Raw genomic sequence first — 57,671 nt, 5'->3', positions numbered from 1 at the left:
GGTATTATCGACGGTGATATCAATCTTCTTCGTCTTGCTGGGTACTATAGGTCTGGTTTCGCTGCCAATTGAGCAATATCCGGACATCGCACCGCCTACCATATCGGTGATGACTACCTATACGGGAGCCGATGCACAGACGGTTTTGAACTCTGTTATTACGCCGTTGGAGGAGAGTATCAATGGTGTGGAGAACATGACCTATATGTCTTCGACCGCCACCAATGCGGGAATGGCGATGATTACCGTGTATTTCAAGCAGGGATCTGATGCGAATATGGCGGCTGTCAACGTGCAGAACCGTGTCCAACAGGCTCAGGCTTTGTTGCCAGCTGAGGTGACTCGCGTGGGTGTTACGGTCTCCAAGCGACAGTCTTCCAATGTAATCATGTATTCATTGACCACGGAAGACGGTCGATATGATGGGCAATTCCTGACCAACTACAACAATATTAATATCGTTCCTCTGCTGAAACGTATCAAAGGTGTAGGTGATGTTCAGACGCCGGGAACAGAGACTTATTCCATGAGAATATGGTTGAAGCCCGACAAAATGAAGCAGTATGGCCTCGTTCCTTCAGATATTATGGGTGTATTGGCAGAGCAAAATATCGAAGCAGCCCCCGGTTCTTTGGGTGAAAATGGGTCAGTTGCCTACGAATATGCATTGAGATATAAAGGTCGTTTGAAGAGTGCTACGGAGTTCGAGAACATACTTTTGACCAGTTCAACGACTGGTCAGACATTGCAATTAAAGGACATTGCCAAGGTAGAATTAGGCTCATTGATGTACAATGTGAAGCTGAATAACAACGGACAGCCTGCAGTTTTGGGTATGGTTAACCAGATTGCAGGTTCCAATGCGACCGATATTGCCACGGATGTAAAGGCAGCTTTGAAAGAAGCCAGCAAGAGTTTCCCTCCCGGAATGGAGTATACCATCGAACAAGATACCACGGAATTCCTCTTTGCTTCCATTGAAGAAGTGATCGTAACGCTGTTCATTACGTTGGCATTGGTGTTCTTTGTGGTCTACATTTTCCTACAGGATATGCGCTCGACACTGATACCTTTGATTGCTGTTCCAGTGGCATTGATTGGTACTTTCTTCTTCCTTTGGGTCTTCGGCTTCTCGATCAACCTGCTTGTTCTGTCGGCCTTGCTGTTGGCTATCGCTATTGTTGTGGACGATGCCATTGTAGTTGTCGAGGCTGTTCACGCCAAATTAGACCAAGGTTACAAGGATGCTATGAGCGCATCTATTGATGCCATGAACGAAATATCGGGCGCAATCATTTCCATTACCTTAGTAATGGCGGCCGTGTTTGTGCCGGTTTCCTTCCTTGGAGGAACGTCCGGAACCTTCTATCGCGAGTTCGGTGTGACGATGGCGCTATCGATTGTCATCTCAGCCCTCAATGCTTTGACGCTCTCTCCGGCTTTGTGTGCTATCCTGTTGAAGCCACATGACGAAGAAAAAGACGAGACCAACAAGAACTTCGTACGTCGTTTCCATAGCAATTTCAACCGTGTTTTCGACAAAACAACAGAGAAATATAAGAAAGGTGTCACCCGTATCATCAATCATAAGCTATGGGCTTCGCTTGCTGTTGCAGTGGGAATAGTGGCTTTGGTCATTACAATGGCGACCACAAAAACAGGGCTTGTGCCCAATGAAGATACGGGAACGCTGTTCATAATGATATCGGCTAATCCCGGAACAAGCCAGGAACGAACGGTTGAAATCGTTAACGAAGTAGATAAGATGCTGGCAAGTAATCCTGCCATTCAGCGGCGCGAAGCGATTATTGGCTATAACTTCATTGCCGGACAAGGGTCGGATCAGGCTACTTTCATCATCAAGTTGAAGCCTTTTGATGAGCGTTCCGGTGGCTTCTTCACCCGTATCAAGAATGCGATTTCACAGGGTGATCTGATGGCTTTGTTTGTAAATCCGTTGGAAGCCAATTCTGTTTTGGGTATGATTTACAAGCAAACGGCTTCTATTAAAGATGCCCAAATCTTGGCATTTGGCCCTCCTATGGTTCCGGGTTTCTCTGTTCAGAATGGTATTACGATGACCATGCAGGACAAAACTGGTGGAGATTTGAATAAGTTCTTCACCATAACGCAGGACTTCCTCAAGGAGTTGAACAAGCGACCTGAGGTTCAAAAGGCCATGACAACATATAATCCAAACTATCCACAGTACATGGTTGACGTAGATGTTGCTAAGACAAAGCAAGCCGGAATCTCCCCAACTGTGGTGTTATCTACGTTACAAGGCTACCTTGGAGGAATGTATGCGTCTAACTTCAACGCCTATGGTAAGCTCTATCGTGTGATGATTCAGGCCGCACCTAACGACAGATTACGTCCCGAACAGCTGAGTAATATCTACGTACGCACAGCAAGTGGAAAGATGTCTCCAGTCTCTGAGTTCTGCAGTTTAAGGCGTGTTTACGGCCCATCCAACATTGCTCGCTTCAATTTGTTCACGGCTATTAATGTCAGTGTGACCAATGCTACAGGCTATTCTACAGGACAAGCCATGGAAGCTATAGCCGAAGTGGCAAAGAATACGCTGCCCCAAGGCTATGGATATGAGTATTCCGGACTGACAAGATCAGAAGCCGAAAGCAGCAATACCACGGCCATTGTGCTCGTGCTCTGCGTGATTTTCGTCTATTTGATCTTGAGTGCGCAGTACGAAAGCTATATTCTTCCGTTGTCAGTACTGCTCTCTATCCCGTTCGGATTGGCCGGAGCGTTCCTCTTTACGCAGCTTTTTGGCCACTCCAACGACATCTATATGCAGATTTCGCTCATCATGTTGATTGGTCTTTTGGCCAAGAATGCCATCTTGATCGTACAGTTTGCGCTTGAAAGACGACGCACCGGAATGGCCATTAAGTATAGTGCTATCCTCGGAGCTGCGGCACGTTTGCGTCCGATTTTGATGACTTCACTGGCCATGGTCATTGGTCTTCTGCCGTTGATGTTCGCAAGTGGCGTCGGAAAGAACGGTAACCAAACCCTCGGAGCAGCTGCCGTCGGCGGTATGTTGATTGGTACCTTGTGCCAAATCTTCGTCGTTCCGGCTTTGTTTGTGGCTTTCCAATGGTTGCAGGAGAAGTTTACTCCGCTGAAGTTTGAAGACGAATTGAACGAGGAAGCAGCTACCGAACTAGCGCAATATGCCCATAGTAACGGTGCTGTAACCCCACAAAAACATAACATCTGAATGATAATGAAAACGAATAAAACGCTATTGCTCATGGCATTTGCAACCATCTTGCTGACGGGTTGCAAAAGCCTTTACGGCAAATATGAGCGTCCCGAGGTCAACACTTCAGGCTTGTTCCGCGACGCTATGGCCGATCGTGACACGCTGGCTGTCAGAGATACGTCAAGTTTCGCCAACATTCCGTGGCGCAAAGTCTTTACCGATCCGCAGTTACAAGGGCTCATCGAGAAGGGATTGGCCCACAATCCGAATCTCCTCAACGCTGCTTTAAGCGTGCAGATGGCCGAGGCTCAGCTCAAAGCTGCCAAGCTTTCGTTCCTCCCTTCGTTTGCTTTTACGCCCCAAGGCACTATCTCTTCGTGGGACGGAAACCCCGCATCGAAGATTTATAGCCTGCCCGTTAACGCAAGCTGGAACGTGGATTTGTTCGGAACCTTGCTCTCTTCGAAACGCTCGGCACAGGTGGCAATGCTGCAAAGCAAGGACTATCAGGTGTCGGTTCAGACCAAGTTGATTGCCAACATCGCCAATATGTACTACACATTGCTGATGCTTGACAAGCAAATGGAGCTGGTGACAGACATGGAAAAGCTGACGAAAGACACCTGGGACATCATGCTTTTGCAGAAAGATGCAGTCATCGGAGTGCGCTCAACGGCTGTCCAAAGGGCCGAATCCAACTACTATTCGGTGCTTACTCAAAAGGTGGATATCAAGCGACAGCTACGGGAAACCGAGAATGCCCTTTCGCTTTTGATAGGCCAACAGGCCCAAACAGTGAGCCGAGGCAAACTCGAAGACCAGCGTCTTCCGACCGAATTCTCTACCGGAGTGGGTGTTCAACTGCTCAAAAACCGGGCAGATGTGCATGCTGCCGAGATGGCTTTGGCCCAGTGTTTCTATAATGTGGAGACCGCACGTAGCCGATTTTACCCCGGACTTAACATCAATGCTGTCGGTGCTTTCACCAATAATAGCGGCATGGGTATCGTGAATCCGGGCAAATGGTTGCTCACTGCGGTGGGTTCTCTCACGCAACCTATCTTCCAAAATGGCCGACTTGTGGCTGGCTTAAAGGTAGCCAAAGCTCAATATGAGCAGGCATATAACACTTGGCAGAACGCTATTCTGTCGGCCGGAAGCGAGGTAAGTAACGCCTTGGTGCAGTATAACAGTGCCGAAGAAAAGTCGAAAGTAGAGGCCAAACAGATTGAGGTGCTCCGCAAAAACGTGGACGACACCAAGGATTTGATGGCCAGTGCAGGCAGCACTTACCTTGAAGTCATCACCGCACAGAGCACTCTTCTCAACGTCGAACTCTCCAAAGTGGCCGACGATTTCAGCAAGATGCAGGCCGTGGTCAACCTCTACAGTGCTTTAGGAGGAGGAGCTAAGTAATGCGAAATGAGGAATATGGAATATCAACTTCACATTCAACATTCCTCATTCTGCATTAAAATAACTTCACATTCAACATTCATCATTCAACATTAACAGCTATGTCAAGTGAAATAAGTCCAAGAGCAGAGGTGTCGCCTAAGGCAAAAATCGGCGACAACTGTAAGATATTCCCGTTCGCATACATTGAGGACGACGTGGTGATCGGCGACAATTGCGTCGTTTTCCCATTCACGAGCATTCTCAACGGCACGCGTATGGGCAACAACAACAAGGTGCATCAGGGTTCAGTCCTTGCTGCCTTGCCGCAGGATTTCAACTTCTGTGGCGAGCAAAGTGAGCTTGTTATCGGCGATGATAACATCATAAGAGAGAACGTTGTCATCAATCGTGCCACGCATGAAGGCTGCAAAACGGTCATCGGAAACGGTAATTTCTTGATGGAAGGTGCCCATATCTCCCACGATACTGTGGTGGGTGACCACTGCGTTTTCGGCTATGGAACGAAGATAGCCGGCGACTGTTACATCGAAGATAACGTCATTTTCAGTTCCAGTGTCATTGAAAATGCGAAGACACGTGTGGGATGTTGCGCCATGATTCAGGCCGGAACGACCTTCTCGAAAGACGTTCCTCCCTACGTTATCGCAGGCGGAAAGCCCGTCAGTTATGGCGGTCCTAACACGGTGATGATGGACGCTAACGGCATAGAAGAGAAGGTTCGGAAGCACGTAGCCAATGCTTATCGGTTGGTATTCCATGGACAAACGAGTCTGTTCGATGCCATTCGGCAGATCGAAGACCAAGTGCCCGACGGCCCGGAAATACGAAATATCGTTGCTTTTCTCAAGGCAACGCAAGCCGGAATCATTAGTAAAATATAGCTATACCTATGCTTTAACTCTGTATTTGGGGAGGGGTTTGCCGTGAGGCAAGCCCCTTTTTGATGCAAGAGGGAGCCTCCCCCAACCCCTCTGAAGGAAGGGAGAGCGAACTGCATGGGTCAATCGGGAAAGCATAGTTTGGAGATTGATAATCAACCGTTTACATCTTGCGTTGCAATCTCAGCCATATTGCGCGGTAAAATGGGTGAGATTAGCGGCTAATATGGGTGAGATTGCACGGTAAAATGGGTCATGTTGCAAAACGAAGTTATTCATCATGGTCGGCTCTCTCATGGCTCCTGCGAAGCAAGCATGGGCATATCGGGCGGCAATATGGGCCTGAATGACAGTTTGTAAGCCTTGAAGTATGAAAAAAAACAAATCTTACCACTTGCCAGTTTATATTTTAAAAATTGCAAAGAAGCCCCGCTTTATTTTGCACATCTTGGAGAATTGTATATATTTGTGACTGAATATGGGAACGTTATACATTGTGCCTACACCCGTTGGCAACATGGAAGACATGACGCTTCGGGCCATTCGGATATTGAAAGAAGCCAATCTTGTGCTGGCAGAAGACACCCGTACGTCGGGAATCTTGCTGAAACACTTCGATATCAAGAACCGTTTGATGGCACATCATAAGTTCAATGAGCATGGAACGGCACAAGGAATTGTGGAGCGATTAAGGGCAGGTGAGACCATAGCATTGGTGAGTGACGCCGGTACTCCGGGCATTAGTGACCCCGGTTTTTACCTGTCTCGCGAGGCTTCCCAAGCCGGAATAGAAGTCCAAACGCTTCCCGGTGCAACGGCATTCGTGCCAGCTTTGGTGTCATCGGGGCTGCCGTGCGACTGCTTCTGCTTTGAAGGTTTCCTGCCACAGAAGAAAGGTCGGCAGACACATCTGCTCGCATTGCAGGACGAAACGCGCACAATGGTGTTCTATGAGTCGCCTTATCGCCTCGTGAAAACGCTGACGCAGTTTGCCGAAGTGTTCGGCGAAGACCGCCGGGTGAGCGTGTCGCGCGAGATATCCAAGGTGCATGAGGAGCATGTGAGGGGCACTTTGAAAGACGTTATAACCCATTTTACGGAAACAGACCCGCGTGGTGAGATCGTTATCGTGCTGGCGGGACGAAGTATAAAAAAGAATAAAGATCAGAAATCAAAATTAGAGGAGTGAAGAATTATGAAGAAATTATTGTTCGTAACAGCCGGTGTAGTGTTGCTGGCTCTTACAAGTTGTAATCAAGACAAGGCGAAAAACCATCTTGCAAGTGTTGAACAATCCGACTCATTGAAGCAGATTCTTGCGCAGAAAGATACGGAAATCAACGACATGGTGGGCCTGATGAACGAGGTTCAAGAGGGCTTTCGTCAAATTAACGAGGCCGAAAACCGCGTCACGATAGCCAAGGATGGCGAGGGAAACAATAGCAAACAGGTGCTAAGAGAGAACATTAAGTTCATCACAGAGCGCATGAAAAAGAACCGAGAACTCATCACTAAGCTGCGTCAACAGCTGTCAACAAGTTCGCTAAAAGGCACACAACTCAAGTCAACCATAGACAATTTGGTGAAGCAATTGGACGAGAAAGACCAGCAAATGCAGCAACTTCGCGCCGAATTGGACGCCAAAGACATTCACATCGGCGAGCTGGATGAGACGATAAACAACCTGAATACCAACGTAAGTCACCTGACAACGGAGAGCGCACAGAAGACAGCAACGATCAATGCGCAGGACAAACAGCTCAATACAGCATGGTATGTGTTCGGCACAAAGGCTGAGTTGAAGGAGCAACGTATTATTGCCGACGGCAAAGTGTTGCAGGGAAACTTCAACAAGAACTACTTTACGAAGATCGATATCCGCGTGGATAAGACCGTCAAATTGTATTCCAAGTCAGTCAAGATCCTTACGCTTCACCCGTCAAGTAGCTACACTTTGACCCGTGATGTCAACAAACAATACACCTTGAACATTACAAATCCACAGCTATTCTGGAGCACAAGCAAGTTCTTGGTCATTCAAGTGAAATAAAAAATAAGGTAGATAAGGCTCCCCTTTGCATCAGAAAGGGGGGCTTTTTCATGTATTTATGATCAGTCAACTCGATATTTGGTTTCTCGCCATAGCCTTAGGCATGGATTGTTTCGCTGTTTCAACGACGTGCGGCATTATCATCAAGCAGCTTGTTTGGCCCATTACGCTCCGCATGGCCATGCTTTTTGGGCTCTTTCAGCTACTGATGCCGTTGGCTGGTTGGCTTGGAATCAGTCTCTTTGCCCACTATTTAGAAGAGATGGACCATTGGATTGCCTTCGGTTTGTTGGCTTTCTTGGGAGGCAGAATGATTAGGGATGCGTTCCTTCCTGCCGAACGACACTCGATGAACCCACACACATTGAAGACGCAACTGATGTTGGCTGTGGCCACAAGTATCGATGCTTTGGCCATAGGAATATCGTTTGCATGCATGGGTTTCAGGCACATTGCGACGCTTGCCTACCCACTTTTCGTCATTGGGTTGGCCGCTTTCATGCTGTCTGTCGCCGGAATGTACCTTGGAACCCACTTCGGTAAGCCGATAGAACGCAGGCTGAGGCCTGAATTATTGGGCGGACTTATCCTCATTGCCATTGGCATTAAGGTGCTTGTCTCGCATCTTTGTGAATAAAGCCCCGCTCTTCGGGCCTTATTCCGTCACTTCTTTGTCGATATACTTCCTGTCAACGATGAGCAGAACGAACGGTTGCATCGTATAAGATTGCTTCTTTCCACGTGTAATCTTGCATTTCAAGCGCAACGTTTTCCCCTCTTCCGTCAGCGAAAGCGGCGTGATATGGGTCAAAGTGTCGGTTTCTGGCAGCACTTTTGCAATGACAAACTGCTTCTTAAAGTCTATTTCTGTAGGCTGACCGTCCTTACCCATGAAGGCAGCCATGCCGAAATACTTACCGAATTCCAGCTCCGTTGTCATCTTCAATGACATGGAACGCGGCGAATTATTGACGAAAAAGTAGTTCTTGGCCACCTGATATTCAACGGCTTTTGGACGCTTTGTGCAGCCCATCAACAGAAAAGCGGCACACAACAACATGATAATTTTTTTCATATTCCTTTGTTTTGGTTATTTGATTCTTACTCCTATCTGCAGTTGGAAGCCCGTAGGTTTATCCTTATAACTGTTTTGTAGATCGCTTCCATTGTTGAAATAGTGGCTCACACCCGGCTCCGCATACAGATAAAACTGCTTGGTGAGCCGGTATTCCAAGCCAACCGCCGCGTTAACCGACCATTGCAAGCGATGCTCTTTGAGCGAAATTGTCTCCGAATGTTGCTGCTCTTGCGCCGATACCTGCGTGAACTTCAACTGTCCGTTGACCAATTTCTCGACCTCACCCCCTGCCGTTGCGTAGACACGAAGCTGCTTGTGTTGCCATAATCCATAGCTTACGGCCAGCGGAATGCCTACGTAATGCAGGCGTTGCAGCCCGTTTTCCGACTCCGAACCCGTCAGATTGACGTCGGCCGACATGTAACTATAAGTCAAACCCGTGTGAACCGACCACCTTTCACCCATGCGATAGCCAACGGAAAGTCCCACTTTCACGGGCTGCCGATGGTGATATTGCAATGCATGATAGCCCGGTGCGGCTACCGGCTTTTCGCCATTGGGCTCCCGAAGCATGACATTCAGCAGCCGTTCATTCCCATGCAGGCCGTTTCCGCCGCTGTTTGAAAGACCGGTTCCCTCGGTATAGGCACTCCATGACAGGCGGTGAGCGAGGCGAGGTGCCGGGTGTGAGGGGATATTCGTAGGGCCGTTAGTGGGTCGTCGGGCTGGTCTTGCCGGCCTTTGTTCAGGGGGCTGCACCGTTGTTTCGGTGGTCGAGGCGACCGGAGACGGCTCCACAGGTACGGAATTCACGGCCGAAGCAGCTTTAACTTCCTGCACGTTCCGGGCCGCTATGGGCCTTATTGGCTCCTTGCCGGCCCATACAGCAAGCCGTTGCTGCAGGTTTTGCTGTCGCAAGTTGGCCGCTTGCCCAAGAACTTGTGTCGGTTGGTCGGTCACGGCCTGCTTTTGGGCCATGAGCGGCATTGACGTTGGCTCCGAATGGCGCAGCCACCACACGCCCACACCCGCGATAACGGCCGTCAAGCAGGCTGCCGCCCACCACAGTTTACCCGTTCCGACGTGGGTGGTTTGCGAAGAATGCGCCGGTGTAAGGCCGCGACGCTGCAGCTCGACCTTGATATTGTCGAGCAATTCTTGCGGAGGCGCCTGTCGATGTCCCTGCAAGCGTTGTCTGATGTCGTCTGTCCAATTCTTCATACGCGCTGTTCTTGTTGTTTCCGGTGTTCTTTAATCATACGTGCAAGCATTGCCTTCGCCTTGTGAAGTTGCGAGGCCGAGGTGTCAACTTTGATGCCTAACAGTTCCGAAATCTGCTGATGACTCATTCCTTCCACCACATATAGGTTGAAAACCATGCGGTAACCCGGCGGCAACCGGCCTATCATGGCCGTTATTTCCTCGGCATTCAGCGTGCTCACATCGGGCGTTTCATCAATCTGATCGGGCAGGTCTTTGTCTGTAAACACCATACCTGACGTTGCTATTCGGCGTAGAAAGAGCAGCGATTCATTGATGACTATGCGCGTAGCCCAGGCTTTTAGCGACCCTTTTCCACGGTAATTGAAGCCCGAAGCATTGCTGAACATCTTGATAAAAGCCTCTTGTAAGACGTCTTTCATGTCGTCTTTTCGAGGGATATAGCGGGCACATACCGCTGTCAGATGGGGAGCATACGCCGCATATAGCAAGTCTATGGCAGTGGCATCTCCCCTGCTTAACTTGCGAACAATGGCCTCTTCCTTGTCTGTAGTGAATAATTTCATGCCGCAGTGAACCCTATCTACTCTTAGAACGTCATTTCCGTTGTTTTCTTATATCTGCCGTTTTCCTCGTTTCACCTATTAAATACACAGAAGCGGATAGCTTGCCTCAACTTCCAATGTTTAACCTTTCTTAACCAAACGTCAGGCAAGTTTATGCGCTTAATGCACTTTATAGGGCAAAGATACGATTAATTTTTAAATTCAAAAAGACAATGAAAACATCTAAAAAACAACTTTCTTTCTTGGGTTGCCTCGCAATCCTGTCGCTCATGTTCGTTGCTTGTGACCCCGGTAACGATGATACCAAGGTGCTGACGCCTGCAGAAAAACAACAAGCCTACCTTGAAGTGAAGGGCAACTACGCGGGCGATTTCATCTATCCGGCCAAGAATGAGAAGAATCCGAAGGACAATTCCGACACATTGAAAATCAAATGGGACATCATGACCGACAGTACGGTCATCATAAAAGACTTCCCTTTGAGTGTATTTGCCAACTATGTGAAGGACAAAGACCTGAAAGAAGCATTGAAAAAAGCCCCCAACAAAGACCTGAAATGCCTGACCAACTACTATCGGCTCGCCCCTGCAGGCTTCTTGTTGAACCCGGTTAAGCAAGAATTTACGCTGAAATTCGGTGGCAAAGACCATAAGGTTGCCGTCTATTTCTATATCAACAACCGTTTCTCTTTCGGCTTGGTTGTCAAGAAACCTAATGTACGTATGCAGATTGTTGCAGGCGCAATACAGATGGATGCAGCCTCGAACAACTACCTTCAAGTGCCGGTTGCCTTAGTCTTCGATGGCGCTCCGCTTCCAAGTTCCACCCCCAAAGGCAAGTAATCTGTGCGCCGACGTTGACAATGGACAAGACATAGCGCCCTTGTTTACGGCCACATACCCCGTCATCTGACGGAGAACAGCGGGCCGAAACAGTCATAAAAGAAACAAACGCGGGTGTATCATCATTCATTTGATGGTGCACCCGTGTTTCGGATAGCGCATATTGCGCCCCGGAAAACCGATTTCTGTTTCGGTTGGTGGGTAGCTTCCGACGCATGTTCATTCTTATTGATATGCCATCAAATCCATATTGATAATCAACTACTTACACCCTGCGTTTCAATCTCACCCATTTTACCGTGCAATCTCACCCATATTGCATGGTGAAATGGGTGAGATTGCGCGGTAAAATGACTGAAACAGGATTGCAAGATGGGCGGAACCGGTTTGCAAGACGGTTGAAACAGAACCGCAGAAAGGTGAAAATGGCCACCAAGGGTCAATCTTATTTGCTTCTCGTTCCCAGTTTCTTCGGCCGCGAAGTGTTAAGAACTGAGATTTGATTTTTGCAAAACCGATGGCGAGATGCTGCATGTGCGAAGGCATTTCACTGTTGCCGGGCATCGAATTCGTCTCGTTTTTATTTTGATATGTCGTTGGTTTGCATTAATTTTGTAGTCAGAACAACAACATAAATCATACACGATGACATATACTATTGAGAAAGTAACCACACTGATAGGTGCGCGTCGTTTTGGTGAACACGTGGCAAGAATAGGCTTTATCCTTGCAGACAGCCGCTCACTTTGTTTTCCTGAAGAGACACTTTTCTTTGCGTTGCGGTCGGAACGCAATGATGGGCATCACTATATTCCCGAGTTATATCGTCGTGGTGTAAGGAATTTCGTGGTGACGGAGGTGCCGTTCAATCGCGAGACCGACTATCCCGATGCCAATTTCCTGAAGGTGGTCGACACATTGGAGGCACTTCAGCGCTTGGCCGAGCGACATCGTGACGAATTCAACATACCGATAGTCGGCATTACGGGCAGTAATGGCAAGACAATGGTGAAGGAATGGCTCAATCAGCTGCTGAGTGACGACCTGTTTGTGACGCGTTCGCCCCGCAGTTACAACTCGCAGATAGGCGTTCCGCTTAGTGTTTGGCTGCTGAACGAGCACACACAGGTGGGCGTTTTCGAAGCCGGCATCAGTCAGGTGGGCGAGATGGCGGCCCTGCATGACATCATTCAGCCCACCATTGCCGTGCTGACGAACCTCGGAGACGCCCATCAAGAGAACTTCAGCAGCAAGGAAGCGAAGTGTAAAGAGAAGCTGAAGCTTTTCCGCGATGCCAAGGTTGTGGTCTACAATGGCGACGACGATCTGGTGGGTCGCTGTGTGAGCGAGCTGAAAGACCTGAAGGGCGAGCGTCTCTTCTGGTCGGTTGCCGACAAGCGTGCGCCTTTCTTCGTGAAAGCGATAGAGAAGAAAGCGCAAACCACCGAGGTCACCTATATATATAAAGGTGAAGAGCATCGCTATTCCTTGCCATTCATCGACGAAGCATCGGTCAATAACTCGTTTGCCTGCGCAATTGTCGCGCTGACATTGGGTATCGGGGCCGACAAACTCGGCGAGCGCATGCGGCAACTCGAGCCGATTGCCATGCGTTTGGAGGTGAAACAGGGGCGTCACGGCTGCACGTTGATTAACGACAGCTATAATTCGGACATCAATTCACTGGATATTGCGCTCGATTTTATGAACCGTCGGCCCGATCATCAAGGACGTCGGCACACGCTTGTGTTGAGTGACATCTATCAAAGCGGCATGACCACGCACGAACTTTACGAAGAAGTGGGTCGATTGTGCCGGCAACGAGGAGTTGAAAAGTTCATCGGCATAGGCGAAGAACTAAAGAAATACGCCGCAAGCATCAAGCTGTCGGAGGAGTATTTCTTTGACAACGTTGACGAACTGATAGGCAGCGATGTGTTCAAGCAGCTGCATGACGAGGTGATTCTCATCAAAGGGGCACGGCGTTTCGGCTTCGACAGGCTGACGGAACTGCTTGTTCGGAAGGTACATGAAACGACATTGGAGGTTAATCTCAATGCCGTTGTGAAGAACCTGAACCGCTATCGCTCGTTTATGAAGCCCGAAACCAAGCTCGTATGCATGATCAAGGCCGATGCCTACGGTGCCGGTAGCGTTGAAATCGCCAAGACACTGCAGGACCATCGCGTGGATTATCTGGCTGTTGCAGTGGCAGACGAAGGCGTAACCCTGCGGAAAAACGGCATCACGAGCAGCATTATGATCATGAATCCCGAGATGACGGCCTTCAAAACCATGTTCGATTATGACCTCGAGCCCGAGGTTTATTCGTTCCGTCTGCTGGATGCGTTGGTGAAAGCGGCCGAAAAAGAAGGCATCACGGGCTTTCCCGTCCACATTAAACTTGATACGGGCATGCATCGTCTGGGTTTCGACCCGCGAAAAGACATGGATGAGCTCATCAAACGGCTGAAACGCCAGACAGCGGTCATTCCCCGGTCGGTCTTCAGCCACTTCGTTGGTTCCGACAGTGATGATTTTGACAACTTCAGTGCCCGTCAATACGAGCTTTTCAGGCTTGGGGCGGATAGACTTCAAGCGGTATTCGACCACAAAATCCTGTTCCACATGGACAACAGTGCCGGAATTGAGCACTTTCCCGACCGCCAGATGGACATGTGTCGGCTGGGATTGGGACTCTATGGTATCAATCCGCGTACCAATGAGACCCTTGATAACGTCAGTACCTTGAAGACAACGATACTTCAGTTGCGCAAGGTTCCGGCCGGAGACAGCGTCGGTTACAGTCGAAAGACCATTCTTGAGCGCGACAGTATGATAGCCGCTATACCCATAGGTTATGCTGATGGGCTCGACCGGCACTTGAGTAACCGTCGTGGTTACTGTCTTGTCAACGGTCAAAAGGCTGACTATGTGGGCAACATCTGCATGGATGTGGCTATGATCGACGTGACCGGGATTGATTGTAAAGAGGGAGACAGCGTCGAAATCTTTGGCGATCGCTTGCCGGTTACTGTGCTTAGCGACATCATCGGAACCATTCCATACGAGGTGTTGACGGGCGTCAGCAACCGTGTCAAGCGCGTTTATTTCCAAGACTAAGGCTCTTCCTATACATCGGGCTAGGTGTTCTGTTTCGATACAAATCATACTGTTTGTAGAAACATTTCATACAGTCATCGTAACTTTTGGTGTCTACGTTGAAAACATAAAGACGTAGCGCTTTGTCGTGTTTTAATTAAATTTGCAAACGAATGACTTCGATAGTCGCAAATCATGGAATACAGATAAAGTAACAATAACCTAAACACAAAGTAGCTATGAGGAAAAAGACGCTTATGCGGAGCAAAGATTTCTTTTGCAAGGTTGTCATGACGGCTTTCATGCTGTTATGGACAACAAGTATTTGTGCCAAAACGGTCACAGGAAAGGTGTTGTCGGCCTCAGACAACGAACCTTTGCTGGGAGCAACCGTGATTGTGCAGGGCAAACAGGGTGGTTCTGTGACCGACCTTGATGGTAATTTCTCTATAGAGGCCAATGATGGGCAGACGCTTGTCGTCAGTTATATCGGTTTTATCACGCAACGTGTGAAAGTGAACGGCGACAATCTGATCATCAAATTAGAAGAAGAAGCCAACTCCCTCAACGATGTTGTCGTCATTGGTTATGGTGTTCAGAAGAAGAAACTCGTCACCGGTGCCAACATTAATGTTAAAGGCGACGACATTGCAAAGCTGAATACCTCCAATCCTTTGCAGGCCTTGCAGGGGCAAACGCCCGGTATGACCATCATTTCGCAAAGCGGTCAGCCCGGTTCGGGGCTGAAAGTGAACATTCGCGGCATGGGAACCATCAACGGAAGCGACCCGCTTTATATCATAGATGGGATACGTGGCGACATTGCTTCGCTGAATCCGGCCGACATTGAAAGCATCGATGTACTGAAAGATGCGGCTTCGGCTGCGATTTATGGCTCACAATCGGCCAATGGTGTCGTGCTCATCACGACCAAGAGCGGTAAGGAGGGACGCGCAGTCGTCAGTTTTGATGGGTATGTCGGCTGGCAGAACAAACCACGTTCGGTTAAAATGCTCAACGCACATGAGTATATGACGATACTTGATGAGCAGGCTATCAACTCAGGTAAGCAGCCTTACGATTGGTCGGCTTATAAAAGTATTTACAATACAGATGGAAGTGTGATCGATACCGATTGGGTTGACCAGATGTTTCGGAAGAATGCGCAGACGGGTTCGTATAATATAGGTGTCACAGGTGGCAGTAAAACCGGGAATTATGCCCTCACTCTCGGCTATATGAACCAAGAAGGAATCGTTGGCGGCAAGGATGTCAGCAACTATGAACGCTATAATTTCCGTGTCAATTCGGATTGGCAGGTGAAACCTTGGCTGAAAATAGGCGAGCAGGTGAGCTTTATCTACACAAAGAATCGCGGTGTTTCCGTTGGAAATGCCTATAATAACACTTTAAAAGGAGCTTTTGGAATGTCTCCTTTGGTTCCCGTCTATGGCAAGAACAACTACAAGAGCCCTTATTTAAACACGAAGTTCATGGATTGGCAAGATGTCCAAGCGATGGGAAATCCATATGGTTTGATGATGACCAACACCAACAACGAGAACAATGCGGCCCGTTTCAGTGCCAATGTTTATGCCGATACCGAATGGCTCAAGGACCTGCACTTCCGAACAGTCGTAGGTTACGAGTATTATAGCTCAGATTACCGCAATTTCACACCCATTTACGAGTTCAGCGACTATTCGCGGAATATCAATCAAACGCGTGTTAGCCAGAATGCAAGCCACAATCATCAGCTTACATGGACCAATACGCTGAGCTATAGTTGGAAATGGAAGGCGCATAGTCTTAATGCACTCGTCGGAACCGAGGCCTATCAGTTTAGCGGAATCGGCGTGGGTGCGGGTCAAGGTAAGCTAAAGAGCGGCTTCGATGATTGGAGTCACGCCTATATCAGCAATGGAACCGCCTCTTCTCCTGAAGACGGACTGAGTGCAAGCGGTGCTCCTGCTTTGAAACAACGCATGTTCTCTTACTTCGGACGTGCTGGTTGGAACTGGAAAGAGACCTATATGCTCAATGCAACACTGCGTGCTGACGCCTCAAGTAAGTTCGCACGGGGAAACCGTTGGGGCTATTTCCCTTCTGTAAGTGCAGGGTGGTTGGTTTCAAACGAGCGCTTTTGGAAGCCTATAGCCAACGTTTTGGATTATTTCAAACTGCGTGTCAGCTGGGGACAAGTGGGCAATCAGAATATCGGAGACTTGATGTTTGTATCTCCCATCACTACGGCTGGCGTTTATTATCTGTTCGGTAATCAATATGGTGCTGCTGCTCAGGCTCCATTCTATGGAGCTTATGAGAGTAGATTGGCAAATGAAAAGGTGAAATGGGAGACATCAGAGCAGATAGACCTTGGTTTTGATGCCCGAGCCATTGACGGTCGGTTGAATATCAACTTCGATTGGTATTACAAAACGACGAAAGATTGGCTCGTAGTTGCCCCGATTTTGGCTACAGCCGGGACGGGTGCACCTTATATTAATGGTGGAGACGTGAAGAATACCGGCGTGGAAGTGGGCTTAAGTTGGAGCGATCGTATCGGTAAGGACCTTCATTATTACGTCAATGTCAATGGAGCTTATAACCATAATGAGGTAGGAAACATTCCAACGGAGGACGGAATCATTCATGGAACCGACGGCAATGGGCAGCTTTATGATAATTCCACGGAGTTCTATCGTGCCAGTAACGGGCGTCCTATAGGCTATTTCTGGGGTTATAAGACAGCAGGAGTCTTCCAAAATCAGCAAGATATCAATGATTGGATAGCTTCCGGGAACGGTGTTTTACAGAGTGATGTGCAGCCGGGTGACGTGAAATACTACGATATTGACCATAATGGGGTCATCAATGACGCTGATAAGGTGAACCTCGGCAATGGAATGCCCGATTTTACTTATGGTTTTACCTTGGGTTTTGACTATAAAGGCTTCGATTTTAATGTCACTGCGAATGGTATGGTGGGCAATGATGTCGTACAGGCTTACAGGAATGTTGGCACGAAAACAGCGAACTACACGACCGAAGTATTGAGTCGGTGGACTGGAGAAGGCACAAGTAACAAGTATCCTCGTGTAACAGAGAACAATATTAACTGGCAGTTCTCCGATTTGTTCATTCATGATGGCAGCTTTCTACGTGTAAGTAACATCACGTTGGGCTATGATTTCGTGAGAATACTCAAGACACAGTTGTTCTCTCAGGCTCGTTTGTACTTCCAAATTCAGAATGCTTTGACGTTCACCAAGTACAATGGCATGGATCCGGAGATTGGATATGGAGTGAATAGCTGGGCTTCAGGCATCGATCTTGGCTATTATCCCCGTCCCCGTACGATTTTAGTGGGCGTAAATCTTAAATTCTAATTAGCTAAAGACATTAAATATGAAAACAAATACAATAACAATGGCGGTTTTGTCCATGTTTTCAGCCGCGGTTTTCTCTTCGTGCGGTGACAATTGGCTTGACGTAACGTCGAAAACAGAGAGCAATTCTGCAAATTACTACAAGAGTCAGGAAGATGGTTTGCGTGCTCTTTATGCCTGTTATGACGGTTGGCAGCGAACAGTTTCCGATGGACCAAGCTTCACTATCTATCAGCTTACCGAGACAATGAGCGATGAATGTTTTGGAGGAACGGGCAATACAGATGGTCGAAACACGCAGGTTTTGGATCGTTTTGATATGAATCAGGCGCCATCTTACACAGATATGCACAATACGCTTTGGGCTTCGTATTATGCGGCTATCTTTCGCTGCAACGAATTCATTGATAAGGCCGGGGGAATTGCATGGGATGATGACCGAGCACGCGCCACCTATCTTGGTGAAACGTATGCCATTCGGGGCCTATGTTATTTTGATATGGTGCGCACATGGGAGCATATACCTCTCTTGTTACATGCTTCTAAGGACAATATCCCGCAAGCTAATCCGGATTCTGTCTATGCTCAGATTGTGAAAGACCTTACCTATGCTGCAGAAACTATCCCTTTGAATGCCTATCCAAAGGCAGATGCTGCCAAGAACGATGGTCATATCACGCGTTATGCCGCAATGGGAATGCTGGCCCGCGTCTATCTGTTCTACGATGGCTATTATAATCATAATGAAGGTAAGCCAGTTCCCGGCGGACTTACAAAGGAAAAGGCCTTGAGTTATTGCGAAGAAGTAATCAAAAGTGGCGAATACGGACTGATACCTCAATTCAAAAATCTCTGGCCTGCAGCTTCTGATGACAAAACGGGCAAGTATCTTGACCATTGGGTGGACAAGTCTTCGTATGCAGGTGTAGGAAACAAGGAGACAGTTTTGTCGATGAAGTTCAACTATACGGCCGATTATAACGGCAATAACGATGGAAACCGTTTTGTCGTAAACCTGGGTATGCGAACCGGAGCCAATGTTTACGACCGCTATGGTCAGGGATGGGGCGCATTAACCGTCAATCCTAAGCAGGCTTCTGTCTATGGTCCGGGCGACACCCGCCGCCAAGCTTCAATCATAGATTGCCAACAACTGCGCGATTATGAAAAGAATTACATTGCTGACCAGCGTGAGTACACCGGCTATGCCATCAAGAAATACACCCCACTCAGCAAAAATATGACGGCAGAAGACGGGACAACGTCGTTGGTTTCCTACTTGCAAGGCGACATGGCCGGCGATTTCATGATCTCTCAATATCAAGATTGGATTCTTCTTCGCTATTCTGACGTACTCTTAATGGCTGCAGAATTGGGCAGTAGTAAGGCACAACAGTATTTGAATGAAGTGCGCAAGCGTGCTTATACACAGGACGATGGTTCGCTAAATGGCAATTATGTTGCTGTTACTCCTACGAGAGAGAACATCTGGAAGGAGCGTCAAAGGGAGTTCGCCTTTGAAGGTATCAGATATTGGGACCAACTTCGGCAGGGATTACGGGCTGCTGCGAACCAGATTGCAGAGCATAATACCGTGCTGTTGAGTGGTGGTGTGAGGGAAAGAATCAGCATTGAGGCTGAGAATATCATCAAAAAACGCGGCTTCTGCCAGATACCTCTGTCACAGATTACGTTAAGTAATGGCGTACTTAAGCAGAATGCGGGTTGGTAAATCAGTGAAATAAGTGCATAGAATAAACATTTTTAGACGAATGATTATGAAGACAAAACAATCTATATACTTGCTGGCAGTCGTTGTCATGATGCTTTTGGCGACCGGTTGCTCTCCCGATGCTTTCAGTTTGGGTGGAAAGGATTTGTCATCCGACGACCTTGTCGAAGGTATTGCCTATGAAATAAAGCACGATGTGTCAAATCCGAATATCGTTATCGTGAAAAGTTTGTTGCCAAGTGGCTACGCTGTCATCATGGATACGCCTCAAGGACGTTACCAAAGCAGCGAAGTGACATTGAAGATTCCCTTCAGTGGCACCTATAAAATAAGGATGGGAGCCGAGACACGCGGAGGTTTCGTGTGGGGACCGTATGCAACCTTCACGGTAAAAGACTTCTTCGCCGGCTTTGTCAACGACCCTTTGTGGACTAAAATCAGTGGTGGAGTGGGCCATTCCAAGCGTTGGAAACTCGATATCGATGCCAACACCGTGACGAAACACACTGATTTATGGGCCGGACCTTTGGGGTTTTGGGGCGTTGATGACAATTGGAACAGTGTGATGTTGGGCCAAAAAATAGCCGGAGACAGCTGGAATTGGACCCCTGACATTGCGGGAAACGGTTGGGTGATGAGGCCCATGGACTATGGATATATGGAGTTCGACCTGAAAGATGGGGCACATGTGACGGTTTATAATGCCGAAACGGGAAAAACCATGCGTGGAACTTACATGCTGGATACGGAAAATCATACGATAACCTTCAGTGATGCGCAGTTATTACACAATTCCGGGCACGATGGTGTAGTGACGAATTGGAGTGCAGGCCTGTCACTTTTCGGTTTAGATGACGATCGTTTGCAGATAGCTGCCTTGCGTGACAACTCAAGCGAGAAGCCTTGCAGACTGTGTTACAATTTTGTTTCGCAGGAATATTGGGATAATTGGAAACCGAATCCGGGAACTGGCACCGCAGATGTGCAGCCGAAGCTTATCGAAGGCTGGAAGAATTTGATTGAAAATCCCACGAATCGGGAGATAACCTACAAGTTGGCGAAAGACGATCAAGGTGCAGCTTTTGATTATTGCAATCTTGATGGCACTCCAAAAGGCCTGACTTTCACGGCAGCCTCGGGAATTGAAGACGCCAAACTCGTAATCTATTACGGAACGAACGCCGAATCACGCACTTACACCTATACGGCTCCCGATGGTTCTCAAGTGAAAGGCACCTATACGCTAAGCAACGAGGGTGTCATCACGTTCTCTAAAGGATTGGGCAACACGGTCTTGGCGGCGAACTTCAATATGAGTGCGAATGCCGACAACAGTCTGCGCGTCCTTTCCGTGTCCACTGATGCTTATTCCGGGGCATTAAAAGATCTTTGGTTAGGGAAATCGTGTGTTGACGACCAAGGCCAACGGTTCCAATATCAGGGATATCATTGGGTGGCACAAACGAAAGGAGCGGCCGATGTGAAGCGTTACACGGGCAAACTCTACATCTTCGACTCGGGATTTAATGCTATGTCGAGCGCTCCCACGTTCATTACGACCGATGGGAATTATACATTCACGCTCAAAGGTAAGCAGACCGATGCCTACGGTGTATATCTTGACGTTCCAAAATTGTATAAAGACCACCACAACTGCGATGTAAAGATTGTCAGTATCAAGGTCGATGGCCACAGTGTGCCGTTTGATGACACGGCAATAAACCGTGGAACGGCCGACAACGACCACTCTACGGCGCGTCGTTATCTGGTGAATCCGTGGGGAGACACGAAAAACGACAAGCAATATTACAACTTCTCCGACGCTGTTGTTGTCACTGTTAAGGTCACGCTCGACTGCGGTGCCAACGTCATGGAGCCATAAGGGAACGTCATTAAGTATAGATTAACAAACAAACAGAACTATGAAACCAAGAGATATTGCAGGCATCGTGTTGCTGACTTCGCTTTTCGTCATGTCTTCCTGTGGTGACAATGACGATTATTCCGTGGCAACAGATGCGATTATCAAGAAAGTAGAAACGGGAAGTGCCACTGTTACCGCCGTTTCGGCCACGACCACGGGACGTGTGTTCGACCTTTCAAGACAGTATTCCGCCTCATACAGTGTCGGAGTCGTATATGGAACCGATCCCGACCCCAAGGCCGTTGGCAGCAAAGTGCAAGGAACAATGGGCGCAGACGGGCTTGTGACGACAACATTACAGGGGCTAACCAAAGGCAATACCTATTATTATGCCACCTATGTCACGCTGGCCGGGAAGCTGACCTCCTATGGCGAGGTGAAGCGTTTCGTCACTACTGACGCCCGAATTGGTACGGCTGATGCGGCAGATATAACGGCTACGAAGGTTACGGTCAAGGCCGTGACGACAGGACTTGACGGCATCATGGTCGAAGGTGAAACGGAAATGCACTACGGTTTCAAGCTTTCTGCCACGCAAGATGGCGTGCGGAACGGCGTGGATTTCCCCATCTTGTCTACCCGCAACTCGGTCTCGCAGCGCTTGACGGGGCTTGTTCCGGGCAAAACTTATTACTATACGTCCTATTTCCAATTGGGCGACGGACTCATCTATGGTGAAACCAAGAGCTTCAAAACCGCAAGTCAGGTGATGGAATACGTGGACTTGGGCCTATCCGTTATGTGGGCGAAATGCAATATCGGTGCAGAGGCCGAGCAAGAGACCGGTGCGCTGGCCGCATTCGGCGACCCTACCGGCCTTAAACAGAGCGAATACCTGTCCGATTACCCGATTGACGGCAGCAACGACATTGTCAAGGCAGCCGATATCGATGGCCCTTCTTCCCTGAAATCGGCCATTCCGACAGAAGAACAGGTGGCTGAACTGATTGCCAAGACCACCCGGAAGGAAGAAACCGTGAAGGGTGTGAAGGGAATGCGCTTCATTGCCGCCAATGGCAACAGCATCTTCCTGCCTTATACGGGCTATCGCAAGGGCCAAACCGTGAATAATTCCGGCACGGAAGGGCTTTATTGGACGGCCAGCAGCTATGACATTGTCAAGGATTACGGCCACACGTTGAAGCTCACAGCGGGCACTGCGGCAAGCGGTTTCTCCCTGCGTAGCCTCGGATTGGGCGTCCGTTCCGTGCGAAAGAGCCCTCATTTGACGCCGCTTTCAGACCGGCTTGTCGTTGGAGACCTTGAAAATAATGGGCGCATAAGGATTGAAATCTATAACGAATATGGTGCAACCAAGGCCCATCCGGCTGTTAATCCGGCTCAAATCAAGTTTTCAAAGAACATGGTTGTCACCTTTAAGCTGACGGGAATCAATGGAAATCTGAAGCCATCTGCGCCACATCAGCATATTGCCGGACTGGAATTTGCCGACGATTCGTGAGACCCAAGCCATTGGAGCAGCCTTTCGGGCGACAAATATGACGCCAAAGTAACGGGCGACGGCACCTATAAAGTGTTTATGGAGACTGCTGCTGCGGCCGAAGGGGCCAAGGTGTTCTGCATCGATATCAAGGATTTGGCAACCGATCTTGTCGATGTTTCGAAGTTGAAAGCGAGCGTCTTGCGCATCGATTTTGATGCCGACAATGTCAACTGACTATGCCTTTTCTTGGCGATTTCCATGCATCTTATGAACGATAAGTGGAAAGAAAGAGGCCGAGAGGGGTTGTTTAAGGAAAAAACAGAATAAGAAAAAGCGTATGAAAAGAATAAAATTATTGTCATTGTTGCTGATGACGTTCACCATGCTGGCCTTTTCGGCTTGCACGAAAGACGAAGACAAACCTTCGGTAAACACGACGTTCACACTGTCGAAGGCCGAATTGCAGTTTGCAAAATCAGGAGGTGAAGCGTTGTTTTATGTGCGTGGGGCTGCAACGCCCTCGATTTCGTCGTCTGAAAGCTGGCTGAAAATCACGCCACAGCCGTCAACCTCGAAAACGGTTTATAAATATCAGTTCGCAACCGAGGCTAACACGGCCTTCAATGACCGCACGGCCAAGGTCTCAATCAGCGTCGGTGGCGAGACAAAAACGGTCACCGTGACGCAGCTTTCCACTGAAGGTTTGGTCATAAAGTCTGCGAAAACGCTGAATGTCGGGGCCGATGGCGGCGATATCGAGGTGACATTGCAGGCCAATGCGCCCTATACGGTGACGCTTGGTGCCGAATGGATCAGCGAAACGAAAGGCTCTCGGGCCAACATGAAGGCCTATCTTCATCGGTTCCATGTAAGCAAAAACGTGGGAACGGCACGCACTTCGACGGTCAGTTTCACCCTTTCAAAGGGCGATGTCAGCCTGACCGAGGCCGTTACCATAGCGCAATCGGCAGGCAAGGCCGGAAACATGTCGCTTTCTGCCATGGAATTGGCTGCCTTGATGTATCCCGGTTGGAACTTAGGCAACACGCTTGAGGCCGGCGACTTGGCCAACAATTTCACCAATAAAGGCGGTCTGGCGGCCGAAACGGCATGGCAAAGCACAAAGACATCGCAGAAAATCATCGGCGAAGTAAAGGCACAAGGCTTCAAAAGTGTGCGTCTTCCGATTGCATGGGTGATGGGACACCTTACCGATAAGGCCCGAATGACCATCGACGAACAGTGGCTGAACCGCGTGAAAGAGATTGTGAACTATTGCGTTGCCGACGGTCTTTACGTGCTCATCAACGACCATTGGGACGGAGGTTGGCTCGAAGTGGACGGCTTCAGCAGCTCCCGCGACCATTTCCAAGCTGTAGATGAGGCCACCATCACGGCGAAAACAGCGCAGTTGAAGAAGCTTTGGACCAACATCGCCCTTGCTTTCAAAGACTATGATGAGCACGTTCTCTTTGCAGGACTCAACGAACCGTTCCAAGAATACAAGCTCTTCCACGGCCATCACCAAGCGTTGACCCCGATACTGCAACGGTATAATCAGGCTTTCGTAGACGCCGTGCGGGTCACGGGAGGCAATAATGCGTCGCGTGTGCTGGTGGTTCAAGGTCCATCTACTGACATTAACTCCACTTGCAGCTATCTTCAGATGCCCAATGACACCAAGACTGACCGCTTGATGGTTGAAGTTCACTACTATGACCCATGGAATTTCACCAGCGGAGCCACAGAAACTTGGACCGATACCAACAGCGTTAAGGTGCAATTCGACAAGCTCAAGACGACCTTTATGGATAAGAAAATCCCGGTTATCATCGGTGAATGCGGTGCTAACTGGCAGAAAGACGATGCCACTTTCAATGCCACGCTGAAGCATTGGTACAAAACTGTGTTCCAATATGCCGGCGAACGCGGCATCGTTCCCTTTGCATGGGACATCAATGTGTGCAGTTTTCCGAACATGACCATTATCAATCGGGCCACACAAACGGTTTGGGGAACGCCCGCAATGCAGGGAATCAAGGAAGGTGTGGCCGCCGTGAGATGACGAAGTAGCCGAGATAGAGATGGAGCGACTTTGACTTTGAACGTTGAACTTTGAGGACTTTGAACTTTGAATTTTGAACATTGAACTTTAGGATTAACCGAATGGCAGAATGATTTGCGGGCAAGAGGTATGTAGGGACGCACGGTTCGTGCGTCCGCTCAGCGCGGAACAATCAACTTGTTCGCTTGTTTATTTGTCAACAGTCAAATGAAATGCGAGCGGACGCATGGGCCATGCGTCCCTACATGCCTTAAACTGATACTCAACGGCTTACACCTTGCATTTCAATCCCAGCCATATTGCCGTGCAATCTCACCCATTTTACCGCGCAATATGGCTGAGATTGGACTGCAATATGGCTGATATTGGAAAGCAGGTTCGCGTAGTTCGCGCGCTCGCTTGGTGCGGAACAATCAACTTGTTCGCTTGTTTACTCATCAACTGTCAATTACAATGCGAGCGGACGCACGAGTCGTGCGTCCCTACATTCGGCAAATTGGCAGGGTTCCCGGCCCGGATTTGATAATCTGGTGACGGACTTCATATGGAAAAAACGGACGGAAAACTTGTTGATGCTATGGAAAAACGCTAACTTTGTGACAGTCTTAATCTTTTGTTCATGGCATGAAGCGTCTTTTTCTCTTTGTCCTTTTGCTCTTAAAATGGTCGTTATGTCCGGCATTACCGGCGCAAAACGCATTGATGTTCCATCGGTTGGGCATTCGGGAAGGCCTGTCCAACGGTCAGGTGAACAGCGTCTTCGAAGACTCGAAAGGCTATATCTGGCTGGGAACCCAGTCGGGGCTCGACCGTTTTGACGGGTTTCGCTTCAGCAATTACTTTAATAAGGCGGGTGATGAGCAGTCGTTGCCTAACAATGTAGTGGACAACGTTCAGGAAGACATTGAAACCAACCTTTGGTTACATACGGCTGCGGGCTATTGCAGGTTCATCAGGAGCGAAAGTCGCTTCGATTCGCACTTGAACCAATGGATGGCTTCCAAAGGAATGCAGGGAACGCCTTACTATGTAAAGATTGACGGGCGGAAGAACATGTGGATTGCCGTCTACGGGCATAGGGTTTATTATTATAATGTACGAAACAAGATGGCGATTTTGTTCTCATTGCAAGGCAAGGGCGGCCGAAAACTGCCGAAAGGTACGGTCTCTGACATGGCAGACGACAAGGATTGCGTCTTTATGGTATATGCCGATGGGACGATAGTGAAGGCAGATGGCCGGCAGGGTAGGGTGCTTTGGGTGAACAATGAGTTGAAACAGCGGAGCAATGGACGGCATCGGTATTATTCAATCCACGTGGACCGCGGCCGGAACTTGTGGGTTACCTATACGGGACACACCAAAGTGTGGAGCGCATCAGCCCATCGGTGGTTCGAAACGGCCGATGCTTTCTTGCAGGCGCAGGGCTATCGGCTTCCCGTCACGGGCATTATTGCGAAGACTTTAAAGACCGATGCACGGGGATGTCTGTGGATTGCGACCGATCATGACGGCTTGTTGTGCCTCAATCCCGCCGACCACAGCGCGGTTGTTTATCAATATGAGCGCGAACGCAGGGAGAGTTTGCCCGACAATACCATTCAAAGTATCTGCCTCGATGGCCGGGGCGGGCTCTGGTTGGGCACCTATAAGAACGGTGCAGCCTATTGTTCGCCGGGCGAAACCATGTTCCATACCGTCCCGTTGGGCGACGTTTGCACGATAGTCGAGGACAATTCGGGCAACTTATGGTGTGGAACGAACGACCGGGGCATCGTGGTTTACGACCCGTCTACGGGCAGTCGGCGATGGTTTCGGGCTGCACAGACGGGCTTGGGCAGCGATATCGTCGTCAGCAGCACGGTAGGAAAAGACGGTTCGCTGTGGTTTGGCTCGTTCGACGGCGGACTTTCGCGTTACAAAAACGGTCATTTCACGGCCTACAGGGCCACGGGAGGCAAGGGAGAGCTTGCGAATGACAATGTCTGGGCATTGGAAACGGACGCCGAGGGCAACATCATCATTGGCACATTGGGCGGCGGTTTGCAGGTGATGAACCCGCAGACGGGCCGCTTTGTCACTTATAACACGCACAATTCGGGCCTGTCTTCCGATTTCATTCTTTCTCTTTCGTTCGACGCGCAGGGGAATATCGTTATGGCACATGAGAAGGAATATTCCGTGTTGAACGTGCGCACACATAAGATTATCAAGTATGACAAGATGCGTTCGGGCCGACGTTTTGCCGTTTCGTCCATCAACCAGTTGCTCGTAGACACGCGGGGGCTGTTGTGGAATGCCGCTTCTTCGGGTCTTTCGGTGTATGATTTGCAGACCGACCGCGTGGAAGAGGTGTCTTTGTTTGCAGGCGTTCGGGGCGTGGCTGCCTGCTCTGTCGTCGAAGATGCGGCCCATTCGCTTTGGGTGGCCACTGATAAAGGCATCTCACATGTGGTGCCTGCACGGGAAAACGGCGTGTGGAGCTTCTTCGTAACCAACTATTCTGACACCGAAGGTCTGCAAAGCAGGCAATTCAACAGCCGAGCCATCTGCCTTTGCCGCAATGGGAATGTCGTCGTGGGTGGGCAAGACGGCATCGATATCCTGCCTCCGCAGCGTGGCAGGAATTATGCTTATCCGGCCAAGGCTTTATTTTCCGGCCTACTCATCTTCAACGAACCGCTGCGCGTTGGCGATGCTTATAGCGGGCGGGTCATCTTGAATGAGGAGCTGCACGACGGAGGTGAACTCACATTGGCTCATTCCGAGAATGCCTTTACCATTCAGTTGGCGTCCGACGCCATCAAGATTCCCAATAAGAGTCGCTTCCTTTATCGCCTGAAAGGCTTCGACGACAAGTGGTTGTTGACTGCCGACGGCATGCCGGCCGTCACGTTCACCAACCTATCTGCCGGCAGTTACACGCTCGAAGTGAAGGTGGTCAACGCCGACGGCACGCAAAGCAGCGAGGTAAGCCGGCTGAACATTCGCATACGTCCGCCCTTCTACCTCTCGACATGGGCGTTCCTCGGCTACATGTTGCTCGTCATGCTGCTGTGTTATTACGTCAGCAGGGTGCTTATCCGGCGGGCACACGACCGGCTGATGCTTGAACAAGTGAGGCGCGAGGCCGAACAAGCACGACGACTCGACCGCATGAAGCTTGATTTCTTTGCCAATGTCAGCCACGAACTGCGCACGCCACTCTCGTTGATACTGTCGCCGCTCTCGGCTTTGATAGGTAAGGAGCAAGACGAAACCAAGAAGAGAAAACTGCAACTGATGCTCCGCAACGGCAGCCGACTGCTGGGATTGGTGAACCAAGTGCTCGACTTCAGGAAGCTGGACGAAGACTATCGCCGCTTGACATTGGTCACGGGAGACGTCGTAGAGTTCGTCCGCGTCATCTGTCAAACGTTCGATGAGCTGATGGAAAAGCCGGTGTCGCTCACCTTCTATAGCTCCGTCGAAACGCTGATGATGCCGTTCGACGACGACAAACTGCGCAAAGTGATGAACAACCTGCTCTCGAACGCCTACAAGTTCACGCCCGAAGGCGGACGCATCGACGTGGCCCTGCGCCTCGTTCCGCGCCAAGAAGCGGGCCCTGCGCAGGAAGACCGGCTCGAAGTGAAGGTGAGCGACACGGGGAAAGGCATTGCCGATGCCGACAAGGCGCACGTCTTCGAACGCTTCTATCAGGCTCCGGGCACGGCCGAAGACGATGCCAAAGGAAGCGGCATCGGCCTGAGCCTCGTGAAGAAGTTCGTCGAGATGCACGGCGGTTCGGTCTCCGTTGCCGACAACCCCGGCGGCGGCTCGGTCTTCATCTTCTACCTTCCCGTGCGCAACGTGCCGAGCATGCCCCGCGAAGTGCCCGACGTTGCTGCCCAAACGCAGGACACCACCGCACCACCGCCGGCGGAAAGCCCACGGCACGACCTGCTCGTGGTCGACGACTCCGAGGAGTTCCTCGCCTTCATGGCCGAAGAACTGTCGGCGAAGTTCAACGTGCGCGTGGCCCACGACGGCACCGAAGCCCTCGAACGCGTGGCAGAGCGCAGGCCCGACGCCATACTCTGCGACGCCGTGATGCCCCGAATGGACGGCCACGCGCTGTGCAAAGCCCTCAAAGACGACCGCAACACCGCCCCCATTCCCTTCATCATGCTGACGGCCCGCGCCTCCGACGCGAATGGTTTGGAAGAACTGCGGGCCGGAGCCGACGACTACATCGCGAAGCCCTTTGACATGGAACTGCTGGAGCTGCGCATCAGGAACCTCATCAAGTGGCACGAAGGACCGCAGAACAGCCGCATCGAACCCAAGATAAGGCAGATGGACATCACGTCGATGGACGAGAAGCTCGTGAAGGCAGCCACCGACTACATCGAAGACCATCTCTCCGACGCCGATATCAGCGTCGAAACCCTGAGTGCCTCGCTCGGCATGTCGCGCGTGCAGCTCTACAAGCGACTGACCGCCGTGACGGGCATCACGCCCTCCGAGTTCATTCGCAACATACGCCTGCGCCATGCCGAGCAACTCTTGCGCAAGAGCCAGCGCAGCGTCAGCGAGATTGCCTATCAAGTGGGCTTCAACAACCCGCGCTACTTCTCGCGTTACTTCGCCGAAATGTACGGCCTCACGCCCTCGCAATACAAGAGTCGCTTCGGAAAGTAGCCACGCCGCCTCCCGCCCACCGGTCCTTCGTCGCCACCTTCGGGCCGTTCGCCGCTAACGCAAGGCCACCCTGTCCGCAAGCCCCTTCCCCCTCGCTTCTAAAGGGAAGGGGCTTTTCTTTCCCTGTGCAGCTACAAGCCTTTCATATCGGGACTCCTTGCCTTTCCTAACGTAGATGCAAGCCGCTTCATATCGGGACGCCTTTCCTTTCCTAACGTAGATGTAAGCCCCTTCATATAGGGACTCCTTGCCTTTCCTAACGTAGATGTAAGCCGCTTCATATAGGGACTCCTTGTCGTTTGGTAGTAGGATGTCCGATTTTTCACCGCGGTGAAAAATATTTCCCACCGCAGTGAAAAATTCTTCCCACCGTGGTGAAAAATATTTCTCACCGCGGTGGGAAATCAGGAATCCTTATAGCAGGTCGATAGGAGATGTATTGCTCATGGGCACGTTGTCCTATAATGAAAGGCAGGGGAGGCCTTCCTTGCGGGCAGTCGGCAAGGTTTCGGCGGGCGGATTGATGCAGCGTTGGGAGCGGGTGGGGGATAAACGCAGGAAAGGGCCGGCGCTGCGCACCGACCCTTTCGCTTGATAGGCGTGCCCGCCGAGGCGGACAGCGGGGGGATTCTCTTGTTGATGTACTGACAGCGTGGGGCGTTCAGGACAGGACGCTCGTGGCCGTCACGGGGGTTATTTCTTGTAGATGTCTTGGCAGGTGTTCCAGCCGAACTGCTTGTAGTGGGTGTTGAGGTTGCGCATGCGCTGCTTGAACGATGCGAAGTCTTTCTTGTCGTTCTCCGTCCAGCCCGTCTCGGCGATTGCGGCGGCGCGGGGCAGGAGCTGGTAGAAGGCAAGGTCGCGCGAGATGACGTATTCGGTCCAGAGGTTGCCCTGTATGCCCTTCACGTGTTGCTTGAGCGCGGGCGAGGCGTCGGCGGGCACGGGGTCGTAGGCGTAGGCCTTGTCGATGAAGAGCTCGGCGTCGCGGAGGAGCAGGTTGCGGTCTTTGTTCTGATAGTAGTTGAGGTAGCAGAAGTCTCGCGGTGTCATCACGACGTCGAGGCCGCGCTCCACGGCCTGCAGTCCGCCCTTGACGCCGCGCCAGCTCATGACGGTGGCACTCTTGTCGAGGTCGCCTTCGAGGATTTCGTCCCAGCCGATGACGCTTCGTCCTTTCTGGGCAAGGTATTGGGCCACTTGGTTCATGAAGTGTATGCGGAGCTGTGCCTCGGGCGAGGTGCCAGGTGCGCCTTTGAAGCCGAGCCGCTTGATTTCGGCCTGACAGCGGGGGCAGTTCTTCCATCGGTCGCGTGGGGCTTCGTCGCCGCCGATGTGGATATACTTAGAGGGGAAGATGTCGAGGACTTCGTCGAGCACGTTGTGCACGAACTCGTTGGTCTTGGGGTTTCCGGCGCATAGAATGTCGGGGAATACGCCCCATGTCTCGCCCACCTTGTAGGGGCCTCCGGTGCAGCCCAGCTCGGGGTAGGAGGCGAGCACGCTCTGCGTGTGGCCGGGCACGTCGATTTCGGGAATGACGGTGATGTATCGTTCGGCGGCATAGTTCACGATGTCGCGCATCTCGTCCTTGGTGTAGAAGCCTCCGTGGGGTATCTCGTCGTAAATGCCGGTGATGCGTCCGATGACGGTGCGTGCCCGCTTGGAGCCGACTTCCGTGAGCTTGGGGTAACGGTCTATCTGCACGCGCCAGCCTTGGTCTTCGGTGAGGTGCCAGTGGAAGGTGTTGAGGTTGTGGAGTGCGAGCATGTCGATGAATTCCTTGATGAATTCGGGCTTGAAGTAGTGGCGGCCGCAGTCGAGCATCGTTCCGCGGTAGCCGAAGCGGGGATAGTCGACGATGCGTGCGGCGGGGAAGGTGACGCTTTGTGCCTGTTGCAAGGGCAACGACTTGCGGAGCGTCTGCACACCGTAGAACACGCCGCGCGGTGTTTTGCCTTCGATGGTGATGCCTTTGGCCTTCACGGTGATGACGTAGCCTTCTTCTTGCTCGACCTTGGCGTTGAGCTTGAGCGTGATGGCGGCGGCTTTCTTGTTCGTTCCGGTAGGATTGATGCCCGTGGCCTCGCGAATGTATTCCTTCAGGAATGCCGCGTTGCGCAGCATGGCTTCGTCGGTGCCGACTACGCTGACGGTGGTGTTGCCGTCGAGCACAAAGGCGGCCCCTTTCTCGGCGATGATGCTTTGCGGAAGTGGCACTACTTGATAATTCGCGTCTGTGGCATGCAGCGAGAGGGTCGCCATCATCATTGCCACCGATAGTAACATTTTTTTCATTTGATGTTGTCTTAAATTTAAGTATTAATCTATATGGTTTGTATTTTTCACGGCAAATATACGGAAAAAAAACGATATACCGTGCCCTTGTGTGCTTATATTTTCCGGTAATGCTTGGGAAATGGCTGGCAGGGAACGTAGACCGTAGGCATAGAAAACGGTCCCGACTTCGCGTCGGGACCGTTTCTTTCTTTGAAATGTTTCAGAGGTTTGTCTTTATGTAGTTAATGTTTATTGAAAATCTTGATTGCATACATCATTCATACGGTGCAAAGATAGGGAAAAGGGAGATATATCCGGAAAATCGCAGGGCTTATTGTGCAAATAATTACGCAAACGTTTGCGACGGCCTCGGCTCTCTTTCCGTATAAATTCTTCGGCGCTTTATGCGGATTATCAGCCTAATTTCGTAAATTTGCACCATATTATATATAGGGACACGATTGATGAAAGAATTTGTTATATCCGAAGTGAAGGCCGAGACTGCCGTGTTGGTGGGGCTGATTACTGACGGACAGAACGAAGCCAAGACGAAGGAATACCTCGACGAGCTGGAGTTCCTTGCCGACACGGCCGGGGCGGTGACCGTCAGGCGGTTCACGCAGAAGGTGAACGGGCCGAGCGCGGTGACCTATGTGGGCAAGGGTAAGTTGGAGGAAATCAAACAATACATCGAAGACTGCGCGGAGAACGAGGAGCCTATCGGTATGGTTATCTTCGATGATGAGCTTTCAGCCAAGCAAATACGTAATATAGAGAACGAACTGAAAGTAAAGATACTCGACCGAACGTCGCTCATTCTCGATATCTTCGCCATGCGTGCACAGACGGCCAACGCCAAGACGCAGGTGGAACTGGCGCAATATCGCTACATGCTTCCACGGCTTCAACGACTCTGGACCCACTTGGAACGCCAAGGAGGTGGCTCGGGTTCGGGTGGTGGTAAAGGCTCCGTGGGACTGCGTGGCCCGGGAGAGACGCAGCTGGAGATGGACCGTCGTATCATTCTTCAGCGCATCACGTTGCTTAAACAGCGCCTTCTTGAGATTGACAAACAAAAGACCACACAGCGAAAGAACCGCGGACGACTGATTCGTGTGGCTCTCGTGGGCTATACGAACGTGGGCAAAAGCACCATTATGAACCTGCTTTCCAAGAGCGAAGTGTTTGCCGAGAACAAACTCTTTGCCACGCTTGATACCACGGTCCGCAAGGTAGTCATCGAGAATCTGCCGTTCTTGTTGGCCGATACCGTCGGGTTTATTCGCAAACTTCCCACAGACCTTGTCGACTCTTTCAAGAGCACGCTCGACGAGGTGCGCGAAGCCGATCTGCTGTTGCATGTGGTAGACCTCTCACACCCTGACTTTGAAGAGCAGATACAAGTGGTTGAACGGACGCTTGCCGACTTGGGTTGCAACGAAAAGCCATCGATGATAGTCTTCAACAAGATTGACAATTACCGCTGGACAGAGAAAGATGAGGACGACCTCACGCCCGAAACGCGTGAGAACATCACCTTGGAAGACTTGAAAAAGACATGGATGGCACGCCTCGACGAGAGTTGTATGTTCATCAGTGCCAAGGAGAAACTGAACGTGGAAGCGTTCCGTGAGACGCTATATAAAAAGGTACGCGAGCTTCATGTGCAGAAATATCCGTATAATGACTTTCTGTATCCGGAGGTAGAATAAGCCCGATAATGAATTATGAATTTTGAATTACTGCCATGCGACAACTAACTGATGAAGAAATAAGGGTTCTCGAAGACCGTAACTGCTGGGCCGAGGACTGGACAAACGTGTATGTGTCAGAGGATTTCAAGCCTAATTACATGCACCGTGTGATGCTTTATGGTGAAATCCGTATCGGTGACTTCGACAAGAACATCGAAGTGAGCCGGGGTTTTCTGAAACATTCGGGTATCAATAACGCCACTTTGCGCAACGTCAGCATTGGTGATAACTGCCTGATAGAGAACATCGGCAACTACATCAACAACTATACCATCGGCGACGGCTGCTATATCAGCAACGTCAGTTCGATGGAAACCACCGATGGGGCGACTTACGGCGAGGGCAACCTCATCTCCGTGCTCAATGAAGTGGGCGACGGCAACGTGATACTCTTCAGCGATCTCAACAGCCAGTTCGCCGCTTTCATGGTGAAGCATTTCCATGACAAGCCCCTTAAAGATGCCATCCGACGACTTATCAATGAGGAGATTGCACGTAACCGGCATGACCAAGCGTCCATAGGAAACAACGTAAAGATTGTCAATACCAAAGAGATTACCAACACGGTTATCCATGATGACTGCGAAATCAACGGGGCCGCGCGCCTCAGCGACTGCACCATTCTGAGTTCACCTGCCTCAAATGTGTATATAGGGACAGGTGTTATCTGCGAGAATTCAATTATAAGTGAAGGCTCAAGTATCATCAACAGTGTGAAGATGCAGGATTGTTTCGTGGGCGAAGCCTGCCAAATCAGTAACGGTTTTACGGCTTCTTCGAGCGTCTTCTTCGCCAATTCTTACATGAGCAATGGCGAGGCTTGCGCGGCATTCTGCGGTCCGTTCACAGCCAGTCACCATAAGAGTAGCTTGCTCATCGGCGGTCAGTTCTCATTCTATAACGCTGGAAGTGCGACCAATTTCAGCAATCATGCCTACAAGATGGGCCCCATGCACTATGGCATTTTGGAGCGCGGAACGAAGACTGCCAGTGGAGCTTACGTGCTCATGCCGGCCAATATCGGGACCTTTTCCGTGTGTTTTGGCAAGCTGATGTACCACCCCGACACGCGCAATCTGCCCTTTTCTTACCTGATAGCTTATGGAGATACGATGTATCTTTCGCCCGGAAGGAACATCACAACCGTTGGTCTTTATCGCGATATTCGCAAATGGCCGAAGCGTGATGTGCGTCCTTCAGGCAGTCAAAAGAGCATCGTCAACTTCGATTGGCTGTCGCCTTTCTCGGTCGGAGAGATTGTTCAAGGCAAGAAAATCCTTGAGAAACTGCTCGATGCTAGCGGCGAAAACGTCACTTCCTACACCTATCATAACTACGTCATCAATCCAAGTTCGCTCAATAAAGGCATCAAATACTACGACATTGCCTTGCGCATCTACATGGGAGCCGTGCTAAAACGCGTCGTAAAAAGCCTTGGTGCGTTAGAGCCTCCGACCACGACCGTAGGCCAAGGTAAATGGAATGACCTCAGCGGACTGCTGCTTCCGGAAAGTGAAGAGATACGCTTGCTCGACGACATCAAGGACGGAGAGATTGAAACCATACAGGACGTGCTCGACCGTTTTGAGGAAATCAACCGCAACTATCGCGAATATCAGTGGGCTTGGACTTATCAATTGATACTCGATTACTATCATCTGACAGAGATTACCGATGCAGATGAGGCACGAATCCGCGAAGACTACGTGCACGCTCGACGTGCGTGGATAGCCGAGATACGCAAGGATGCCGAGAAGGAATATGCCATGGGCGATGTCGAAAAGCACGTCCTTGACGACTTCATTGACAACCTTGACCATGAAATTGACTTTGAAAACTAACAATATGAGACGAAAAACTATCTTGTTTACATTGACTTTGGCCCTCACCGCATCGGTTTCGGCCAAGGATTATCACTTCACCACCGTCAAGGGAGACGCCATGCAGACCCGCATCTACACCCTCGACAACGGCTTAAAGGTCTACATGAGTGTCAACAAAGAGAAGCCCCGGTTGCAGGCAAACATTGCCGTTCGCACGGGTTCTCGCAACGATCCCGCCGAAACAACGGGCTTGGCGCACTACTTGGAGCATCTGATGTTCAAGGGAACCCAGCAGTTTGGCACCACCGACTACGCCAAAGAGAAACCTTATCTCGACGACATCGAACGGCGTTATGAGCACTATCGTACGCTGACCGACCCCACTATGCGTAAGCAGGCCTATCATGAAATCGACTCAGTGTCGCAACTTGCTGCCCAATATAACATTCCCAACGAGTATGACAAGCTCATGGCAAGCATCGGATCTGAGGGAAGCAACGCCTATACGAGCAACGATGTGACTTGCTATGTGGAGAACATTCCGTCGAATGAGATTGAGAATTGGGCCCGCATTCAGGCCGACCGCTTCCGGAATATGATTATCCGTGGCTTTCATACCGAGCTCGAAGCCGTTTATGAAGAGAAGAACATATCGATGGGAAGCGATGGAACCAAAGAATATGCTGCCCTTTGGAAGCTCCTTACGCCCACGCATCCCTATGGCACGCAGACCACGATTGGCGAGCAGGAGCACCTAAAGAACCCCTCTATCGTCAATATCAAGAACTATTTCCACCGCTATTACGTGCCGAATAATGTGGCCATTGCGCTGGCAGGAGATTTCGATCCCGATGCCACGATTGCCGTTATTGACAAGTATTTCGGCACATGGAAAGCCGGAAAACGGCTCACTCGGCCCGAGTTCCCCGCCCAAAAAGCCATCACGATGCCAAGAGATACGAGCGTCGTAGGGCAGGATGCAGAGAACGTTATGATGGGTTGGCGCTTCAAAGGTGCCAACCAATTGCAGGACGACACGCTCGACATCGTGCGGAGAATGCTGTCGAACGGCAAGGCTGGTCTGCTTGATATCAACATCGACCAGCAGATGAAAGCCATGGAAACCGGTGCTTTTCTTGACGACCTTCACGACTATTCGGCCCTCATCATCGAGGGAGTGCCCGCACATGGCCAAAAACTTGAAGACTTACGTAGCCTCATCTTGGCCGAGATTTCAAAGCTGGGGCGTGGCGAATTCAGCGACGATCTGTTGCCGGCCGTGCTGGCCAACAAGAAACTTCAATACTTCCGGTCGCTCGATAACAACCGAAGTCGCGTCCAAATGATGGTAGATGCCTTCATCAACGACAAGAAATGGGCGACTACGGCCTTGCAGATTGACCGCCAATCCAAGCTCACCAAGCAGGATATCATCGGCTTTGCACGCCGCCATCTGCGCATGGATAACTTCGTATGTGTCTACAAACGCATGGGAACCGACTCCACTTTGAAGAAGATAGAGAAGCCTATCATCACGCCGATCCCTGCAAACCGCGAGTTCGAAAGCCCGTTCCTCAATGCCATCCGCATGGCAAAAACCAAGCCTATCCGGCCCGTCTTCGTTGACTATAACAAGGAATTGGCACAGGGAAAGCTGTCTTCTGGCCTACCTTATATTTATAAACGGAACACCGATGACGGCCTTTTCAATCTCGTGTTCCGCTACGACTTCGGTTCAACGGCCGACAATCGCTATGGCTATGCAGCCGACTATCTGAACTACATCGGCACCCGCGACATGACGATTTCGCAAATCAAGCAAGCCTTCTATAAGCTCGCTTGCAGCTATTCCGTCAATGTTGGCGAGCGAAACATCAGCATTTCCCTCAGCGGACTTGATGAAAACATGCCCGAGGCACTGCAACTTTTGGAGAAAGTGCTCCATCAGTCAAAGGCCGATAACGACTCTTGGAGCCGCTATTGTGACCTGACTAAGAAGTCACGCGCAGACGCTAAGACCGATCAAAAGGCCAATTTCAATGCGCTATGGGACTATGCTGTCTATGGCATATACAATCCAACGCGCAACATCATCGCTACGCAAGCCTTGCGAAGCATGGACCCTCGGGAGTTGATCTCTTTGCTCGACAAGCTCAATGGCCTGAAGCACACTGTGCTCTATTACGGACCTTCCGACCTTAAAACGTTGGAAGCCGTGATTGTCAGCACCCATAAAACGCCGCAAAAGCTGGCACCCGGTCCCGTGAACGAACCTTATGAGCCACAGAATACCGACAATAATGAGGTTCTCATTGCCCCATACGATGCCAAGAACATCTATATGCGGCAGTACAATAACAGGGGAGGAGAGTGGTCACTTGCGCGGACTCCCGTTGAAACTCTCTTCAATCAGTACTTCGGCGGAGGCATGAACAGTGTGGTATTCCAAGAACTTCGCGAGACAAGAGGGCTGGCCTATAACGCTTATGCCGTGTATAAACGCCCCGAATATAAGGGAGAATCCGAGAGCTTTTTCACGCATATCATCTCGCAAAACGACAAGATGAACGACTGTATCAAGGTCTTCCACGAAATCCTCGTCAGCATGCCACAGAACCAAGCTGCCTTTGATTTGGCCAAACAGAGCCTCAGGAAGTCAATCCAAAGCAGCCGAACAACGAAGTTCGGTGTCATTCAACGCTACCTGTCGCTCAGGCAATTGGGCCTCAATCACGACTATATGCAAGACGTATATGCCGCATTGCCGAGGCTGACCTTGAAGGATATCGTCAACTTTGCCAACCGGAACATCGCTCAAGAATCTTTCCGTTACGCCGTTCTCGGCGACGAAAAGAACCTCGATATGACGTTGCTTGAGCAGATAGGTCCTGTGCAACGCCTCACCACCGAGGACATTTTCGGTTATTAATCGCCTGCGGTCGCACTGCGAAGTAGAAGAAAGTGTAACGCATTCCCATTGGGATAGGCGTGTTGGGACGCACGGTCCGTGTGTCCGCTCAATGTCAAACATAAATCAATCGACACACTATTTTTAGGCAGATTGATGGAGCGGACGAACGGCCCCTGTGTCCTTATTCGTTTCTTTCGGTGGAATGGGATAACAGCCTGTCCCATTGTGACTTACAATCTCAGCCATATTGGCGTGCAATATGGCCCATTTCACCGCGCAAAATGAGTGATATTGCGCGCCAATATGGCTGAGATTGCGTCGCAATATTCCCCATGTGGAAAACCACGATGAATGTATGTAGGGACGCACGGCCCGTGCGTCCGCCCATGTTTCAGTTGATAGTTGACGAGTAAACGGGTGAACAAGTTGCTTGTTTATGTGCATGTAGGGACGCACGGTTCGTGCGTCCACTCACATTTCAGTTGACTGTTGACAAGTAAACGGGTGAACAAGTTGCTTGTTTATGTGCATGTAGGGACGCACGGCTCGTGCGTCCGTTCACGTTTCAGTTGACAGTTGACAAGTAAACGGGTGAACAAGTTGATTATCTATGTGCATGTAGGGACGCACGGTTCGTGCGTCCGCTCAATACGGCCTGTTTATAGCCCGATTACTGTCCGCTTGTCAACCCGTTTACCCGTCCACTTGTCCACTCACTCCGCTTGAACGGACGCACGAACCGTACGTCCCTACATATCTATCTCGGCCATTCCGCGAGGTAATATGAGCCATTTTAACACGTGAAATAGTTGATGTTACGCAGTTTTTTTTATACCTTTGCAAGCATCAAGCAAAGAGATTACGAAACACAACGATAAATAAAAACATTATGGCAAACAAAGTTGAATTCAAGTATGCACCGATGTTCCAAACAGGAAAGGACGATACTGAATACCGATTTCTGACGAAAGAGGGCGTAACGACGAGTGAATTCGAAGGCAAACAGATTGTAAAAGTCTCCAAGGAGGCCCTGACGTTCCTTGCACAACAGGCGTTCCACGATACCGAGTTCATGTTGCGTCGTGCGCATAATGAGCAGGTTGCCGCCATACTTCGCGACCCCGAGGCCTCTGAAAACGATAAGTATGTGGCCTTACAGTTCCTACGTAACGCCGAAACGGCAGTGAAAGGAGTCCTCCCTTTCTGCCAAGATACGGGCACAGCCATCATTCATGGCGAGAAAGGACAGCAGGTTTGGACTGGCTTCGAGGACGAGGAAGCACTCTCACGTGGCGTCTTTAACACCTTTACGGAGGACAATTTGCGTTACTCGCAGAATGCTCCACTCAACATGTATGACGAGGTGAACACCAAATGTAACCTGCCGGCGCAAATCGATATCGAGGCCGTTGAGGGCGCAGAATACCGCTTTATCATGGTTGCAAAGGGCGGTGGGTCGGCCAATAAGACCTATTTCTACCCGATGACTAAGGCAACCATTCAGAATGAAAGCACGCTTTTGCCGTTCTTAGTGGAGAAGATGAAGAGCCTCGGAACGGCAGCTTGCCCGCCTTATCACATCTGTTTCGTCATCGGAGGCACCTCCGCCGAAAAGAACTTGCTGACCGTTAAGCTCGGTTCCATCAAATATTACGACAATCTTCCTACCACCGGAGACGAGACCGGACGTGCTTTCCGCGACAAAGATCTTGAGGATAAGCTTCTTGTTGAGGCTCAAAAGATTGGTCTCGGCGCCCAGTTTGGCGGCAAAGCCTTTGCACATGACGTGCGTGTTATCCGTCTTCCACGCCACGGAGCGAGCTGTCCTATCGGCATGGGTGTCAGCTGTTCGGCCGATAGAAACATCAAAGCGAAGATTAATGCCGATGGTATTTGGCTCGAAAAGATGGACACCAACCCTTCAGAACTCATTCCCGAGGAGTACAGAAAGCCCGGCGAAGGGGCCAAGGGCATTGAGATTGACCTCGATAAAGGCATGGATGCCGTGCGTGCCGAGCTGACGAAGTATCCCGTTTCGACGCGTGTAAGCCTTAAAGGTACCATCATTGTGGCCCGAGACATCGCGCATGCGAAGCTCAAGGCACGCCTCGATGCAGGCGAAGATTTGCCACAATATATGAAAGATTACCCCGTTTTGTATGCCGGTCCGGCTAAGACGCCCGAAGGATATGCCTGCGGTTCGATGGGACCGACCACGGCTAACCGTATGGATCCCTATGTGGATGAGTTCCAAGCTCATGGCGGTTCGCTCGTGATGATAGCCAAAGGAAACCGCACGCAAGTCGTAACAGATGCCTGCCAAAAGCATGGTGGCTTCTATCTGGGCACGATTGGCGGTGTTGCGGCTGTGCTTTCGCAGAGCAGTATCAAGAGCATTGAGTGCGTGGAGTACCCGGAATTGGGCATGGAAGCCGTGTGGAAGATTCGCGTGGAAGACTTCCCGGCCTTCATTCTCGTTGACGACAAGGGCCATGACTTCTTCAAAGAGCTCAAGCCTTGGCCGGTTTGCAGCTACAAGAAATAAGAAATTGGCAACTCGAAACAAAGCAAAAAGGACATGCACTCGGCATGTCCTTTCCACTTTTTCAATCAATTTATATCATAATCACCAATAAACAATAAACAAAATGACAAGAGAAAAGTTTTTTGGCGCCATGGGTTGGGTAGGCATGGGCACGTCGGTATTGATGTATGTCTTTTATCTTCCGCAAATAGAAAACAACTTGGCCGGACAAAAAGGAACGTTCATACAGCCTTTCATGGCTGCCGTGAACTGCACACTGTGGGTGGCTTACGGACTGTTCAAGGAGAAACGCGACCTTCCCCTTGCCATTGCCAACACGCCCGGCATCATCTTCGGACTCATTGCCGCCTTTACGGCGTTATAAAAGTAAAGAACTAAAAAGGTAGAACAATAAAAAGTAAAGACACAAGCCTTGAGCAAAGCATTCAAGTTGCCTGCTTTTTACTTTTTACCTTTTATTTCTTGTAAGCTCTCACTCCCTTCTTTTGAGAGGGACGGGGTAGGTATTAGGTGTGAAAGTTGCCGCTTTTGCACATCAAGTCCTTGTGTTTTATGGATTGCGTGCCACTTGTTCAGTTCCCCATGAAGTTTCTATTGGCCGCTGTTTGCAATGCAAAAGAAAATGAGAGGAAGAACCTCACGGCCCATTCCTCTCAAACTTAAAAACTATTATTATAATAAAGGTAAGTACACTACTTAAAGATTGGGGTTCATTTCCTTCCATTTGTCAACAGCGGGAATGATACCGAGTTCCACAATCTCGTCGCGCATCTTGCAAAGATGCTCATATGACTTCTGAAGGCCATCAATCTCCTCCTTTGTTCCTGTCGGTTCGGTGAAGTGAACGCCCGTTTTATCGATCGTTGTGGGCATGGCCATCATCACGTTCTTGAAGCCAAGCTTGTCATTGCAGACATAACAGCCGGCAGGCAACGTGAACTTGTCGCCACCCATAGCGGCCTGAATCATCTTAACGGCGTTGTAAGCTGGGCTTTGGAACGAACTTCGACCGCGAAGTTTGATGATGTTCGAGCCACCTTGCACGGTGTGGTGCTTGATTTCCTCCCAACGTTCGGTCGAAAGGCCCTTTTCTGCCAATGGTTTTCCATCGATTTTGACCTGCGAAGCGAATACAGCCATCTGCTCACCGTGGCCACCATAAGTGTGTGCACCGGTCACCTTGTCCTGCTGAACGCCGAATTCTTCGGCCAAAGCCTGCTGCAAACGTGTCGAATCAAGCGCTGCGAGCGAGGTCAACTGGTTGGGTTTCAAGCCGGAATGAATGAGCGTGGTCAGTGCGGTGACGTCTGCGGGGTTGAAAATCACGACAACATGCTCCACATTGGGGCAATATTTCTTGATATTATCGCCGAACTCAGCAGCGATTTTACAGTTTCCTTTCAGCAAATCCTCGCGGGTCATGCCTTCTTTTCGGGGAGCACCGCCCGACGAGATGATATACTTTGCACCGGTGAAAGCCTTTGCGGGGTCGGTGGTGTAGCTAAGGTTTGCACCCGGGAACGCGCATTGTGCCATTTCATCATACACACCATGCACACCCGGCTCAAAGATGTCGTAAAGGCAGATGTTGGGTGTAAGCCCGAGCATCAGCGCACTTTGTACCATGTTTGAACCAATCATACCGCCTGCACCGACGATAACCAATTTGTCATTCGTTAAATAATTCATAACTATATTACTATTTTATGGTTTAGAAATCTGTTTCCTTTGACCGCAAAGTTAGTAAAAAAATATAGGATTTGGGCTATTTAATGTGCAGATTATTTGTTGTTAATTCTTAAAAAGCGTATCTTTGTCATGTCGATTTAGCAAAAGATGCACATGGAAACAATCAATCAACGTTTAGCGGCCTTAAGAGAAGTGATGCGACGCGAGCGACTTGCGGCTTTTATCTTCCCCAGTACCGATGCCCACAACAGCGAATATGTGGCCGATCATTGGAAGGGTCGTGAGTGGATTTCAGGCTTCGACGGTTCTGCGGGCACGGCTGTTGTCACGCAAAACGGTGCAGCATTGTGGACAGACTCGCGCTATTTCCTTGCCGCCGAGGCGCAGCTTGCAGGCTCGGAATACCGGTTGATGAAGCTGAAAGTGGCGGGAACGCCCACGATTGCCGAATGGATTGGACAACAATGCAAGGCAGGAAGCGAGATAGGAATAGACGGAACGGTGAGCAGTTATGCCGAGACACAAGCGCTGATTGCCGAACTTCGCCGGCAAGGGGGAATGACTTTAAGGCTGAACTTCGATCCTTTAGCGTGCATTTGGAACGGCCGTCCGCCTATCCCCCAAGGCAAAATTGAACTTCAATCTTTGGAGTATGCGGGCGAGACTTCGGCCTCTAAGCTCTGCAGACTGCGTGAGGCTTTGCGCCAAAAACATTGCGACGGCATGCTGATGTCGGCCTTGGATGACATTGCATGGACCCTCAATCTGCGTGGAACCGACGTGCATTGCAATCCCGTTTTCGTGAGTTACCTTGTCATTGAGCCCGAAAAGGCGGTGCTGTTCATCGAAGAATCCAAGCTTACACCAGCCGTTTCGGCCTATTTAGAAAGCATTCCTGTGGCGCTAAGACCGTATGAAAAGGTGGGCAACTACCTAAGAAAAGAATACTTTGCCTATAACATTTTACTTGATCCGAACGAGACTAACAGTTGCTTGGTGGCTTATGCAAGGGAGGGAAATGCCTCGGTTGTCATGGCAGAATCACCCGTTCCGATGATGAAAGCCGTGAAGAACGAAAGCGAAATCCAAGGCTTTCGCAACGCCATGTTGCGTGATGGCGTGGCCATGGTGAGGTTTTTGAAGTGGCTTGTTCCGGCCGTTAAGGAAGGGAATGAGACCGAAATCTCGTTGGAAAAGAAGCTGACAAGTTTGCGAAAAGCACAACCGCTCTATCGCAGTCTCTCCTTTGGTACCATCGTGGGTTACGAACATCACGGTGCAATCGTGCACTATGAGGCCACGCCGGAGACAGATATTCCGATTGAACCCCGCGGACTTGTGCTCATTGATAGCGGTGCTCAATATCAAGACGGTACCACGGATATCACGCGAACCATAGCCCTTGGTCCGCTGACCGAGGAGCAGAAGCGCGTCTACACATTGGTGTTGAAGGGCCATATCCAGTTGGAACTGGTCTGTTTTCCCGAAGGTGTGTGCGGAACGCAGCTTGATGCCTTGGCTCGTGAGCCGTTGTGGCGCGAAGGGTTCAACTATTTGCACGGCACGGGCCATGGCGTGGGGTCCTATCTCAACGTGCATGAGGGGCCACATCAAATCCGTATGGAATATAAACCGGCCCCGTTGCATGCCGGAATGACGGTGACCGACGAGCCGGGACTGTATCTTGCCGGCCGTTTTGGCGTGCGTATCGAGAACACGCTCCTCATCTTGAAAGACAGGGAGACCGAGTTCGGCACGTTCCTCAAGATGGAACCGCTGACACTCTGCCCGATTGACACGGCTCCTATCATCGTTTCGATGCTCACAGCCGAGGAGATTCGGTGGCTCGATACGTATCATCGGCACGTCTGCACCATGCTTTCGCCCCACTTGGAAGCCGATGAGCGCGAATGGTTGCAGGAGGCTACGAAGCCCATCGGTGAGAACGGGTAAACAATCTCAGCCATTTCACCGTGCAATTCCAGCCATATTAGCGCGTAAAATGGCTGAGATTAGCGCGTGAAATGACTGAGATCGCAAGACAATAAAATAGAAATAAAAAAGGGAATGAATGTTGTTGAGAATCAAGGCCGTGGCGCAAGCCGCCTCATTTGAACAAGGTGAAGTTCACACTGCCGTAACTTCGGTGTTCTGCAAAGCGTTGGTGGGTGGAGAAGTCATGGTCCTTGCCATGCTCGAGCACAAAAATGCCGCCCGAAGCAAGCAGATCGCCGCCCAGAATGAGGTCGGGAAGCTGCGGAAGGTCGCCCAACGTATAGGGCGGGTCGGCAAAGATGAAGTCGAACTGCTGCCGACAACGCTTCAGAAAGCGGAAGACATCGCCGCGGACGAGCACGTCTCTATCGTCGCCAAGTTTGGCAAAACAGCGGCGAATGAAGTCGGCGTGGTCGCGGTCGGCCTCTACACTGATCACCTGTTTGCAGCCTCTGCTGACCAGTTCGAGCGAAATGCTGCCCGTTCCGGCAAAGAGATCAAGGGCCGTTATGCCGTCGAAATCGACGTATCCCCGCAGCACATTGAAGATGTTTTCCTTGGCAAAGTCGGTCGTCGGCCGCGCCTTAAACGTGCGCGGAATGTCGAAATGGCGGCCTTTATAGCTTCCCGTGATGATTCTCATGCGCTATCTACCTTTTATATACAATGTCATCAGGTCGAACGGCAGCCCTTTGATCTGGGTGATGGGCGCACGGTTGAATTCAGCAGCGGGATTGATGACGGTGACCTTCTGAACAAATTCCTTGAGGCCCGCGATGAGTGGCTCCCGTTCGGGCATCGTTCCACACAGGAACAGCTCGTCTTCGCGCGCGTCGAGGGCCAACTGCGTCCACACATGCAGAATGAAATAGGCCGCATCGTTGGCGTTGACCACCTCGTAGCGGTTGCTGAAGCGGAAACGGTTGTGGGCGAAGGCAAACACCTCCATTTGCTTGCCGCGGAAATAAGCGAAGAGCTTCCGCTTTGTGCCGGTGAAGCTCCGCCGATGAAGATAGCTCCACACGGGTTGCATCAGCGGCATAATTCGGATATCACGGAAGTGGTCGGTCAGCACGAGCTTAATGTCTTTGTTGATTGGGTAGACCGCCACTGCGTTCTGCGCAGGAAGGACGGTGTTGAGGAGCTCCTCGTTCGTGTGCCCCGTGAAAGTATGGTGATAGAAGGGCTCGGCGTCGTCGGCATCAAATTCTTCAAGCGGGACGAGCAGCACGGGACTATCGACAAGCACTTGCGCGTGGAGGAAGCCCGCACCGAGAATGCGGCTCTCGATAAAAGCCTCGCGAAGGTTAGCCGCTGGCGACATGCCACTTTTCATCACGTACGGTTCGTAGTCGAGGCCACCTGCGGCCGTTTCGTCGGCCACGGCGAACGCCAACGTAGTGTCGGTCAGCCTCAACGTGACCCTGTGCGGGTGCCGGGTAATAGGTTTTTCGGTCATAATCGTTATTTATTGATGGATAATCGGGTGTCGCCCGCGTTGATGTCGCCCATTCTGATGCCCGCATAACGTCCGCTGCGGTTCGCTTCTTCGATAAGATTGGCCACGCTGTTCGCGTCGAGTCCGTCGAGATAAGCATCGTAGGTGGCGCCGCATTCCACCAAGGGCAAACGACGGCCGCTCACGCTCACTTGTACCGTGGCGGCCAAATCGAACCGACGACCACCACCGAAGGGCACGTACTGAAGACTATCGGCCAGATAACCGCCGCCGACGAGTGTGCCGAAATCAGCCGTGTAAACTCCGTGGTCGCGCAGGTAGTTCAGCTCGGCAGCGCGTATCGCCGACAGCCGCACGACAACGGCTCGCTCGCGCAGACGCCGTTCTTTGCCAAAACGGACGGGGCCGAGGATACTCGCGACGCAAACGGCGCCCAGTGCCACGGCGCACAAGGAAAGCCATAAATTATGATGGGCAGCGAGCTTCATTCGGATAATTTTTCTAACTTTGCATTCGGAATCAGCCGGTGCGTGCTTCGCGTCGGCCTCCGATTGCAAAGATACAAAAAAAAAATCATCTTCGCATTGAAAATACAAGAATTTATAGACGAAATTCTGACAGAATTCGGTTTCCGACCCACCCGCGACCAACTGAATGCCCTCGAAACCTTCGCCCGATTTCTGGCCGACAGGGGTGAGCGCCGTGTCATGCTCCTGCGCGGGTCGGCCGGAACGGGAAAGACATCTTTGGCCGGAGCCATGGTGCGCACATTCGCGCGGTTCGGCCAAAAGTTGCAGCTGATGGCCCCAACGGGACGCGCGGCCAAGGTTTTTGCCACCAACAGCGGTCGCAACGCATCGACGATCCACCGAAAAATCTATCGCGAACGGCGCTACACAGGCATCGGCGGCGCTTTCGACCTGAACGACAACCTGAACAAGGACACGCTCTTCATCGTGGACGAAGCTTCGATGATTGGTACGGGAGCGGGCGCCCAGAGCATCTTCGGGACGGGCAGCCTGCTCGACGATCTCGTGCGCTACGTCTACAGCGGATCGGGCTGCAGCATGATGCTCATCGGCGACAGCGCGCAACTTCCGCCCGTAGGAGAGGTTCTGGCTCCCGCGCTCGATGTCGATGCGCTCGAAGCCCGTGGCCTCACCGTCTATGCGTGCGACCTACGCAAAGTACTTCGGCAGGGCCACGACAGCGGAATTCTTTTTAACGCCACGCATATCAGATGCCTCTCGCCCGACGTTATCGCGGCCAACGGACTGCCGCGCATTCGTTTCAGCGGATTTGCCGACGTCGTAGCCGTCACGGGCGCTGATTTGCCCGAGTTGATAGCCGCGAGCTACGCCGAGGTGGGCGTTGACGAGACCATCATCGTGACGCGCAGCAACAAGCTGGCCGGCATCTACAACCAAGGCCTCCGCGCCACCGTGCTCGACCATGACGACATGCTTTGCACGGGCGACCGACTGATGATTGTGAAGAACAAATATCTCGACAAGGCAGCCGAAGCCGCAGGCCAACTTTCGTTCATCGCCAACGGCGACCGCGCCGAGGTAATGCGCGTGCGCAACCTGCGCGAATGCCACGGCTTCCGGTTTGCCGACGTTTGCCTGCGGTTTCCCGACTACCACGACCATGAGCTGACGCAAACCGTCATGCTCGACACGCTCACGAGCGATGCGCCCGCGCTGCCCGAAGACAAACAGCGCGCACTCTTCGAGGCCGTCATGGCCGACTATGCCGACCTGCCCCGCAAGCGCGACCGCTTGGAAGCGCTTCGGCGCGACGTTTATTTCAATGCGCTTCAGATAAAATACGCCTACGCCGTCACGTGCCACAAGGCGCAGGGCGGTCAATGGACCCATGTTTATCTCGACCAAGGACGAATGGCTGCCGATATGCCCGCGCCGGACTACGCCCGCTGGCTCTACACGGCTTTCACGCGCGCCACCCAAAGGCTTTTTCTCGTCAACTGGCCAAAAACGCAGACCGACGACCGCCCACCTATTTAAATAGAGCTTCAGCTCCGATTGCTTAGAGGAAACCGAGAGTGGCTTTAAAAAATTCGCGAATTCCGAACGGAATTTTTCGTTTTTTGCCAAGAATTTGCAAATTCCGAGTGGAATTTTCTGTTTTTTGCCAAGAATTTGCAAATTCTGAACGGAATTTTCTGTTTTTTGCCAAGAATTTGCAAATTCTGAATGAAATTTTCTGTTTTCTGCCAAGAATTTGCAAATTCTGAACGAAATTTTCTGTTTTCTGCCAAGAATTTGCAAATTCTGAATGAAATTTTCTGTTTTCTGCCAAGAATTTGCAAATTCTGAACGGAATTTTCTGTTTTCTGCCAAGAATTTGCAAATTCTGAGCAGAATTTTCTATTTTTTTGCCAAAAAATTATGAATTCTAATGAGAAATGCCTATATTTGTGCTGTATAATATCAATTATTGTTTAACCTATCATTTAAATCCTATGGAGATTAAAACTTTTACCAAAGGAAAGCTCCAGCACATGGAACATTTCCAATTTATTGACCACGTGATTGAAATTTGCAAAGATGCGAATATCAAGAAAATGGAAACGGTGCTTGCGAGCCTCCAAAAAGCCTTTGAGAACGAAGACAAAGCATTGACTCTGCCACGCCGTCAAGAGGGAACGAGGGAACTCGTCGAATTGGACAAAGCGCGCGACCAAGCTTATCGCGCACTGCAGTTGGTGGTTGAATTAAATAGGAATGCCACCCAGCCGGAAATCAAAAAATCAGCAGAAATCCTAACCGACATTCTCGCGCGCTATCCACGCGTTGTTCAGGCCAATTATGACAAGGCAAGCGGCATGATTAAGAACCTCCTCACCGATTTACAGTCGCCCGCTGCATCAAGCCACGTATTGCATATCAGCGCGCAACCCTACGTAGACCAATTGGAACTCGCCAACAAAGCGTTTGATTCGCGCTACCGTATGCGCCTCAAATCGGCCGTTCCGACGGGCACATTCGACATCAAGGCACTCCGCGCAGAGACCGACAAGGCGCTCAAGGCCGTGCTGCGTCGAATGGACTCGCTCGACGACCTCGAGCCAGAAACGCCCAAGCTTGCCGAGCTTATCACACACTACAATGCACTTGTGGACAAGAAAAATTCCACGCTGTCGCACCGCGCAGGCACGTCGCAGATTGCCCGCGAAAAGCGGACGGCAGAATACGACGCAATGCTCAAGCCCGGCTTCGCGCAATTGGAGGAAACACTCGGCCTGCCCGCAGGAAGTCTGTCGTTTACGGGCAAAACGGAAGGTTCCGGTCCGAAACGCCACTATCAGCTCGCAATTAAAGGTCAGGCGGGAGCCGACGGCAAACCCCGCACCATCTGGGTCGGTGTAAACAAAAACGGCTCACTTTTTGAGTACAAAAAGATTACTATCGAAAAACCGAAACAAGAGGGCGAGAAGCCAGCCCCCGTTCCTCCCAAGAAAAAGGAGTAGAAAAGCACACTTATGTTTTTCCCGAGGAAAAAAAGTAAAAAATAAACAGACCTTACAGGCGTTCCGTCCTGCAAGGTCTGTTTTTATTCACAATGAAGCTGCAAACTCGTCCTCCCCTCCTTTGGAGGGGCAGGGGGAGGCTCCCTCCGCCCTTCTCACAGATGCGCCAGCTCGACAACCTTGTCGACTGCCGCTCCGATGGCGTCGACGTCCTTACCACCGGCTTGTGCGTAATGCGGCTGCCCTCCTCCGCCGCCCTTGATGAGCCGGGCCGCTTCGCGGATAATTTTTCCGGCGTCGAGCCCGTGGTCCTTCACCATGTCGTCGCTGAACATCACCGTCAGCAGTGGTTTGTTGCCGGCGGTGCTGCCGATGACGGCAACGAGCCTTTCGCCGATGCTTTCGCGCAGTTTGAAGACCAGATCTTTCGCGTCGGCCGGCTCTAAAGGCAGCACGGCCTTCACAACGTGCACACCGTTGACCAGTCGCGCGCGGTTGAGAAGCTCCTGCTTGGTGCGCTCGACGGTCTGCGCGCGGAAACGTTCAATTTCCTTGCTCATTTCGTCGTGCTCGCCGATGTATTTCACGAGCGCAGCCTTCAGGTCCTTGGCGTTGTTGAACAATGCGCGCAAATCGGTCATGGTGTCCTGTAGGGCGTAGAGGGCGTCCTCGCACGCCTGTCCCGTGAGCGCCTCGATGCGCCGAATGCCGGCCGCAACGCTGCTTTCGCCTATAATTTTGAAGAAACCGATGCGCCCCGTGCTCTTGGCATGAATGCCTCCGCAGAATTCGCAGCTGGGCCCGAAGCGCACCACGCGGACCTTGTCGCCGTACTTCTCGCCGAAGAGTGCCACCGCCCCGAGTTGCCGCGCTTCGGCCAGCGGTATGTCGCGGTGTTCGTCGAGCGGCAAATCTTCGCGGACGAGCCGGTTGACGAGTCGCTCGACGCGGCGGAGCTCCTCGTCGGTCACTTTCTGGAAGTGCGAGAAGTCGAAGCGCAGCGTCGTCGGGTCGACGTACGATCCTTTCTGCTCGACGTGGTCGCCCAGCACTTGTTTCAGCGCATAGTCGAGCAGATGCGTGGCCGTGTGGTTGGCTGCGCTGGCATTCCGTTTCTCCACGTCGACGCAAGCCATGAATTCGGCCTTCAGGTCTTTCGGAAGTTCGCCCACGATGTGAATGCTCTGGTTGTTCTCGCGTTTTGTGTCGAGAATAGCGACGGTCTCATCGTCGTTCACGAGCGCACCTTGGTCGCCCACCTGTCCGCCCATTTCGCCGTAGAACGGCGTTCGGTCGAGCACGAGTTCGAAGTGGAAACTCTTCTTTTGTGTCACTTTTCGGTAGCGGAGGATATGGCAACTGTATTCCGTATGGTCGTAGCCGACGAATTCCTGTTCGCCATCTCTGATGATTTCCCAATCTCCGTTCTCCACTGCAGCGGCGTTGCGCGCGCGAGCCTTCTGCTTGGCCATTTCCTCGTTGAAACCCTTTTCATCTACAGTATAACCGTGTTCGCGGCAAATCAGCTCGGTCAAATCGAGCGGAAAGCCGTAGGTGTCGAACAATCTAAAGGCGCTGACGCCGTCAAGTTCGCTCCGTCCGTGTGCTTTCAGCTCGTCCATGTCGCCATTGAGGAGGTTTATGCCCTTTTCCAATGTGCGAAGAAAGGAATCTTCCTCTTCTTTCATCACGCGGCCGATGAGTTCTTGTTGCGCCGGAAGTTCGGGGTAAGCCTGCCCCATTTCGTGAACCAAAACAGGCAGGAGCCGGTATAAGAACGCCTCTTTTTGGCCGAGGAACGTGTAGGCGTAGCGCACGGCACGGCGCAAGATGCGACGAATGACGTAGCCAGCTTTTGCGTTGCTCGGCAGTTGGCCGTCCGCAATGGAGAAGGCGACGGCCCGAAGATGGTCGGCCACCACGCGCATGGCCACGTCTGTCTTTTCTTGTTCACTCATACATTCGCCGTTTGGGCCGGTTGGCGTCGTAAAACCGTAGCGTTTGCCACTGAGTGCTTCTATTTGTTTGATGACAGGCTGGAAGATATCGGTGTCGTAGTTGCTGTGCTTGTCCTGCAACATGCGTACGAGTCGTTCGAAGCCCATGCCGGTGTCGATGACGTGCATGGGCAGTGGGGCCAGACTTCCGTCGGCTTTGCGGTTGTATTGCATGAAGACGAGGTTCCAAATCTCAATCACTTGCGGATTATCTTTATTGACAAGGTCGCGCCCGGGCACTTTGGCTTTCTCTTCAGGTGTGCGGGAATCCACGTGAATCTCCGTGCAAGGGCCGCAAGGTCCCGTGTCGCCCATCTCCCAAAAGTTGTCGTGTTTATTGCCATCGATGATGTGATCGGCCCGAACATGCTTGGCCCAATAGCCAGCCGCCTCGTCATCGCGTGCGAGTCCCTCCTCTTTTGCACCTTCAAACACGGTGACATACAAGTCGTCGGGGTTCAGATGAAGCACGTCTACGAGGTATTCCCACGCATAATCGATGGCACCTTCCTTGAAATAATCGCCGAAACTCCAGTTGCCCAACATCTCGAACATCGTGTGATGATAGGTGTCATGGCCCACTTCCTCAAGGTCGTTGTGCTTTCCACTCACGCGAAGACACTTCTGAGAGTCCACCCGACGAATGTCTTTTCCGGGATCTTTCGTGCCAAGGATAATGTCTTTCCACTGGTTCATACCGGCATTTGTGAACATCAACGTAGGGTCATCCTTGATAACCATCGGTGCTGAGGCTACAATCTTGTGTCCCTTGCCCTCAAAGAATTTCTTGTAAGACTCGCGGACTTCATTTGCTGTCATCATCTTCTCTATAAAGTTTTGAATTGTTTTAATCTGAAAAATCAACGACAAAGGTACAAAAAAGATTAGAGATGAGGGGAGAGTGTCGCGGAATTTTGCTAACTTTGCAAAGAAATTAAGCGTTGTTGCATCAAAAAACATAGGAATATGCCCCTCCATACGAATAAAAATCTGAAGTTGTATTACAGTATCAAGGAAGTTGCGGCCATGTTCGAAATCAACGAAAGCACGCTGAGATTTTGGGAGACAGAGTTCCCTCATCTGCGACCTAAGGTGCAGAAAGACAGCAAAGCCAGGCAGTATACCGACAAGGATATCGAACAAATCAAGCTCATCTACAATCTCGTGAAGGTGAGAGGCTTCAAATTGGCGGCAGCAAGAAAGGTACTCAATGCCAATCGCGAGGGAGTTGACAAGACGGCCGACGTGATGGAGACGCTAATCTCGGTGCGCGACCGCTTGAGACAGATGAAGAAGCAACTCGACGGACTTGTGTAGCCTTTGCAAAGACTTGTTCTTAACATATCAATCATTCAATTATTAACATTTTAATTTATGGAAAAAAGAGCGTTAAACAAAATTTTCAGTGTATTGACAATGGTCATGATGTTCTTCGTTATGACCGCAGTTACGGCTTGCAGCAGCGATGATGACGAACCGACGCTGACCGAAGAAACCATCAAAGGCAGCACTTTCACGGTGGAAAAGATTGAAATCAATACTGCTGGTCAGTGGACTTCGTTAGATGCTTCGCAAGCAAAAGGCTTCAGTTATCAGTTGAAGTTCAATGCCGACGGCAGCGGTTCGCGCATCTTGAACGGCCGAACCGTCGACCAATGGAAGACATTCAGCGTGAAAGACGGCAAGGTGTTGCTTGACAATCGTGCCGAGACAAGCCTGTCCATTTCAGGAGGTAAGCTTGTAGAAAGCCAAAAAGGGGGAGGTATGGAGCTCCGAATCACCTACAAGAAGTAGGCTTATCCATCAGAAATGCCCACGGAACAGCGTGCCTGTCGTGGGCATTTTTCATTCAAACAATAATGATATAACCAATCAACAAACAATGACAATGAACAAGATTTATACTTTCATGCTTTCTGCTTTGATGGCTATTGCGTTGGTATCCTGCGGAAGTAACGATGAAACCGACACGCCCCAACCGGCTCCGGTGGGCCCGAAACGTGCGTTTACAAAAGTGCCTAAGAGCATTGCAGGCTCTGAATTTAAGACCGATGCAAGCGGTAGACTCGTTGGTTTCTCAGGAGGTTCGGAGACTTATGCGTACACACTTGACTATAATACAAAAGCCAATAAGGGCAAAAATGAGCCAGATGCCGTGATTACTCAGACTGAAGATGGAGTAATAGGGACGATAACCAAGGTCTTTCTGAATGGAAAAGGCTATGTGAAGCATGCCGAAATGCAGCAATATGACAAAGATAAGAAACCGTATCCTCCTTACAGTTACGACTTAACCTACAATGCTGACGATCATATAGAGACTGTGATTGAAACAAATAAAAATAGAAAGTCCATCACAACCATCAGCTATAAAGATGGTGATATCGTGGGTTGTACGGATAAAATAGAAACGGAAACCAACACATATGTCACTCATTACACCTCAAAAGAAGTCACAACGCCCATCGTGAACAAGGGAGGCCTCATGTTTTATGACCTTTTTGGTATAGATATAGATGAGCTTGAGATGGCTTATTTCGCCGGAATGCTGGGCAAACCTACCCGTCATTTGCCCTTGGGTTATAGCTTGAATGGTAAGAAACAGAATACCGTAACGTGGAAACTTGATAAAGAAGGCTATCCCATACAGTATAAAGAGGTTCTTCATTCAGAGAGAGATCATACCTCAAGCGTGGCAATCGTCTGGCAATAACCACTTTTTTAGCACGCCTCGGCAGGCTTTATGCCGATTAAGGAAACAGAAATCTCCGGCCATTTGATGTGCCGGAGATTTTTTTATGCATGCGTTCTGCCCGTAATCTGTCTCTCATTCGGGTCTCGTCATCTGCTCATTTAACGGTTACAATCTCGTTTTTCGCCTTCCGCTGTTTGGGTTTTGCCGGTGTATCGTTGCCATATCCGATTGGAATAAGGGCTACGGGATATTCGTCCGAGGCCAAATGCAATCCTTTTCTCAACAGTTCTACATCGAAATTACAGACCCAACAACTGCCCAAACCCTGTTCGGCAGCAGCCAAACAAATGTGTTCCACGGCGATGGCCACGTCAATATCGGCATGATTCTTCCCGTCATACTTGCGTATCCACGCCTCCGAAGTCTTCGCATAGGCCACAATATACAACGGAGCCTTCGCAAGCCATTCGCGCGAATAAGACTGTTCCACGATTTTACGGCAGTCGTCATGCTGCACAACGATAAAGCGCCAAGGCTGATAGTTCACTGCCGACGGGGCCATTCGTGCACATTCAAGAATGTAATCAAGCTTTTCCTGCTCTATGGTTCTCGGCGAATAATCCCTCACCGAGCAACGCTTTTTTGCTAATTCCAAGAAGTTCATTTCGGTTATTTGTTTTAATGTTTATGAAAGTTCATTGCATTGACAATCAACGACTTATATTTTGAATTCCAATCTCAGCCATTTTGCCGTGCAATCTCAGCCATTTTGCCGTGCAATCTCAGCTATATTACGCGCTAAAATGGGTGAGATCAGGGCGCAAAATGGCTGAGATTGCACAGCTGCATCGGCCACATTGCACTGCGGACCCACTGTTGCCGGCTGCCAAGCCTGCCGTCATGGGCATTCCGGAGCCTCTGCCTAAGCCTTTTCATGCGCCTGTTTTAATCCTCTTCGCCAACGAGCCACGGACCCAGACCACTGCTACAGCCTCCTAAAACGCCGAGTCCACCCCGCACATTGCTATAGGTTGGCGTGATAGGGGCCAGTCCTATCTTGCCCATATCGTTGTTCGAAACATCGTTGATCGACTTGATGAAGCGATAGTATTCGGGCGAAATGCGATAGAGTTCGATGCGATGTGGCGGGCTGAACGGCCTGTATGGCATGCCCAAATGGAGCGTATAGCGACGTCCGTTGATGCTCTTGTCGGTGAAGAACACCACATTCTGATAGCTACTGTCGTCGAAACCGAAGTCATAATCAATGTCCGACATGCCGTTGATGGCCGGTTCATCGTGGGTATTGATGCGCAGATTGCGGAAATGATGGCCTATCTTTTGAACCAATTTCACGGCATAGAAGTCTTCAGACGCTGCATCATCGGTGAAGGTAACGGCAAAACGTTCGCTCTCTCTGAAGGCTTCGTAGTCCCGATCGTACATGTTGACCGTGTCAACCTCGAACTTTTCAATGGCAAGACGGGTCGGAATCGTGGTCTCGGCCATTGTCCCCGGCAGCCCATTTGCCTTGACCGACAGCGTGATGCGGTCGCCCTCGCGTTGCTGTCCGATGGCCTGATAGTGCCCGTCTCCCAAGTTTCGTATGGTCAAAGCCACGCCGTTGACTTGATAGGTCACGCTTGCATCGGCAATCATCACGGCATTTCCCTTGCCATTGACGGGCTGACTGCGACCTACATTGATGTCGGTTGTGTCGCCGGGCGATGGAAAACAATAGACAACGAGCTTGTCGGTGCCGTTGAGTTTCGTAATATCGAAGTTGTCTTTGCAGCCAAGCAGCAGCGCACAAGACAGGAATAGCAATATCTTTTTCATCTTTAGAACTTGATGGTGTAACTGAATGAGGGGATAATCGGAATGTAACCTTTGGCCTTGGCACGCACATAGCCCCGCTGTTCGTCGTACTTCATGTCTATCCACAGCGTGTTCAAGTGGCAATATGCGTTATATACGCTCCAGTTCCAGATGCGTTCATGCCCATGTTTGGTCTTGTGGTGGATATTGACGCCGAGGTCGAGCCGGTGATAGGCCGGCAATGCGATGTTGTTGGGCCGCTCGTAGATATAACCCTGCTCACTTCCGTTCCCAAAGTCGGGCAGTGGGGCATACTGTGTGGGCGTCGTTGCACGGTTACCGCTGCGATAGGTCCAAGCAGCATAGGCGAAAGTGCCCTTCGAAAGGCGGTAATGCAGGTTGAGGTTGAGCTTATGGCGGTTGTCAAATTTGTCATTAAACCAGCCGGGATAATAGTGATCGAACTTCCGTTTGTTCCATGATAGCGTGTAAGCTGCGCTCAGTTCCAAGCGCGCGGCATGATATCGTGCATCAAGCTCCATTCCGTAGAAGCGTCCGCGCCCGTCCATCACCATGTCTTGCCAGCGTTCTGCCGGCGGTTCTATGCCCATCCAGTTAGCATATTGCAGCAGGTGGGCAGACTGTTTGTAGTATCCTTCGACCGAAAAGAGCCAATGCTTGTCGGGCATGATATAGGCGCCGATGGCCCATTGCTGGCTTCGCATCGGGCGAAGGTTGGCCGTTGTGGGCACCCAATAGTCCGTCGGAAGGTCGATATATGAGTTGGATATCTTGTGAACGAACTGGCTCATCGTGGTGAAACTGCCCTTTAGTGATACCTTTTCCGATAGTTGATATTTCACTGCTGCACGCGGATCGACGTTGCAAAAGAGCCGACTACCGATGTGGAACAGCCCGATGTTGGCCCCCGCATTCAGCGTCCAACGCTGCGAAAGCACCATTTCGTCCTCGGCATAGAGGCTTATCTCGTGGGCTATGTGGCGGTTACTGCCGGCCAGTCGTGCCGTGTCGCGCTTCTCGTTCGCGCCATATTGGCTAGTGTTGGCATAGGTTTGGGGTTTGAACAGATGCCATGTATAGTCGTTACCGAAGCGGATATGATGGCCGGGCGTGGGCCTATAGTCGAATGCCATGCGGTAACCGGCGTCGTAGATGGCCGAACGGTAGCCGTGTTCCGTGCGGGTGAAGTCGTTTCTCGTCTCACTTCGGTCGTTACTTTCATAAAGTGTATTGTAATGGGTGCTGTTTCTGGTGAACACGGCCGTGAAGTTGGCTTGCAGTTGAGGGGCCATCAGATACGACCAATTGAGGGCTGCATTGAGATTTCCCCAATGAAAGTCGTTACGTGTAAGGTCGTTGCTGCCGTAGTTCCCGTTTCCATAGGTCTGATTGTATTCATCTTTGCTCTTAAGAGCGTCGCGACCTTGATACAGGCTCAGCGAAAGTCGCGACCGACTGTTGACGATATGCGTCAGTTTGGCATTGAGATCATAGAAATGATAGCCCAAAGAGAACTTGTCTTCATTGTTTGAGCGGTTTATAATGGCAAAGATCGGCGTGGTGAAGAGG

General features: G+C 50.7%; 39 protein-coding genes and 1 pseudogene (2 of these 40 running past the window's edge). 27 read left to right on the top strand and 13 right to left on the bottom strand.

Features of this window, described 5'->3' with window-relative positions:
- The 6 genes from H164_RS0100930 to H164_RS0100900 all read left to right on the top strand — a co-directional run.
- On the top strand, window positions 1–3,244 hold the 3' portion of the coding sequence (locus H164_RS0100930) for an efflux RND transporter permease subunit (protein WP_019966893.1). Its footprint begins 29 nt before the window's first position; the window shows 3,244 of its 3,273 coding nt (coding positions 30–3,273); the start codon falls outside the window, past its left edge; it ends in the stop codon at window positions 3,242–3,244.
- The gene (locus tag H164_RS0100925) at window positions 3,245–4,645 is read left to right on the top strand and encodes an efflux transporter outer membrane subunit (RefSeq protein WP_026356190.1); all 1,401 of its coding nucleotides are present in this window, start codon (window positions 3,245–3,247) and stop codon (window positions 4,643–4,645) included.
- Window positions 4,646–4,746: 101 nt separating this feature from the next.
- Complete coding sequence (gene lpxA / locus H164_RS0100920) at window positions 4,747–5,529, top strand: acyl-ACP--UDP-N-acetylglucosamine O-acyltransferase (protein ID WP_025829783.1); 783 nt, start codon at window positions 4,747–4,749, stop codon at window positions 5,527–5,529.
- Window positions 5,530–6,004: 475 nt separating this feature from the next.
- On the top strand, window positions 6,005–6,715 hold the full coding sequence (gene rsmI / locus H164_RS0100910) for a 16S rRNA (cytidine(1402)-2'-O)-methyltransferase (protein WP_019966889.1): 711 nt from the start codon (window positions 6,005–6,007) through the stop codon (window positions 6,713–6,715).
- Window positions 6,716–6,721: 6 nt separating this feature from the next.
- Window positions 6,722–7,576: a Cbp1 family collagen-binding glycoprotein adhesin gene (locus tag H164_RS0100905; protein WP_019966888.1), complete on the top strand. Its 855-nt coding sequence runs from the start codon at window positions 6,722–6,724 to the stop codon at window positions 7,574–7,576.
- 58 nt (window positions 7,577–7,634) lie between these two features.
- On the top strand, window positions 7,635–8,213 hold the full coding sequence (locus tag H164_RS0100900) for a manganese efflux pump MntP (RefSeq protein ID WP_019966887.1): 579 nt from the start codon (window positions 7,635–7,637) through the stop codon (window positions 8,211–8,213).
- Window positions 8,214–8,231: 18 nt separating this feature from the next.
- On the opposite strand, the gene H164_RS0100895 is transcribed toward H164_RS0100900, so the two are convergent.
- The 3 genes from H164_RS0100895 to H164_RS0100885 are packed head-to-tail and all read right to left on the bottom strand — an operon-like array spanning window position 8,232 to window position 10,441.
- A complete protein-coding gene (locus H164_RS0100895; protein WP_025829785.1) occupies window positions 8,232–8,651 on the bottom strand; it encodes a hypothetical protein in 420 nt (139 codons plus the stop codon).
- 15 nt (window positions 8,652–8,666) lie between these two features.
- Window positions 8,667–9,875, bottom strand: a complete 1,209-nt coding sequence (locus H164_RS0100890; protein ID WP_019966885.1) for a porin family protein — start codon at window positions 9,873–9,875, stop codon at window positions 8,667–8,669.
- Window positions 9,872–10,441 (bottom strand): RNA polymerase sigma factor, encoded by a 570-nt coding sequence (locus tag H164_RS0100885; RefSeq protein WP_019966884.1) that lies wholly within the window; start codon window positions 10,439–10,441, stop codon window positions 9,872–9,874. Before H164_RS0100885 ends, H164_RS0100890 begins: the two co-directional genes overlap by 4 nt.
- 212 nt (window positions 10,442–10,653) lie before the next feature.
- On the opposite strand from H164_RS0100885, the gene H164_RS0100880 reads away from it, so the two are divergent.
- Window positions 10,654–11,283: a DUF4840 domain-containing protein gene (locus H164_RS0100880; RefSeq protein WP_019966883.1), complete on the top strand. Its 630-nt coding sequence runs from the start codon at window positions 10,654–10,656 to the stop codon at window positions 11,281–11,283.
- A gap of 294 nt (window positions 11,284–11,577) precedes the next feature.
- Here H164_RS0100880 and H164_RS15645 read toward each other — a convergent pair whose 3' ends face one another.
- Window positions 11,578–11,847 carry a hypothetical protein gene (locus tag H164_RS15645; protein ID WP_155808018.1) on the bottom strand — a complete coding sequence of 90 codons (270 nt, stop codon included), beginning with the start codon at window positions 11,845–11,847 and terminating at the stop codon, window positions 11,578–11,580.
- Window positions 11,848–11,928: 81 nt separating this feature from the next.
- Here H164_RS15645 and H164_RS0100870 point away from each other — a divergent pair, with 81 nt between their 5' ends.
- The 9 genes and pseudogenes from H164_RS0100870 to H164_RS0100840 all read left to right on the top strand — a co-directional run bounded on the left by H164_RS0100870 (window position 11,929) and on the right by H164_RS0100840 (window position 29,622).
- Complete coding sequence (locus H164_RS0100870) at window positions 11,929–14,406, top strand: bifunctional UDP-N-acetylmuramoyl-tripeptide:D-alanyl-D-alanine ligase/alanine racemase (RefSeq protein WP_019966881.1); 2,478 nt, start codon at window positions 11,929–11,931, stop codon at window positions 14,404–14,406.
- Between the two features lie 218 nt (window positions 14,407–14,624).
- Complete coding sequence (locus tag H164_RS0100865) at window positions 14,625–17,774, top strand: SusC/RagA family TonB-linked outer membrane protein (RefSeq protein WP_026356189.1); 3,150 nt, start codon at window positions 14,625–14,627, stop codon at window positions 17,772–17,774.
- A gap of 19 nt (window positions 17,775–17,793) precedes the next feature.
- A pseudogene (locus tag H164_RS16130) lies at window positions 17,794–18,480 on the top strand (RagB/SusD family nutrient uptake outer membrane protein); the annotation flags it as partial.
- Complete coding sequence (locus tag H164_RS16125; RefSeq protein ID WP_406675528.1) at window positions 18,466–19,506, top strand: RagB/SusD family nutrient uptake outer membrane protein; 1,041 nt, start codon at window positions 18,466–18,468, stop codon at window positions 19,504–19,506. The pseudogene H164_RS16130 and the gene H164_RS16125, both read left to right, overlap by 15 nt.
- Before the next feature lie 40 nt (window positions 19,507–19,546).
- On the top strand, window positions 19,547–21,388 hold the full coding sequence (locus H164_RS0100855) for a hypothetical protein (protein WP_019966878.1): 1,842 nt from the start codon (window positions 19,547–19,549) through the stop codon (window positions 21,386–21,388).
- A gap of 40 nt (window positions 21,389–21,428) precedes the next feature.
- The gene (locus tag H164_RS14320; RefSeq protein ID WP_019966877.1) at window positions 21,429–22,892 is read left to right on the top strand and encodes a hypothetical protein; all 1,464 of its coding nucleotides are present in this window, start codon (window positions 21,429–21,431) and stop codon (window positions 22,890–22,892) included.
- A 78-nt stretch (window positions 22,893–22,970) separates the two neighbouring features.
- A complete protein-coding gene (locus H164_RS15825; RefSeq protein ID WP_019966876.1) occupies window positions 22,971–23,108 on the top strand; it encodes a hypothetical protein in 138 nt (45 codons plus the stop codon).
- A gap of 103 nt (window positions 23,109–23,211) precedes the next feature.
- Window positions 23,212–24,939: a cellulase family glycosylhydrolase gene (locus H164_RS0100845; protein WP_026356188.1), complete on the top strand. Its 1,728-nt coding sequence runs from the start codon at window positions 23,212–23,214 to the stop codon at window positions 24,937–24,939.
- A 624-nt stretch (window positions 24,940–25,563) separates the two neighbouring features.
- On the top strand, window positions 25,564–29,622 hold the full coding sequence (locus tag H164_RS0100840) for a hybrid sensor histidine kinase/response regulator transcription factor (RefSeq protein WP_019966873.1): 4,059 nt from the start codon (window positions 25,564–25,566) through the stop codon (window positions 29,620–29,622).
- 693 nt (window positions 29,623–30,315) lie between these two features.
- Here the strand turns inward: H164_RS0100840 and H164_RS0100825 are convergent.
- The gene (locus tag H164_RS0100825) at window positions 30,316–31,920 is read right to left on the bottom strand and encodes a beta-N-acetylhexosaminidase (RefSeq protein WP_025829790.1); all 1,605 of its coding nucleotides are present in this window, start codon (window positions 31,918–31,920) and stop codon (window positions 30,316–30,318) included.
- Window positions 31,921–32,366: 446 nt separating this feature from the next.
- Between H164_RS0100825 and hflX the strand changes: the two genes are divergently transcribed.
- The 5 genes from hflX to H164_RS0100800 all read left to right on the top strand — a co-directional run bounded on the left by hflX (window position 32,367) and on the right by H164_RS0100800 (window position 41,299).
- On the top strand, window positions 32,367–33,614 hold the full coding sequence (gene hflX, locus H164_RS0100820) for a GTPase HflX (protein ID WP_019966870.1): 1,248 nt from the start codon (window positions 32,367–32,369) through the stop codon (window positions 33,612–33,614).
- Between the two features lie 35 nt (window positions 33,615–33,649).
- On the top strand, window positions 33,650–35,497 hold the full coding sequence (locus H164_RS0100815) for a DUF4954 family protein (protein WP_019966869.1): 1,848 nt from the start codon (window positions 33,650–33,652) through the stop codon (window positions 35,495–35,497).
- Window positions 35,498–35,501: 4 nt separating this feature from the next.
- Window positions 35,502–38,408: a M16 family metallopeptidase gene (locus H164_RS0100810; protein ID WP_026356187.1), complete on the top strand. Its 2,907-nt coding sequence runs from the start codon at window positions 35,502–35,504 to the stop codon at window positions 38,406–38,408.
- 871 nt (window positions 38,409–39,279) lie between these two features.
- A complete protein-coding gene (locus H164_RS0100805) occupies window positions 39,280–40,935 on the top strand; it encodes a fumarate hydratase (protein ID WP_019966867.1) in 1,656 nt (551 codons plus the stop codon).
- Between the two features lie 103 nt (window positions 40,936–41,038).
- Window positions 41,039–41,299 (top strand): SemiSWEET family transporter, encoded by a 261-nt coding sequence (locus H164_RS0100800; protein ID WP_008565353.1) that lies wholly within the window; start codon window positions 41,039–41,041, stop codon window positions 41,297–41,299.
- A gap of 332 nt (window positions 41,300–41,631) precedes the next feature.
- Here H164_RS0100800 and H164_RS0100795 read toward each other — a convergent pair whose 3' ends face one another.
- Window positions 41,632–42,624, bottom strand: coding sequence for a malate dehydrogenase (locus H164_RS0100795; protein ID WP_008565352.1), 993 nt, complete (start codon window positions 42,622–42,624; stop codon window positions 41,632–41,634).
- A 153-nt stretch (window positions 42,625–42,777) separates the two neighbouring features.
- Here H164_RS0100795 and H164_RS0100790 point away from each other — a divergent pair, with 153 nt between their 5' ends.
- Window positions 42,778–44,577 carry an aminopeptidase P family protein gene (locus H164_RS0100790; protein ID WP_019966865.1) on the top strand — a complete coding sequence of 600 codons (1,800 nt, stop codon included), beginning with the start codon at window positions 42,778–42,780 and terminating at the stop codon, window positions 44,575–44,577.
- Between the two features lie 154 nt (window positions 44,578–44,731).
- Here the strand turns inward: H164_RS0100790 and H164_RS0100785 are convergent, their stop codons facing one another.
- Genes H164_RS0100785 through H164_RS0100775 form a run of 3 tightly spaced genes read right to left on the bottom strand, consistent with a single transcriptional unit; the run spans window position 44,732 to window position 46,566 of the window.
- The gene (locus H164_RS0100785; RefSeq protein WP_019966864.1) at window positions 44,732–45,262 is read right to left on the bottom strand and encodes an RsmD family RNA methyltransferase; all 531 of its coding nucleotides are present in this window, start codon (window positions 45,260–45,262) and stop codon (window positions 44,732–44,734) included.
- A 3-nt stretch (window positions 45,263–45,265) separates the two neighbouring features.
- Window positions 45,266–46,078 (bottom strand): DUF3822 family protein, encoded by an 813-nt coding sequence (locus H164_RS0100780; protein ID WP_019966863.1) that lies wholly within the window; start codon window positions 46,076–46,078, stop codon window positions 45,266–45,268.
- A gap of 5 nt (window positions 46,079–46,083) precedes the next feature.
- Window positions 46,084–46,566, bottom strand: coding sequence for a hypothetical protein (locus H164_RS0100775; protein WP_019966862.1), 483 nt, complete (start codon window positions 46,564–46,566; stop codon window positions 46,084–46,086).
- Between the two features lie 96 nt (window positions 46,567–46,662).
- On the opposite strand from H164_RS0100775, the gene H164_RS0100770 reads away from it, so the two are divergent.
- Entirely contained in the window at window positions 46,663–48,105 is a 1,443-nt protein-coding gene (locus H164_RS0100770) for an ATP-dependent DNA helicase (RefSeq protein ID WP_025829791.1), read from the top strand.
- Between the two features lie 458 nt (window positions 48,106–48,563).
- Entirely contained in the window at window positions 48,564–49,571 is a 1,008-nt protein-coding gene (locus H164_RS0100760; protein ID WP_036887739.1) for a DUF6261 family protein, read from the top strand.
- Between the two features lie 155 nt (window positions 49,572–49,726).
- Here the strand turns inward: H164_RS0100760 and alaS are convergent, their stop codons facing one another.
- Window positions 49,727–52,390, bottom strand: a complete 2,664-nt coding sequence (alaS, locus tag H164_RS0100755) for an alanine--tRNA ligase (protein WP_019966858.1) — start codon at window positions 52,388–52,390, stop codon at window positions 49,727–49,729.
- A 144-nt stretch (window positions 52,391–52,534) separates the two neighbouring features.
- Between alaS and H164_RS0100750 the strand changes: the two genes are divergently transcribed.
- From H164_RS0100750 to H164_RS0100740, 3 genes are all read left to right on the top strand, one after another.
- Entirely contained in the window at window positions 52,535–52,885 is a 351-nt protein-coding gene (locus H164_RS0100750) for a MerR family transcriptional regulator (RefSeq protein WP_019966857.1), read from the top strand.
- Window positions 52,886–52,990: 105 nt separating this feature from the next.
- Window positions 52,991–53,362 carry a hypothetical protein gene (locus H164_RS0100745; protein WP_238315252.1) on the top strand — a complete coding sequence of 124 codons (372 nt, stop codon included), beginning with the start codon at window positions 52,991–52,993 and terminating at the stop codon, window positions 53,360–53,362.
- Between the two features lie 94 nt (window positions 53,363–53,456).
- Window positions 53,457–54,281: a DUF4595 domain-containing protein gene (locus H164_RS0100740; protein ID WP_248616173.1), complete on the top strand. Its 825-nt coding sequence runs from the start codon at window positions 53,457–53,459 to the stop codon at window positions 54,279–54,281.
- A 136-nt stretch (window positions 54,282–54,417) separates the two neighbouring features.
- Here the strand turns inward: H164_RS0100740 and H164_RS0100735 are convergent, their stop codons facing one another.
- From H164_RS0100735 to H164_RS0100725, 3 genes are all read right to left on the bottom strand, one after another.
- Window positions 54,418–54,927 carry a nitroreductase family protein gene (locus tag H164_RS0100735; protein WP_019966854.1) on the bottom strand — a complete coding sequence of 170 codons (510 nt, stop codon included), beginning with the start codon at window positions 54,925–54,927 and terminating at the stop codon, window positions 54,418–54,420.
- 281 nt (window positions 54,928–55,208) lie between these two features.
- Entirely contained in the window at window positions 55,209–56,102 is an 894-nt protein-coding gene (locus tag H164_RS0100730) for a DUF4249 domain-containing protein (protein WP_019966853.1), read from the bottom strand.
- Window positions 56,103–56,104: 2 nt separating this feature from the next.
- Window positions 56,105–57,671, bottom strand: the 3' portion of a protein-coding gene (locus H164_RS0100725) for a TonB-dependent receptor (protein ID WP_019966852.1). Its footprint extends 863 nt past the window's final position; 1,567 of the gene's 2,430 nt are visible here — the last part of the coding sequence; its start codon lies beyond the right edge, outside the window; its stop codon occupies window positions 56,105–56,107.

The organism is Segatella maculosa DSM 19339 = JCM 15638 (assembly GCF_000382385.1).
Lineage (GTDB): Bacteria > Bacteroidota > Bacteroidia > Bacteroidales > Bacteroidaceae > Prevotella > Prevotella maculosa.
This window is presented reverse-complemented; position numbering and strand designations above follow the sequence as displayed.

Bases quoted from the DNA above. Each gene is read 5' to 3' on its own strand.
- H164_RS0100925 (WP_026356190.1), top strand. From the start codon at position 3,245: ATGATAATGAAAACGAATAAAACGCTATTGCTCATGGCATTTGCAACC.
- lpxA (WP_025829783.1), top strand. From the start codon at position 4,747: ATGTCAAGTGAAATAAGTCCAAGAGCAGAGGTGTCGCCTAAGGCAAAA.
- rsmI (WP_019966889.1), top strand. From the start codon at position 6,005: ATGGGAACGTTATACATTGTGCCTACACCCGTTGGCAACATGGAAGAC.
- H164_RS0100905 (WP_019966888.1), top strand. From the start codon at position 6,722: ATGAAGAAATTATTGTTCGTAACAGCCGGTGTAGTGTTGCTGGCTCTT.
- H164_RS0100900 (WP_019966887.1), top strand. From the start codon at position 7,635: ATGATCAGTCAACTCGATATTTGGTTTCTCGCCATAGCCTTAGGCATG.
- H164_RS0100895 (WP_025829785.1), bottom strand. From the start codon at position 8,651: ATGAAAAAAATTATCATGTTGTTGTGTGCCGCTTTTCTGTTGATGGGC.
- H164_RS0100890 (WP_019966885.1), bottom strand. From the start codon at position 9,875: ATGAAGAATTGGACAGACGACATCAGACAACGCTTGCAGGGACATCGA.
- H164_RS0100885 (WP_019966884.1), bottom strand. From the start codon at position 10,441: ATGAAATTATTCACTACAGACAAGGAAGAGGCCATTGTTCGCAAGTTA.
- H164_RS0100880 (WP_019966883.1), top strand. From the start codon at position 10,654: ATGAAAACATCTAAAAAACAACTTTCTTTCTTGGGTTGCCTCGCAATC.
- H164_RS15645 (WP_155808018.1), bottom strand. From the start codon at position 11,847: ATGCCCGGCAACAGTGAAATGCCTTCGCACATGCAGCATCTCGCCATC.
- H164_RS0100870 (WP_019966881.1), top strand. From the start codon at position 11,929: ATGACATATACTATTGAGAAAGTAACCACACTGATAGGTGCGCGTCGT.
- H164_RS0100865 (WP_026356189.1), top strand. From the start codon at position 14,625: ATGAGGAAAAAGACGCTTATGCGGAGCAAAGATTTCTTTTGCAAGGTT.
- H164_RS16125 (WP_406675528.1), top strand. From the start codon at position 18,466: ATGGGAATGCTGGCCCGCGTCTATCTGTTCTACGATGGCTATTATAAT.
- H164_RS0100855 (WP_019966878.1), top strand. From the start codon at position 19,547: ATGATTATGAAGACAAAACAATCTATATACTTGCTGGCAGTCGTTGTC.
- H164_RS14320 (WP_019966877.1), top strand. From the start codon at position 21,429: ATGAAACCAAGAGATATTGCAGGCATCGTGTTGCTGACTTCGCTTTTC.
- H164_RS15825 (WP_019966876.1), top strand. From the start codon at position 22,971: ATGGAGACTGCTGCTGCGGCCGAAGGGGCCAAGGTGTTCTGCATCGAT.
- H164_RS0100845 (WP_026356188.1), top strand. From the start codon at position 23,212: ATGAAAAGAATAAAATTATTGTCATTGTTGCTGATGACGTTCACCATG.
- H164_RS0100840 (WP_019966873.1), top strand. From the start codon at position 25,564: ATGAAGCGTCTTTTTCTCTTTGTCCTTTTGCTCTTAAAATGGTCGTTA.
- H164_RS0100825 (WP_025829790.1), bottom strand. From the start codon at position 31,920: ATGAAAAAAATGTTACTATCGGTGGCAATGATGATGGCGACCCTCTCG.
- hflX (WP_019966870.1), top strand. From the start codon at position 32,367: ATGAAAGAATTTGTTATATCCGAAGTGAAGGCCGAGACTGCCGTGTTG.
- H164_RS0100815 (WP_019966869.1), top strand. From the start codon at position 33,650: ATGCGACAACTAACTGATGAAGAAATAAGGGTTCTCGAAGACCGTAAC.
- H164_RS0100810 (WP_026356187.1), top strand. From the start codon at position 35,502: ATGAGACGAAAAACTATCTTGTTTACATTGACTTTGGCCCTCACCGCA.
- H164_RS0100805 (WP_019966867.1), top strand. From the start codon at position 39,280: ATGGCAAACAAAGTTGAATTCAAGTATGCACCGATGTTCCAAACAGGA.
- H164_RS0100800 (WP_008565353.1), top strand. From the start codon at position 41,039: ATGACAAGAGAAAAGTTTTTTGGCGCCATGGGTTGGGTAGGCATGGGC.
- H164_RS0100795 (WP_008565352.1), bottom strand. From the start codon at position 42,624: ATGAATTATTTAACGAATGACAAATTGGTTATCGTCGGTGCAGGCGGT.
- H164_RS0100790 (WP_019966865.1), top strand. From the start codon at position 42,778: ATGGAAACAATCAATCAACGTTTAGCGGCCTTAAGAGAAGTGATGCGA.
- H164_RS0100785 (WP_019966864.1), bottom strand. From the start codon at position 45,262: ATGAGAATCATCACGGGAAGCTATAAAGGCCGCCATTTCGACATTCCG.
- H164_RS0100780 (WP_019966863.1), bottom strand. From the start codon at position 46,078: ATGACCGAAAAACCTATTACCCGGCACCCGCACAGGGTCACGTTGAGG.
- H164_RS0100775 (WP_019966862.1), bottom strand. From the start codon at position 46,566: ATGAAGCTCGCTGCCCATCATAATTTATGGCTTTCCTTGTGCGCCGTG.
- H164_RS0100760 (WP_036887739.1), top strand. From the start codon at position 48,564: ATGGAGATTAAAACTTTTACCAAAGGAAAGCTCCAGCACATGGAACAT.
- alaS (WP_019966858.1), bottom strand. From the start codon at position 52,390: ATGATGACAGCAAATGAAGTCCGCGAGTCTTACAAGAAATTCTTTGAG.
- H164_RS0100750 (WP_019966857.1), top strand. From the start codon at position 52,535: ATGCCCCTCCATACGAATAAAAATCTGAAGTTGTATTACAGTATCAAG.
- H164_RS0100745 (WP_238315252.1), top strand. From the start codon at position 52,991: ATGATGTTCTTCGTTATGACCGCAGTTACGGCTTGCAGCAGCGATGAT.
- H164_RS0100740 (WP_248616173.1), top strand. From the start codon at position 53,457: ATGAACAAGATTTATACTTTCATGCTTTCTGCTTTGATGGCTATTGCG.
- H164_RS0100735 (WP_019966854.1), bottom strand. From the start codon at position 54,927: ATGAACTTCTTGGAATTAGCAAAAAAGCGTTGCTCGGTGAGGGATTAT.
- H164_RS0100730 (WP_019966853.1), bottom strand. From the start codon at position 56,102: ATGAAAAAGATATTGCTATTCCTGTCTTGTGCGCTGCTGCTTGGCTGC.